Below are 50,047 nucleotides of genomic sequence, written 5' to 3'. Positions count from 1 at the left end.
CGCGCTGGAAGAAGCTCTTCAGCGAGTCCAAGGGCGCCGACGTCTGGTTCCCCGAGGAGATTCGCATCTACGACGAGGTGGAGAAGGCCAACTCCACCGTCATCCTCATCAAGTCCATCGACCTGCGGTCGCTGGAAGCCAACCTCTTCACCAAGGCGTGGCTCGAGAGCAAGAGCCGATGAGCCCGCGGACCCTCACCGTGGCCGCGGCGCTGACCGCGGCCCTCGTCGGCGCCCCCGCGCTCGCCCAGTCGGAGGGCGCCGCGGGCTCGGCCGGCTCCAACGACCGGCCCGACGAGAATGCCCTCTTCGGCGGCGAGTCCGAGAAGCCCGCCGAGGCCACGCCCTCCCCTTCCGCTTCCCAAGACGAGGCCCCGGCGGACCGTCCCAGCGAGGACGCCGTCTTCGGCGGGGACGACAGCGCGACGGCGGACCCGACGTCGGCCGGCGAGCCGGCGGCGCGGCAGCCCTCGCTCACCGAGCCCTCCCCGGCCCCCGGGGACAGGGACTCGGACGCGCTGGATGGCCCGGCGACGCGCAGCGCGTTCGACTCCGACGAGGCAGTGGATGACCCGCTGAAGATTGGCGGCCAGTTCTATCTGCGCGCCAACGTGGCGGCGAACGAGGGCGTGTCCTTCGGCAACACGTCCTTCACCGCGCCCACGCTGGTGGACGGCTACTTCGACGCGCGTCCCACGGACCGGCTGCGCGGCTTCGTGGTGGGGCGGTTGAGCTACGACCCCACCGTCTCCACGCAGACCACGGAGGGCGCGCCGTCCAACCCGCGCGTCCTGCTGGACCAGGCGTGGCTGCGCTTCGACCTGGCGCGCACGGTGTTCTTCACCGTGGGCAAGCAGCACGTGAAGTGGGGCACGGGGCAGATCTGGAACCCCACCGACTTCCTGTCCCCCCAGCGCAAGAACCCGCTGGCCTTCGTGGACCTGCGCACCGGCGTGTCCATGGTGAAGCTGCACGTGCCGTGGGAGGCGCGGGGCTGGAACTTCTACGGCATCGCCGTGGTGGACGACCTGGGCACCGACGCGGGCGCCGTCACCGACGCCACGGGGGGCCCCACGCGGCCCGGCGGCGAGGACCCGGTCAACCGGCTCAGCCGCATTGGCGGTGCGCTGCGCGCGGAGGTGGTGGTGGGCCCCGCGGAGGTGGGCGTCAGCGCCGTGGCCCAGCGCGGCCGCAAGCCCCGCTTCGGCCTGGACCTGTCCTCCGCCCTGGGCCCCATCGACGTCTACGGCGAGCTCGCCATCAAGAAGGGCACGGACCGGCCCCTGTACCGGCTGCCAGAGGGCACCACGCTGGAGGACATCTTCCAGAATGGCATCCAGGTGGAGTCGTACGTTCCCGGGGGCCTCACGCCCCAGGTGACGGGCGGCGCCAACTACACCTTCCCCTACGGGCAGAACGACCTGGCCGTGGTGGGCGTGGAGTACTTCTACAACTCGACGGGCTACACCAGCTCCGTGGGGTACCCGTACCTCATTGCCCAGAGCGCCTTCCAGCCGCTGTACGTGGGCCGCCACTACGGCGCGGCGTACCTCTTCCTCAACCAGCCCTTCGACTGGGACCACACGGCCTTCAACTTCTTCACGCTGGGCAACCTGTCCGACCGCTCCTATACGAGCCGGCTCAACGTGACGTACCGGGCGCTCACCTACCTCACGGTGGAGGCGTTCGGCGCCGTGCACTACGGCCACAAGGGCGGTGAGCTCCGGCTCGGCTTCTCCGTGCCCGACGTCACCGTCAACGGCGAGGACATCCAGGGCTTCAGCGTGGCCGCTCCCACCTTCGAGCTGGGCGCCGGCCTGCGCATCAGCCTCTGACGCGCGGACACTTCCGTGGCTCCCAGGGCCGCGCCTCCTTCGTTGGAGGCGCGGCCCTTCGCGTCTTCGGGGACGTGAGTGTCTCGCGCGTGACGGCTGGCGCGCGAGAGGCTGCTCTCGCGCTCGGGTGTGGCTAGAGGTGCGGCATGGACCTCATCTCGGATGTCGTCATCCTGGGCGCGGGTGCCTCGGGGCTCGCAGCCGCGGCCTCGCTGAGGCGGGCAGGGCTGCGCGTCGCGGTGCTGGAGGCGCGCGAGCGATGGGGCGGGCGCGTGGCCACCGTCCATGACCCCGTCACGGAGGTTCCGCTCGAGTTGGGGGCGGAGTTCGTCCACGGCGCGCCGGAGTCGCTGCGGAAGCTCGCTCGGCGGGCCCGGCTGTCCATCCGGGCGTGCAATGACATGCATGCGCTGTCGTGGAAGGGGCGCTTCGGAGATGGCGAGGAGTCCTTCCGCTTCCTGGACGCGCTCGCCTCCGCGAAGCCTCCGGACCGGCCCGTGGCGGAGCTGCTGCGGGAGCGGGCGAAGGCCGAGCGCTGGTCCCCGCTCCAGGTGGCCATGGGCCGGGCCTACGTGGAGGGCTTCTACGCGGCGAACCCGGACACCGCGAGCACGCTGGCCATCGCTCGGATGGAGACGGCCGCGGAGGAGCTGGGCGGCACCACGCCGTCGCGGGTGATGGAGGGGTATGACCGGGTGCTTCGCGAGCTGGCCCGGCCGTTGATGGAGCACCCGGGGACGGTGTTCCTGAACGCGGTGGCGGAGGAGGTCCGCTGGGCAGCCGGTGAGGTGCGGGTGCGCGTGCGCACGCGGCAGGGAGTGGCGCTCGGGCAGGTGCGGGCGAAGCAGGCCGTGGTGACGCTTCCGCTGGGCGTGCTGCGGGCGCGGCCTCCGGAGCCCGGCGCGGTGCGCTTCGTGCCGCGGCTGCCGGAGAAGGAACGGGCCTGCGGCCGGCTGGAGATGGGCGCGCTGGTGAAGGTGCTGCTGCGCTTCCGCACCGCCTTCTGGAGCGAGCGCGAGGACACACGGCGGTTCGGCTTCTTCCATGGGCCGTCACTGCCGGTGCCCACGTGGTGGACGCTGTCGCCTCGCGAGTCCCGGCACCTGGTGGGCTGGGCCGGCGGTCCGGGTGCGGACGCGCTGACCGGGCTGCAAGAGGAGGAGGTGCTGGCGAGCGCGGTGGAGTCGCTCGCGCGCATCTTCCGGCTGCCGCGACAGGCGCTGCATGAGCTGCTCGAGGCGTGGCACGTGCAGGACTGGCAACGCGAGCCGTTCACCCGGGGCGGGTATGCCGTCATTCCGGCGGGCGCGGCGGACGCCATGGAGGCGCTCGCCACTCCCGTGGAGGGCACGCTGTTCTTCGCGGGCGAGGCCACGAATACCGAGGGCGAGGAAGGCACCGTGCATGGTGCCATCGCGACCGGAGAGCGCGCGGCGCGTGAGGTGCTGGCGCGGACCCGGCGGAGGATGTGAGGGCTGCTGACGGCGACGTGGGTCCGGCGCTCGTTGGAACGCGGGCACGGCGGGAGCCTTCCGGAAGCGGGCGGAGGGCTCCCTGTTCGGAAAGGTCGGGGGTTTTGCGGCGTGAAATGTCCCGACCTTTCCGAACAGGGAGCTCGGTGGGTCGCCGCCCGGGCGGCCCGTCGGGCGGAGCTTCGCTGGCCGGGCTGAAGGACCATCCTCTGGTGGACACCTTCCAGGCATGCGCCTGTGGATTGCTCTCGCTGCTGGATTGAGCCTCGGTCAGACGCCGGATGTGACGCCGGTGCCTCCTCCGCAGGACCCGTTGGTCGACGACCCTGCCGCGGAAGCGCTGAAGGATGCCTATGAGGAAGCCTCCAGGCAGGCAGAGGGCGCGCGGCCTCCTGAGGGCTATGTGGTTCAGCAACCGCCCGACCCGCGCGCCGCTCCACCGCTGATCGTGCCAGTCCTTCCCGATGGCTACGGCCCCGTGACGCCGGGCCAGATGGCCAACGAAGAAGCAGCACAGGTGTATCAGCCCCTGCCCTCGCCCTGGGATACCGCGGCGCAGGACGAGTCGGGCACGGGCGGCAGTGGCAGTGCTACGTCGTCGGACACGGAGGCCGCGCCCGCGGCCACTTCCGGCCAGGGAGGCCAAACCTCCGCGACGGGCGCGACTCCCCAGACGACGGGCACGCAGGGCGCAAGCACCACGGGGGCCACGACACAGGATGCGACGGGTGGCGCGGGCACCGCCGGAGGTTCGGCGGCAACGAGCCAGGGTGCGGGCACGAGTGCGGGCACCGGTGGGAGCGTGAGGCAGGGCGCGACCGGTGGCTCGGGCACCGCCGGAAATTCCGCTGCAACGAGCCAGGGTGCGAGCACAAGCGCGGGAACCAGCGGAAGCGTGAGCCAGGGCGCGACTGGTGGCGCTGGTACCGCCGGAGGTTCGGACGCAACAGGCCAGGGCGCGACCGGTGGCGCGGGCACCAGCGGAAGCGTGAGCCAGGACGCGACCGGTGGCGCGGGCGCGACGAGTCAGGACGCAACCGGGAGCACGGGCAGCACCAGCGGCTCGGGAGCGACGGGGCAGGACGCGACGGGAGGCACGTTCATCGGGGGCCGTTCGGTCGTGACGGGGCGGCCCCCGGAGATCATCGGTGGCCGTTCGGTTGTATCGGGCCAGGGGAGCACCGGCAGCGTCGAGACCCCGGAAGTAGAAGCGCCGGAAGCGACCGGAGGTGCGGGCACGAGCGGGAGCCCGGACACGACGGGTCGGAATGCGACCGATCTAACAGGCACTGAGGGTGGCCCGGGAGCAACGACCCAGGACGCGACCGGAGGTACGGGCACCAGCGGAAGCCTGGATACGACAGGCCAGGATGCGACCGGTGGGTCGGGCACCGTAGAGGGCTCGGGAGCCACGAGCCCGAGCGAGACCGGAGCCACTGGCACCAGCGGAAGCCTGGGCACGACGGGCCAGGATGCGACCGGCGGCTCGGGCACGGTGGAAGGCACGGGAGCCACGAGCCCGAGCGAGACCGGAGCCACTGGCACCGGCGGGAGCCTGGACACGACGGGCCAGGATGCGACCGGTGGCACCGGCACCGTGGGTGGCTCGGGCGCGACTGGAGGCACGGGCGGCGCCGGTAGCACGGAAACAACGGACCAGGACACGACAGGCGCGGGTGCGGTCACACAGGATGGAACGAGTGGCTCGACCGCCGCGGCAGGACTCCAGCAGGCCGCTCCGTCCTCCGCGGAGCCCGCCGTTGGCTTTGGTGGCGGTGCCGCGCAGGACGCGACGGGTGGCGCGGGCACGGTGGGTATGGGCGCGGCGCCGGGCACCAGCGCGGCCAACACGCTCACCTCGCAACAGCAACTCCTCCAGCTCCAGGCCCGCCTCCAGCAACTCGAAGCCGAGCTGAAGACGCGCGACGAGGCGCTGAAGACGCGCGACGACCAGCTCGCCGCGGAAACCACCGTCGTGGAGGAGCACATCGACGACACCAGTGAGCGCGCCGCCGAGGTGGAGCAGTCCCGCCAGCAGCGGCTGACCGACATCCAGACCGCCGGACAGTGGCTGCTCGCCGCGGACCAGGCCCTCGAGAAGGGCGAGCTGACCGTGGACAACGCCCTGAGCCTCGCGGACCGCGCCTTCGAGAACGTGCGCACCACAGCCGTCGCCTCCGGCCAGGGCAACGTCGTCGTCCACGCGGAGCGGGCCCGCGCCCACATCAACCGCGCCCGGGATGCCGCCAGCAACCGAGACGTCTACGGCGCCCGCCTCGCCCTCTCGGATGCCGGCCTCGAGCTGCGGTTCGCCCGCGAGGCCAACCTGGAGCGCCAGTCCACCGGCAACCTCCTGCTCAGCCCGTGAAGAACGGCGTCGCCTCCGCGGGCGCGCCCTGCGGACGGCAGATGAGATAGCCCTGCACGTAGTCCACTCCGTGCGCGCGCACCCAGCGCAGCTCCTCCGGCGTCTCGATTCCCTCCGCCACCGTCTGGATGCCGAGCTGCCGCGCAATCTCCAGCATCTTCCGCACGATGGCCCCCTTGTACGGGTCCACGTGGACGTCGCGCACCAGCTCCATGTCCAGCTTGATGATGTCCGGCCGCAACTGGTGGATGAGGTTCAGCGACGAGTACCCCGCCCCCAGGTCGTCCAGCGCCACCCGGAAGCCCGCCTGGCGGTAGAAGTTGATGATGCCCTTCAGGTGGGACGCGTCCGCCGCGCGGTCCGACTCGATGACCTCGAACACCACGCTCTGCGCCGGAATGCCCGCCTCGGTGATGGCCGCCACCGTCGAGCGCAGGCAGTACGCCGGGTCATAGATGGCCGTCGGCGTGAAGTTGATGAACAGGTGCGTGCGCAGCTGGTGCCGCACGGCCTCGCGGATGGCCGTGGTGCGCGCCGCCAGGTCCAGCTGGAACAGCAGGTCCGCGTCTCGCGCCGTCTGGAACATCCGCCCCGGCGGCACCAACGTGCCGTCCCGCTCGCGGCCGCGCATCAGCGCCTCGTGGGCGAAGATGCGCCGCGTGTCCTGCGCGTGGACGATGGGCTGGAAGTGCGAGGTGAGCCGCTGCTCGGCCAGCATGTCCATCAGCCAGCCCGCCTGCGCCAACGTGGCGAACTGCTGCAGCGAGCCCACGCGCGGGTAGTCCGCCAGCCCCGGCTCCGCGTCGCCCGCCACGAAGAGCGCGCGCGTGCCCCGCGTCTCCTCCTGCGTCAGCGCCTCCACCGCGCTCACCGCCACCCGCCCCAGCTCCCCGTCCGCCACCCACACCACGACGCACTGTGCCTCCGGGCGCACCTGGTACTCGCGCTCCGTCTCCCGCAGGAAGGCCACCAGCTTGCCGAAGCTGTGGCCCAACGGGCACCACAGGAACAGGCGCCCAGCGCCCTCCAGCTTCGCCGGCAGCTCCTGGCACCGGCCGCACAGCCGCGTCGTGGTGTCGCTCACGGGCCTTCTCCTATTCCGTCTCGCGGAAGATGAGCAGCCCGCGCACCGTCTCCGTCGCGTAGATGTAGCCGTCGCCCGGCACGCGCAGGGTGTTGAGCCCGTCGAAGAAGGTGAGGCCGCGGCTCAGGTCCGACTCGCGCCACGTGTTGTAGTAGCCCACCTGGCGCGGCTCGCCCGGCACCGAGACGTCCAGCACGCGCAGCCCGTCCTGGTAGTAGGCCACGTACAGCTTCGAGCCGGCCAACGCCACCGAGCGGATGGACACCTCCGGGCGCATGCGGAACTCGCCCATCTGCTCCGGCGCCTGCGGCACCGTCACGTTCAGCACGCTCAGGTGCGCGCCCCAGTCCTCGCCCGCGTCGAAGGCCACCGTCCGGCTGCCCACCGTGCCCACCACCGTGGTGCGCGAGGTGGAGCCCCCGAAGCGTCCCAGGAACTTCGGCTTCGCCGGGTTCGTGACGTCCGACACCGTCATGCCGTAGGTCCAGTGGCTCACGTACAGCCTGCCGCCCAGGGCCGTCACGTCCAGCGGACGCTCGCCCACGGTGGGCTCGGCGCCCTCGACGAAGTAGCGCGTGAGCAGCGTCGGCGCGGTGGGCGTGGTGATGTCGTAGACGAGCACCTCGGCGTTGGGATACGGCGACGCCGCGTAGAGGATGTTCCCGTCCACCGCCAGCGCATTCACCTCCACGGCCTTGTCCGGCACGGAGCGCACGCGCGCGGGCGCCTCGGGGTCCGTCAGGTCGAACACCGCGATGCCGCTGTTCTTGGTGGCCAGGTAGAGCGTGGTGCCGTTCACCAGCACGTCGTTGTAGACGTCGTCGGAGGGCTTGGACTCGGCCGCCTTGCGCGGCGCGTCGGGCTTGCTCACGTCGTAGATGAAGAGCCCCTCCCGGCCGGCGGTGACGTACGCATGGCCGTTGGCCACCGCCAGCTCCGTGGCGCTGCCGCGCGGCAGCGCGATTTCTCCGACGAGCTGCACCTTGTCGGAGTCCGTCTCGCCCGCGCGGCGCGACACGCGCACGGCCTCGAAGGTGCCCTGCAGGTCGAGCTGACCGTTCTGGCAGCGACGGAACATGCCCGCCAGCTGCCCCGGCCCCGTGGACGCACAGCCCGCGAGGGCGAAGCGCAGGTTGATGTCGTCCGTGCCCACCAGGTCGCTGGCCAGGAAGAAGGTGTCACTGGAGACCTGCCGCTCCGTCACCGTCAGCCCGAGCATCGACGCGCCGCTGGCCAGGCCCGACAGCCGCATGGAGCCGGCGGCGCCCGTGCCGTCATTCAGTTGGACGTTGAGATTCCACACGCCCTCGGGTTGCAGCCCCGCGAGGCTGGAACGCTGACATGATGACAGGTCGATGGCTTCGAGCTGACACTCGGCCTTGGCATTGGACGTACCGTCCTTGCCGCAACCGAGGGCGAGGACCAGGGTGGAGGACAGTGCAAAAAGGCGTCTCATGGCCCCCATCCATATCATCGGGCGCCCGCACCAGACGAAGGCCCCTTGTTCCACGCACGCCCGAGTGCGAGACGCTCACTGTCCGGCAAGTAAACGGAAAGAAATAATCCAGGCGCTTGTATACCTGAGCCCCTGGGAGGGAACCTCCCAGGACTCTGCCCTCTCGCCCGTTCCCCATTCGAAGAGGTGACCCCCTGTGAACCCACGCCCCCTCGCAGCCGCCATGCTGGCACTGCTCCTCCCCGGGCTGGCGCTCGCCCAGTTCTACGTCGTGCCGCGACGGCCCGGGAAATCGCCGGTGAACAGCTACAAGTTCGAGTGGCGGCACGTGGACATCCTCGTGGGCCCCAATGCCGCGGGACTGGCCAAGCCCCCGGAGCGCACCGCGCACGACCAGCCACCTGGCACGCAGGGAGGCGCCAACCCGGACGTGCCCACCACGTCTCCCGAGACGAGTGACCCGCGTGAGATGCCGAGCGGCCCGTCCCCGGAGACCAGCCAGCAGACCTCCGAGCCCCCCACGAGCCCGGGAGCGCCCCCGGTGTCGGTGATGGAGCCGTCCGACGGCGGTGTGCCACCTCCGGCCACCGCGGGGACGCCGAGCGCCACGGATGGGGGCACCCTGGTGAGCGCCGCGGGCTCGGCGGACGGCGGCCTGGCGGACGGCGGCGTGGCGTCGCTGGGGCTGGGCGGCGCCGACGGCGGCTTCAACTACACCTACGCGAAGACGCTCGGGGACAAGACGGGCGGCGTGCGCTTCTACTTCTACGAGCGCGAGCGCGTGGTGGCCGAGCGGGCCGCGCCCGTCATCGAGGAGGCGTACCGCTACCTCGTGGACACGTTCCAGTACGTCCCCACGCAGACGTTCCCGTACATCCTCTACAGCAGCTACCAGGAGTTCCTGCAGACCAACCTCTTCCAGGTGTCCGAGGGCACGCTGGGCCTCACCAGCACCGGCGAGGACCTGAAGCTGACGCTGCCGTACCTGGGTGACCACCGCCTCTTCGAGGAGATCTCCACCCACGAGTTGTCGCACCAGTTCACCATCCAGAAGGTGCGCACCGTGGCGGAGCAGGCGAAGGTGTTCGGAGACCCGCTGGCGGGCATGCCGCTGTGGTTCATCGAAGGCCTGGCCGAGTTCTACGCCAAGCGCGGCATGGACCCGGAAGCGGAGATGCTGGTGCGGGACCTGCTGGTGAACCCGGACCTGTACAAGGGCTACGCGTTCCTCGACTTCTTCTCGCCCGGGCCCTACGGCTACCTGTGGATCTACAAGGTGGGCCAGGTGCGCTGCACCTTCCTCGAGGAGGAGTACGGCAAGGGCTTCATCCAGCGCGTGCTGGAGGAGTCGCCGCGGCTGGTGGGCGGCTCGCGCGACTCGCCGTCGCTCAAGTTCGAGGAGCTGCTGGAGCGGCTCACCGGGGATGACCCGAAGCGGCTGGCGGCGCGGTTCGAGAACTGGCTGAAGCGCCGGGCCTTCAAGACGTACCTGAACTCGGAGCAGGCCGCTCCGGTGATGGACATGCTGGACAAGTCGCCCGGCTACATCACCTCCATGACCAGCTCGCCGGACGGGCAGGTGCTGGCGCTGCGCACGATTGTGCCGGAGACGGGCGAGAGCCGGCTGTACCTCGTGGACCCGCGGGCGCCGGAGAAGACGTTGCGGGTGACGAGCGACGGCGCGCCGGGTGTGGAGTCCCTGCACCCCATCTCCGGGCGCAGCTTCGCGCTGACCGGGAACAAGCTGGCCTTCATCGCGGAGATGATTGGCCGCGACGTCATCTACGTGCAGGACTACGCGCACGTGGTGGAGAAGCGCGCCTCGGACGTGCTGGTGCGCCGCACGCCCATCCGCACCGGCATCGACCGGGAGGTGGGCACCACGGTGAGGCTGGACCTGGGCGGGCGCGTGGCGTACCGCATCGACAAGCACGGCCTGCTGGCGGCGTACTCGCCGGCCTTCTCCCCGGACGGCCGGTGGGTGGCCTTCATCGGCATCAACGACGGCGGCCTGCGTGACTTGTACGCCATTGATTTGCAGGCGGGCCCGGACGCGAAGCCGCTGCAGCTCACCGACGACGTGTTCTCCGAGCGGCAGCTCACGTGGGGTCCGTCCGGCATCATCTTCACGTCCGACGCCACGTCCCACCGCAAGTACAACCTCTTCCGCGTGAAGGTGGACGCGCCCCGCCAGGTGGAGCGGCTCACCAGCGAGGACAGGGACCACGCGGACCCGACGGCGCTCGCGGACGGCCGCGTCTTCTTCACGGCCTTCAACAACAGCAGCTCGGACCTGCACGAGCTGATGCCGGATGGCCGCCTCGTGCGGCGCACGGACCTGACGACGGGCGTGTTCGAGCCCGGCCCTGGCCCGGATGGCAGCCTGTGGATGCTCTTCCACATGTCCGGCGAGCGCCGGCCCGCGCTGCTGCGGCCGCCGCGCATGCTGGCGCTGGACGTGCCGGCCGAGCCCGCGGCGGAGCCGCCTCCGCCGCTCGCGGTGCGCTCGCTGACGGACGCGCAGGCCTACCAGCCCTTCACGCGGCAGAACCTGGAGTTCGGTCCCATCTTCGGCTTCGCGGGCGCGGGCGGCGGCGGCTTCGTGGGCCAGCTGTTCGCCGCGGCGAGTGACCGCATGAGGGACCACCAGTTCCTGCTCACCCTGTCGGTGTACGGCAGCTTCGATTTGACGGACGGCTACCTGCTGTACATCAACGACGAAAGCCGTACGACGTGGGGCGGCGGCCTCTTCCAGTCCCTGCGCTTCCGCGTGGACCAGACCTTCGAGGACCTGCCCGTGTTCTTCACGTCGGGTGAGCGCTTCTTCGGCGTGCTCGGCAGCCTCCGCTACCCGCTGAGCACCTTCTTCTTCCTGCAGGGCGACTTGAGCCTCGGCGGGACGAAGTACTTCCTGGACGACCCCACCGAGTTCTACCTGTTCTTCGCGGACCGCAACGAGGCGAACCAGGAGCTGCTGTCGCAGTGGAAGGCGCGCAACCAGGACATCCGCTTCCAGACGGAGGTGAGCGGACAGATTGGCTACGACACGCTGAAGTACCACTACGCCACCGGTCCGCTGTCGGGCAGCTCCGCGCTGCTGGAGACGACGGTGGGCGTGCAGCCCTTCGACAACGAGGCGTACAGCAACATCCGACTGGACGCGGAGCGGTACTTCCCCATCTACGGCCGCACCAACATCTTCGTGCGCGGCGGCGCGGGAACCACGCTGGGAGGCCGGTACGCCCGCTCCTACTTCCTGTCCTCCTTCGACACGCTGCGCGGCGTGAACTTCGGAGACGAGCAGTGGCTGCTGGGCCGCCACTTCTTCTACTCCACGATGGAGCTGCAGCTTCCGCTGAACGACATCGTCCGGGTGGCCTTCCTCAGTGACTTGGAGGCCATCGCGGCCATGGACTTCGGCGGCGTGGGCGAGAACTGGGAGGACTTCAGGGACCACCGCGTGCTGAACGCCGTCGTCGGCGTCAACCTGGCGCTGGGGCCCTTGCTGATGCGCCTGCACTTCGCGAGGCCGTTCGACATCGGCGCGGCGGCCGGCAAGCCGGACGCGGGCTGGGTGACGAACTTCTCGCTGGGCATCGCCGGTCTCAACGGCTTCTTCGACCAGGGCAACACCGGGGCGAAGGGCAACGCCGCGCCGACGCCCATGTCCCCGGCGCTGATGCCTTCGGCGGCCGGCGGCTACACCAGCCCGAGGCACTGACGGAAGCAACGGGGGCGGGCCACCACCTGGCCCGCCTCCGGTGAAGCGCGGGGAGGCTCCCCGCGCGCGGCCTCAGGACTGCGCGGCGACGAGGGCGGCATTGGCCTTCGCGAGCGGCCCCCCGTCGTTGGGGATGCGCTCGAAGTCGCCGCGCAGCGCCTTGATGGCGAACTTCTCCAGGTCGATTTCCCGGCGGGTGCGCACGCCGAGCATGCGCAGCACCCCGGACATGGGCCCGAAGCCGAAGAGCCCGTGCTGGAGCAGCACCCCGGCGGCCACGGTGCTGAGCACGCGCCAGCGGCCGCCATCCTTGCGGCCCAGCAGCAGGCCGAGCGCCGATGCGGCGGCGGCACCGACGGACAGGGCCCGGCTGATGTCCCACTCGCGCTCCAGCCGCTCGAGGTAGCGGCTCATCTCCGTGCGGTCACCCTTCTGCGCCATGTACCGCACGCAGGCTTCCACGTGCTCGTCGATGCGCCGGTTCACCACCAAGGGCGTATGGCTGCGGACGGCATCGGACGAAGTCTGGTTCCAGGTCTCCATGCGGCTGTCTCCTGACGCGGCGCTCCCTGCTTCCCGTGAAGCTAGGACTGGCGCCGCGACGCGGGCACCGCACGCCAGGTAGCGCCCCACCCCGCGCCGCCCGGCCGCCTGCCCCTCCGGGGAAGAGCGGGCCCCCCCGGGTCCCCCTCCCTTCCGGACGAGGCGAGCAGGCAGACCCAGCGTGGGTAATTCCCTTCCCACCTGTGACGCGCCCAGGTGTGTTTCCCGCGTCCGCAGCGTTCATTCCCGGCCAGTCGCGCCCCTTCGCTCGCAGGGCATGTCCCTTGCTCACCGGGGGCATGATGAATCGCGTACGACTGCTGATCTGCCTTCCGTTGCTGTGCCTGTGGGCCTGCGGCCCGGATACGCCGACCGCCCAGGTACCGCCGCATCCCGTGGACGAGTCTCCGCAGACGACTCCTCCCGACGAGACGCCTGCTCCCAACCCGCAGCCGGAGCCGCAGCCGCAGCCCGTGCCCCATCCGGACCCCGAGCCAGAGCCGCAGCCGGACCCCGACCCGGAGCCCCAGCCCGAGCCTCCTCCTCCGCCGGTGCCGGAGACGCAGCTGCCGTTCAAGCTGCCGGCCCCGCAGGCCTCCGTGCAGGAGTACGAGCTCGTCATTCCTGACGAGGCAATGCGGAAGTTCGCGGCGGACCCGTGGACGCCCGAGCAGGACGCCGTCTTCAAGGCGAACGGGACGACGTACGCGGTGCAGGTGCGGCTGCGCGGCGCCTCGGCGCGCTACTTCGAGAAGAAGAGCTGGAACGTGAGCTTCGCGGACAAGGTCCGCTTCGAGGGGCGCACCTCGCTCAACCTCGTGGCCGAGTACGCGGACGCGACGCTGCTGGCGGAGAAGCTCTCCTACGACTTGCTGGAGGCGATGCGGGTGCCCGCGTCGAAGGCGAAGTTCGTGCGGCTGAAGGTGAATGGCGCGTACGAGGGCGTGTTCCTGGACGTCGAGCAGGTGAACAAGGCCTTCCTCAAGGCGCACGAGTTCACCGACACGGACGGCGACATCTACCGGTGCGGCTGGAAGGACTGCGAGTTCAAGACGTGGAAGGTGCCCTACCAGGGCAAGTGGACGAAGAAGACCAACGAGTCCCAGCCGGACGACAAGCTGTGGGCGATGATGGACGTCATCAACCACACGCCCGAGCCGCAGCTGGAGACGGCGCTGGAGAAGAGCTTCCAGCTCGAGCACTACCTGCGCTCCATGGTGTTGGACGTGCTGATGTCCAACAACTACGTGGAGGACTCGGAGAGCTACTTCGTCTACGACCGCGCGACGGCGAAGTGGTCCTACGTGCCGTGGGACTTGAACAACGTGGACGCGCGCTGGTGGTACCCCATCAGCGTGGAGGACATGCGCACGAGCAGCAGCAACATGCGCCACCCGCTGTTCAACTTCACGCTCACCGACACGTCGGTGGAGAAGATGTACCAGCAGCGCAAGCTGGAGACGGCGGCCTACCCGGGCTACCTGCCGGTGTTCTCCAACCTGGGCACGCGGGTGGTGATGAACCCCGTGCTGCGTGAGCGGCTGGAGGCGCGGCTGGACAAGGCGCTGGACGAGCTGTTCTCCGACAAGGTGATGAACCCGTACATCGACTCGCTGCACGCGCTCATCACCCCGCACATGAAGGATGACCCGTACATGGACTACGCCCGCTTCCAGGCGGGCCGCGACTACATGAAGCGCTTCGTCAAGGAGCGCCGGGCCTTCATCCTCGCGGAGCTGACGCGGTACTCGAAGCAGAAGCCGACGCTGGTGTTCGAGGCGTTCGACCCGCGCGAGGGCTGGGTGGAGGTGGGCAACCGGACGTCGGCGACGGTGTCGCTGAAGGGCATGGTGCTGACCACCAACCTGCGGGTGAGCCTGGCGCAGAGCGACCACGCGCCCACGCAGGTGAGCAACCCCACGGGCGCGGTGCTGCCGGAGGTGACGGTGGCTCCGGGCGAGCGTGTGCGGCTCGACATCTCGGACCTGGGCATCCAGCTTCCGTCCAAGGGCGAGATTGGCCTCTTCGATGGGAAGTCCGTGGTGGGCGTAAAGGACCTGCTCTTCTACGGCGAGCTGTCCGCGGGCAAGCGCTACGAGCGCGGCACGAAGGGGTGGGAGGTGAAGTGAGCGGGCGTGCGGCGCGGGAGGGCCGCGGTTAGGTGGGGGGCATGTCCCTCCGCCCGAGCCCTCTCGACGACCTGCTCCCGAAGCGCACCGGCTCATTGCCGGATGTGGCGGTGATTGGCGCGGGCCTGTCCGGAGTGACGGCGGCCCGCGCCCTGCGCGCCGCGGGCTACCCGGTGACGGTGTTCGAGAAGAGCCGGGGGCCTGGGGGACGCATGGCCACCCGGCGGACCGAAACGGGCGACACCTTCGACCATGGGGCGCAGTACTTCACGGCAAGGGACGCGCTCTTCCTGGAGCAGGTCCGCTGGTGGATGGACGCGGGCGTGGTCGCCGAGTGGCACGGCGTCATCGGCACGTTGGAGCACGGCCGGGTGACGCGGTCCGAGCGCGAGCAGGTGCGCTACGTGGGCGTGCCGTCGATGGGCTCGGGGGTGCGCGAGTACGCAGAGACGCTTCACACGCGCTATGAGGTCCGCGTGGAGCGCGTGGAGCGCGAGGGCTCGGCGTGGCGGCTCACGACGGAGTCCGGTGAGCGGCTTGGGCCATTTGACGTGGTGGTGGTGGCGGTGCCCGCGCCCCAGGCGGTGCCGCTGCTGGCCGGTGCGCCCGAATTGGCGGCGCGCGCGGCGACGGTGAACATGGAGCCGTGCCAGGCGGTGATGGCCCGCTTCGAGGCGCGCGTGACGCTGGAGTTGGATGGTGCGTTCGTCCATGACTCACCGCTGTCGTGGATTGCGCGTGACGCGAGCAAGCCGGGACGGGCGGAGGGTGAGCGCTGGGTGCTGCATGGCTCGCCCGAGGCCAGCCGCGAGTATCTGGAATCCGCTCCGGTCGTCGTGGCGGCACGGTGGGTGGAGTCCTTCGCCCAGGCGACGGGGCTGGAGGTGCGGCCGGTGGAGACGGTGGTCCACCGGTGGCGCTACGCCCTGCCCTCCCCGGCGCTGGAGGAGACCGCACTGTTCGACGCGTCCATGGGAATCGGAGCCTGCGGAGACTGGTGCGGCGGGCCCCGGGTGGAGGGAGCCTTCCTCAGCGGCGTGGCGCTGGCGCGGCGGCTGGCGTCCGTGCTTTGAGGCCCATGCGCGGGAGCGGGTGGCGCGTTATCTAGCGGGGGGAGGTCCGGAATGAGCGAGGCGAAGCAGGACGCAGTGGTGCTGTTCGACGGCGTCTGCAATCTCTGCAATGGGGCGGTGAACTTCATCATCGACCGGGACCCTTCCGCGCGCTTCCGCTTCGCGGCGCTCCAGTCCACCCAGGCGGCGGCGCTGCTCGGCCCCCTGGGCCGCGTGCCCGAGGCCGAGCCCCAGAGCTTCATCCTCGTGGAGGACGGGCGCGTGTACGAGCGCTCCAGCGCGGCGCTGCGCGTGGCCCGGAAGCTGCCCGGCGCGTGGAAGCTTTTCTACGCCTTCGTCGTCATTCCCACGCCCATCCGCGACGTCGTGTACCGCTTCATCGCGCGCAATCGCTATCGCTGGTTCGGCAAGGCGGAGGCGTGCCGCATGCCCACGCCCGAGCTGCGCGCGCGGTTCCTCTGATTCGACTCGCGGCGGTGCGGGAGGACGCGAGGCCGGGGTTGCCTACGGGTGGCCTTTCAAGAGCTGGTCACTCGCCGCCACGCAGCGCTCGGGAGCCGCGGGTTCCCAGCCTGACGCACCCCGGAGCCAGCACCACCTGGGACGGCTCGACTGCCAGTCGTCACCTCGAACGTCGTACCGACCGTCACCGTCGGTGTCGAGCTCCCTCCTCACCACCGCATCCGTCCCCCACATGAAGTAGCGGTATTGCCCTCCGGCGACCTTGATGACTCCGGGAGTCCTGACGCGAAGCCAATGGCCGTCAGGCATCCGGATGAGCCGCACGGGCCCGGCGACCGCGAGTGCAATCAACCCCGCCATCAGCGCGGCGCCGATGAGGCCCACGAGTCGGAAGTTCCACGCCTTCATGGGTGCTCCTTTCATCGTCCCCGCATCCGACCTCCCGGGGGGCACGCTCAGCGCCGCTCCCGTACCACCAGCGTCCGCTTCGCCGTGAGCCCCCTGTCATCGGTGACGAGGATTTCGTGCGCGCCCACCGAGGGCGTCCACCACACGCGCTCGTCCGCGCGCGCAGTGCCCAGCAGCGCCCCATCCACGAACCACGTCAGCGCGCGCTCGTGTGACGCCTCCGCCTCCAGCGGCATCTCCTGCTGCTCCGCGGGCACGCCTGGAATCAGCATCGCCACCTGACCATCCGCGGGCGACACAATCATCGGCGCCGCGCGCGCGCCTCCGGGCTCGCAGCCGGGCGCGGCCGAGGGCGGCTCCGGCAACCTCCGGTGCTGCTCCTCCAGCCAACGGCGAATCGTCGCGGGCCAGGTGAGGAACACCCGCTCTTCCGTCTTGCGCCCCGCCCTGCACGTGGGCCCCACCGCCAGCCCCGTGGCCACGTCCACCTCCACCTTCTGGTGGTACGGGCAGCGCCCCGTGGGCACCGCCGAGCGCCGCGCCAGCACCGTCTTGCGCTGCACGCACGCGTCCGTCGGCAGGTGCCCCGAGTACGCGCACACCTCCACGCGCATCAGGTCCTCCGGCGGCTCCACTTCTTCATCCGGCACTGCCTTCCCGCGCGGACCCACGCCCTCCAGGATGTCGAACAGCAGCGGCCCGGCCGCGTCCGCGCCCACCAGGTGCACGCTCGGCGAGTGGTCGAAGTTCCCCAGCCACACCACCGCCGTGTGCCGTGGCCCCGAGCCCGCGGCCCATGCATCCCGGTGTCCGAAGCTCGTCCCCGTCTTCCAGTGCACCCGCGCCGGCAGGCCCGTCAGCCGCCGCCGCTCGGGAAAGTCCGGCCTGTCGCGCAGCGACAGCGCCCGCCGCGTCAGCCACGCCGCTCCCAGGGACATCACCTCCGTCGGCGCTCCCGTGGGCTGCCCGTCGTCCAGCAACCGCAGCGTTGGCGCATGCCCGTCCCCCGCCAGCGCCACGTACACGCCCGCCAACTCCAGCGGCGTCAGCTCGATGCCGCCCACCGCCGCCGACAGGCCGTAGTGTCCCGGCTCCGTCTCCAGGCTGGTGACGCCCGCCGCGCGCAGCGTGCCCAGGAAGCGCTCCACGCCCACGCGCTCCAGGAGCCGCACGAAGGGCATGTTGAGCGACTGCGACAGCGCGTACTCCAGCCGCACGAGCCCCTGGAAGCGGCCGTCGAAGTTGCGCGGCGCATAGCCTCCGTAGGCCGTGGGGACGTCCGCCACGAGCTGCTCGGGGCCGACGAGTCCCAGGTCGATGCCCATCGCATACAGCAGCGGCTTGAGCGCCGAGCCCGGAGAGCGCGGCGTGGCGAAGCCGGCAATCTGTCCACCGTGCTCCAGGTCGAAGAAGTCGAAGTTGCCCACCAGCGCGAGCACCTCCGCGCGCTCACGCTCCACCACCACCGCCGTCCCGTTGTGGATGCCGCGCGAGGCCAGCCCGGCCGCCGCGTCCCGCATCAGCCGCTCCACCATCCGCTGCGTGCCCGCGTCCAGCGTGGTGCGCAGCCGCGCCAGTTCCGGGTGCTGCGTCCGCAGCCACACCGCTACGTGCGGCGCCTCGCGGGGAAACGGCCTGAGGCCCACGGGCACCGGCGTGGAGTGCACCTCGGCCAGCACCGCCTCGGGCGACACCGTGGCCTCCGCCGGGCCGCGAGGCAGCGCCTCTTCGTGCAACAACCGCTGCGCCACCCCGTTCCTCGCAGCCCTGAGCCGCGCCGCGTTCTCCGTCGAGGGGAAGCGGCGGTTGGGGTTCTGCGGCACCGCCAGCAGCGTGGAAATCTCCGCCGGGCTCAGGTGCGACGCGGTGTGGCCGAAGTACGCGAGCGCCGCGGCCTCCACGCCCTCCACGTTGCGCCCGTATGGGACGAACTGCAGGTAGGCCGCGAGCACCTCCTGCTTCGTCAGCCGCAACTCCAGCTGCACCGCGCGGAAGGACTCGATGAGCTTCGAGGTGAAGGTGCGCGGGCGGGGCTCCAGCACGCGCACCAGCTGCATGGTGAGCGTGGACGCGCCCGACACCCGCCGTCCTCGCGTCACGTTGCGCGCGGCGGCCCGCAGCACGGCCAGCGGGTCCACGCCCGGGTGGTGGAAGAAGCGCTTGTCCTCCAGCGCCACCAGCGCGCGGAGGTAGGCCGGGTCCACGCGCTCGGGGGACGTGGGGATGCGCCAGCGCTCATCCGGCGCCAGGAAGACGTGGGCCGGCGTGCCGTCCCGGTACTCCATCACCACCGAGGCCGGCGCGGAGAGCCGCGTCGGCAGCGGCACCCACCACGCGGCCCACACGCCCGCCCCCGCGAGCACGAGCAGCCCCACGGTGACGAGGACGAGCCTCCGGACGATGCGGCGGATGCGACTCATGGGACGTCGGCTCCCGGGGGCGCCTCACCGTGGGAGCAGGTTCCCTCTATGCTACGAGGGCCCATGCCAGGAGTCGCTCCGCTATGAATCCCGTCGAGGTCGACGCCATCCTCGCCTCCATCATCGATGACCGGAGGCTGACGCCCACCGAGCGGCAGGCGCTCCAGGCGGTGCTCGTGGAGCGGCGCGCGGGAGAGGCCCTGCTGGCCGTCTTCCGCACGCGGGCCTTCGCCCTGGCACGCGCCTCCGTGAAGGAGCCGCGCTCGCGCGAGGTCATCTCCTGGCTGGAGGAGATGGTGGACGCCCTGCACGCCCCGAGGAGCGTGGAGGCCTCCCGCATGGAGGCCCACTTCACGCCAGGAGACGGCCCGCTCAACGCCATCATCCAGCAGATACAGCGCGCACGAGGCTCCATCGAGGTGTGCGTCTACACCGTGACGGATGACCGCATCACCCGCGCGCTGCTGGAGGCCCATGGCCGCGGCGTGCGGGTGCGCGTCATCGGAGACAATGACAAGGCGCTCGACGTGGGCTCCGACATGGAGCGGCTGGGTGCCGCCGGCGTGCCGGTGCGGCTGGACAGGAGCGAGGCCCATATGCATCACAAGTTCGCGGTGTTCGACCGGCTGCGCCTGATTACGGGGAGCTACAACTGGACGCGCTCCGCGGCGGAGCACAACCATGAGAACGTGCTCGTGTGCGACGACGCGCGGCTGGTGCAGCCCTTCAGCCGCGCGTTCGACGCGCTCTGGGACACGCTGGCCTAGAGCAGGCTGTCCTTCCACGGGCCGGACACCTGCACCGTGCCGGCCGACTCGCGCGCCCAGAGACGGGGGTCATACATGGCTTCCACCTCCGCTGACGGCAGGGTGAAGGAACCCGCCGTCACCGCGCGCACCGCGTAGATGACCTTCTTCGACTCGCCCGCCGCCAGGCTGCCGAACACCTCCATGCGGTCATCGCGGATGTTCACGTAGTCCGCCGTCCACAGCGAGTCGGCGTCAATCCACGCCGCGCTGCCACCGCGGCCAAGCCGCGCGTTCTCGATTTCCCAGCCCGCCGGCAGCCGGTCCACCAGGGCGAGGTTCTGCACGCGCTCGGCGGTGGTGTTGCGCACCGTCAGCTCCACGTAGACCAGGTCCGCCAGCGACACCGGCCCCGAGCGCAGGTTCAGCTCCGTGCCGTCCAGCTTGCGCCACGTGCGGCTCAGCGTGAGCCCCTGCCCGCCCGTCTTCACCTGCCCGTCCGTGCGCACGCCCTCGCTGCTGAGCACGAGGTACAGCTTCCCCTCGTCCTTGGTCTTCAGCTCCAGCTGGAGCCCCTGCCGTTCGCTGGCGCGGGCCAGGGCCCACGTGCGGTCCGACGCGCGCGCGTCCTTGTCCTGCTTCGGCGCCACCACCTTGCCGTCCGCCATGAGCACCGGCGGGGTGAACTTCGCGACCGTCCCTTGCAGTCGCTTGCCCAGGCCGGTGATGCCCCAGACCAGCTCCTGCGTCGTGTAGTAGCCGCTCGGGTGTGACTGGAGCGACTCGGCCACCATGCGCGCGAGCGGCTCGCCCGCGGCGTCGTTGCCGAAGAGGTCCTGGAAGGTGCTCAGCATGAAGCCCCGGCGCCGCCGGTCCGAGTAGAAGGACCAGTTGTTCTTCCGCTCCTCGGTGACGGGCGACAGGTCCGGATTGCGCAGCTCCTTCTCGTAGCGGCGGTCTCCCGCGAGCCACAGCGCGGACTTGAGCATGTAGTCCTCCTCGCGGTCCTCGCCCGACAGCGGGGACTTCTTGGCGCGCTCGGCCAGCACCTCCACCATCTTCTGCATGCGCGCCTTGCGCCCCTTGCCGCCCAGCGCCAGCACGTAGTGCATGTACGCCTCGGAGCTCTCGCTGTAGCCGCCGTGCCGCTGGGTGCGGCCCTCCTGGTTGTTCAGCTCGTTGCCCATCCACGTGAGGGCGTCATCCAGCCGGTCCTGCGGCACGGGGTACTTCAGCTTCTGCGCGTCCAGCAGCATGTGCGTGGCGTAGGCGGTGCCCCACTCCACCGGCTCCGTCTGGCCCGGCCAGTACGCGAAGCCGCCCGACGGCGTCTGCATGGAGAGCACGCGGTTGATGCCCGCCAGCACCATGTCGCTCACGTCCCGGCCCTGCTTCAGCGTCGGGTCCACGTCGTCCAGCAGCTCCGACACGTACAGCAGCGGCCGCGTGGAGGACGTCGTCTGCTCCACGCACCCGTACGGGTACTGCACCAGGTACGAGAGGTGCTGGAGCGACTGCGCATACGGATTCGCCGTCACCCACAGCGTGGAGCGCTCCGTGGTGGGCACCCAGCCCTGGAGGTACTTCGAGACGTCCGTCGTCCCCTGCGCCAGCTCGATGCGCTGCACGCGCCGCTCACGCGGGCCCGCGGGCGACAGCGGAACGTCCAGCGACTCGCGCGAGGTGTAGCCGCCACCCTCCACCGTCACCGTCATCCGCGCCGCGCCCACCGCCTGCACCGCCTTCGCCTGGAAGACGAAGGTGGAGGACTTGCCGTCCTCCAGTCGGGCACGACCCTCGCTCTTGCCGAGCAGCTGGAGGGGCGAGGCCGCCGTCGTGGCAATCAGCCCCGGCACCGGCAGGGCCTCCGTGACCAGCGTCACCTTCACGTCCTGCGCCTTGCCGGACAGGTTGGTGACGAAGACGGGCACCTGGATTTCGTCGTTCTGCGTGAGGAAGCGCGGCAGCGTGGCCTGGAGCACCAGCGGGTCTCTCACGAGCACCTGGGCGCTCGCGTGGCCGATGCGCTTCGCGCCCGCCGTCACCGCCATCACCCGCACCGCGCCCCGGTACTGCGGCAGCTTGAAGGGCACGCGCAGCTTGCCGTTGGCCGGCACCTGCACCACGCCGCTCCACAGCGCCACCGGCTTGACGGGCTGCACGCGACCGGAAGCATCTCCCTCGCCGTCACCACCCGTGGAGCTCGAGTTGCCCCCCGGCGGCACCAGCAGCGTCCAGCCGATGGTTTCATACGTGTCCACGCCGAGCGCGCGCTTGGTGAAGAGCTGCTTCAGCGGGTCCGGGCTCTGGAAGCGCGTGAGGGAGAGGATGCCCTCGTCCACCACGGCCACCGTGGCGAAGGTGGGCCCTTCCACCGCGCCCAGGTCCAGGTCCACCGTCAGCGTGTCGTTGGAGCGGACCTCCGTGGGCACGTTCAGCTTCACGGCCTGCGTGAAGTCCACCGGCTCCAGCGGCACGCTGGCCACGCCGAAGGCGCGGTCCGGCATGAAGGCCTCCTTGGATTCCAGGTGCGGGTCCTTCACCAGGAAGGCGCTCACGTAGACGTTGGGCGCGAAGCCCTTCGGCGTGAAGGTCCACGTCACCTCGCCGGGCTCCACCGCCTTCCACTCGGTGGCGAGCACGCGGTCCGTCTCCGCGGTGAAGAGCACGCGGCCCTTGTACGGGGCCTTCAGCTTCACGGTGATGGCCTGCCCCACGCGCGCCGTCGTCGGCAGCGCCACGTCCAGCGACGTGGGCTTGAGCGGGCGCGGCGTCTGGTCCACGCGCGAGCCCTCGCCCCACCAGTAGTAGCGGCCCTCGCCCTCCAGCTCCAGGTCCGTCTGGGTGGCGCCGGAGCGCACGCGCACCAGGTAGCCGGCGGCGTCCTCACCCGGCGTCACCTGCAGGGTGAAGCGGCCATTCTGCACCTGCGCCGTGGTGCGGCCCTCGCGCAGCGGGCGGAGGTAGCGCTGGTAGCGCTCATAGCCCTCCGACTCGTCGTAGTGGAGGCCGTACTCCTCCTCCAGGCGCAGGTACTCCACGTCCACCGTCTTCGGCGCCTTGCCCGAGGTAAGGAGCTTCCCGTCCCAGTCCACCACCACGCCATTCACGGTGAAGGGCTTGCCGGCCTTCACCTTGTGCGTCGTGGCCTGGAGGCCCACGTAGTACGCCTCCGGGTGCACAGGCGTGGACGCATCGCCCACGCTGGAGCGGCCGCTGCCGGACTCGAAGACGCTGGCCAGCGCCGTCAGCCGCGCCGCGCCCCGCAGCCCGCCCGTGGCCGCCTGCGCCGGGCAGCGCAGCAGCGCCTGGCCCTTCGCGTCGAGTTCGCCCTTTACCTGCCCCAGTGTGACGGCGCGCAGCGGCCCGCCATCCTGGCGCCACACGCCGTAGGCGTACTGCGCGTTCTCCTTCGGCTTGAACTCGGAAGGCACCAGCCGGCACGTCACCTCCACCGGGCTGCCCTCCGCCGAGCCGCCGAAGAGGTACGCCGCCTCCACCGCCACCGGTATCTCCTCGCCCTGGACGTAGCCCTCCTTCTCCGTGCGCGCCGTCACCTTCATGCGCTCGGGGACGAACTCCTCCACGCTCAAGGCGTAGGTGGCCACGTCGCGGTCCGCCACCTTCAGCGTCACGCGGTAGCGGCCCGTGTCCTGGAAGGCCTCGAAGGGCACGTCCAGCGCCACCAGGCCCGCCTCGTTCGTCTTGAGCGACACCTTCTTCAACTCGCGCTCGCGCGGGTCCACCACCACCAACTCCACGGGCATGCCCGTGGGAGGCGCCACGTCGTCCTGCCCGCGCAGCACCGCGGCCACGTGCGCCGTGTCGCCCGGGCGGTACACGCCCCGGTCCGACCAGAGCGAGCCCCGGTAGGCCTTCTCCGAGCGGTACGGCTCGCCCTGCACGTCCGAGTTGGCAATCTCCGTCTTCAGCTCGCTGTACTTCAGGTACGTCAATTCGTCGCCGTCGCGGGCGATGAGGGCGAAGGGCTCGGAGTCATCCACGCCGGGCGCGGGCACCTTGAGCTGGCAGCCATCCGTCGCCACCGTGGTGCACCGGGCCACCGTCTGGCCGCTCTTCTTCACCAGTGACACTTCGACGCCCGACAGCGGCTCGGTGTTCTCCATGCCGAGCGCCCACACCCAGACCTCGCCCTTGTCGGTGGAGCCGGCTGCGGGCCCGCCGCGCTTTGCCACGAGGCTCAGGTCCGTGAGGAGGATGCGGGTGGCGGCCTGCCATTCACCCTTGCGCGCGGAGACCTCCACCAGGCCCCGCGTGTTGGCGGGCACGAGGTTGGCCACGTCCACGTAGGTGGTGGTCAGCGTGTCCGGCTGCGACTTGAGGGCCAGCTTGCGCTTCGCCACCACGTTGGAGGTGCGCTCGTCCACCGTCTCCGTGTTGTCGTCGCTCATCCAGAAGACGAGGTTCTCCGGCGGCACGTGGCGGACGGTCAGCTCCACCTCGTCCAGGTTGAGGTGCTGCAAGGGCAGGTTGCGCCACGCACTGCGCGGCAGGTAGCGGCCGGACGTGGCGAAGGAGACCTGCGGCTTGCGCGCGGGCACGGAGACGACATTCACGTAGGGCGACAGCAGCACGCCGCCGCCGACCGACGGCGTGCCCGCGTCGATGCGCAGCGAATAGGGCCCGCGCTTGAAATCACCGAAGATGCGGAAGCCGCGGCGGGACGGTGCAATCGAGAACTTCACCGCGGGCGTCAGGTGGATGGCGTCCGCCGCCACGCCGTCGTCCAGCAGGCAGCCCTTGTTGCTGTCGTTCCAGTAGTACTCGTCGTACTCCTCGGACTCGCGTGGGCTGGCGGGGGCGTCGGCCTCCACGTCACGGCAGCTCACTTCCAGGTAGTGGCCGGTGGAGCCCTCGCCCAGCGAGACGCGGGTGAAGTCCAGCCGCTTCCCGGCGCGCAGCTCGACGGTGCGCTGGGCGACGGGGGCGGTGGCCTTCGCGTCGCCCACGGCGGCGAGCCCGGCCTTCAGGTCGAAGCGCAGCTTCGCGGCGGGCTTGAGGCGCGGGTGCCCGAGCTGCGCGCTGACGACGTTGCGCATGTTGGGGACGGTGCGCCACTTCACGTCGGAGATGGACTCACCCTCCACCTGGAAGGTGCCCCGCGAGCGGACGGCATTGAGGTCCACCGGGCCGGAGAAGACGACGTCCACCTCCACGCGGCCCTTGAGCAGGTCCAGCTGCCGGGGCGCGAGGCGGACGAACTGGAAGGCCGGGGTGGTGAAGCGGTGGGACCAGGCGCCCTCGGAGGGCGCCTTCACCACGCCGGTGCCCGTCTCCACGGACTCGAGGGTGACGGTGTACGTCGTGTCGAAGCGGAAGCCCTCGCCCGCCGACGGAGTGAAGACGAGCGTGGACGGGGTGCGCCACGAGAAGCTGCCCACCACACGGGGCACGAGGGCCACGATGGTGCCCGGCTTCACCTCGCTGTCCTCGGGGGCCACGGGGCGGGGGAACTCGATGACGATGCCCCGGGGAACCGCGTCCTCGGTGGCCAGCTCGCGGATGACGGGCGTCAGCGACTCGGGCGTGGGCGGCGTGACGGCCGCGCTCGTGGCCGTGCCCGCGTCCGCGCCGGCCACGGGGGCGGGAGTGGTCGCCGTGACGGGCGGCGAGGCGGTGGGGGTGCCGGGCTGCTGCGGCGGCTGCTCCTGCTTGCAGCCCGCGAGCGTGGCGCCGACCAGCAGCGCGACGAGGGGCCAGCTCGAGCGAGGCGCTCTCTGTGTGACGACGGACCGCGAACCCATGGTTCCTCCGGAAGGTGCCTGCGATATTTCATGCGGCGTGCCGGGGATGCGCGCGCCGCACGAGGGAGGACTGTGGTCGGTCGCCCGCGGCCCGTGCGCGTCCCCCATGCGTCACCGGGCCCGCAGGGTGTCCGGTGGACCACAGTGTTGCCGTGGCCTCGGACACCCGCGAAGACGTCGATGGCGAGAGGCTATAGGAGGCGACAGGGCTCACGGTCAACGAGAGAGGAGCCGAATCGCGAAGGCGCTAAGGTGCGCGCCCCATGGTGCTGCCCGTCCGTTTCGTCCTCATGCGCCCGCGCAACGCGGAGAACCTCGGCGCCGCCGCGCGCGCCCTGAAGAACTGCGGCCTGTCCGACTGGGTCTGGGTGACGCCGGAGGTGGAAGATCTGGGCCCGGCGCGCCGGCTCGCCGTCCATGCCGAAGACGTGCTGGACGCCGCGCGCCGCGAGGACACGCTGGAGGCCGCCGTGGCCGACTGCGTGTGGGTGGTGGGCACCAGTTCGCGGAAGGTGGAGGGGAAGCGCCGCCTGCCACCGCGCGCCGTGGGTGAGGAGCTCGTCGCGCGCGCACCGCAGGGGCCGGTGGCCATCGTCTTTGGAGACGAGCGCAGCGGACTCACCAACGCGGAGGTGGAGCGATGCCACGACCTCTCCGCCGTCCCCACCGCGCCCGAGCAGCCCTCCATCAACCTGGCGCAGGCGGTGCTGCTCTACGCCTACGAGGTGCGCGTGGCGACACTGGAGGCCAGCCCGCCGCCCCCGGCCCCGCTTCCGGCCGCGGCCACGGACGCGGAGCTGGCACAGGTGGAGTCCGCGCTCGACACGATGCTCGGCGCGGGAGGCTTCCTCGTGGACGAGCAGCCGGGTCGCACCGCGGTGCGGGACTTGTTCGCACCGCTGCGCCGCTCACGGCTGACACGGAAGGAGGCGCGGCTCTGGCTCGCCGCGCTCCACACCGTGCGCAAGAAGCTGACGCCGGGCTAGACGTGGCGGGGCGTGCGCGGACCGCGACCAGCGCCAGTTCCCGGCCCCGGAGGTGGCCCACGCCGCTTGCGGGAGATGAGCAACGCGCTCCAGGCGAAGGCGAGCGCCGCCAGCGCGAGCAGCACCACCCAGAACCAGAACGTGGGGCTGCGGGAGGCTTCCTGCTCGATGGGGCCCGGAAGAGGCGCCTGGGCGAGCGCGACAACGGGGGTGAGCAGCGTGAGCAACGGGGCCAGGGACGTGCGCATGGTCATCCTCTCCGGGGGAACGTCTCCATCCCGGCGGATGTCCACAAGCGCACGGCCCCGTCGTCCGAGCCGGTGACAGAGGCGGGCACTGGGACCGCCCGCCTCCCCGGTCGTCCTGCGTCCGCGAGCTACTTCGCGGGCTTCCCACCCGTCAGCCGCTGGAGGAGCTTCGGGTCATCCGGGAGCAGGCCCGCCTTGGGCAGCCGGAGGAGGAGCTCGCGCCAGCGCGGGTCGGCCTTGTACGTGCGCTGCAGCAGCGGCAGGGCCTCGTCCACGCGGCCCACGCCGACCAGCGAGATGGCGTGCCAGAACACCATCTCCGCGTTGTCCGGCACCAGCTTCTCCGCCGAGGCGTAGGCCTTCAGCGCGCCGTCGGTGTCCTTGCGCTCAATCGCGAGGTCGCCCTCGTTCATGAAGTTGTAGGCGCGCTGGAGGGTGACGAGCCGGCGCAGTTCCTTGAGGGGCTCGGCGGCATCGTCCACGCGCAGGTCGAACTTCCGGTCCATCCACGGGCGGCCGGAGGGCTTCGCGGACACGACGATGAGCGCGGCGGACTGCTTGCCACGGATGTCCCCGCCCTGTGCTTGCGCGGCCTCGAGCGCGGCCAGCATGCGCTCTGACAGGTCTCCCTTCGACTCGCGGTAGGCCTTCGCCATGGCGGGCCACACGGTGTCCTTCTCCATCATGTTGGCCTGGACGGAGAAGCCCTCGCCGACGATGTGGCCGGCGGCGGCGATGCAGCTGTCTCCGGTGTGGGCGGCGACACGGCCCTGGGCGTCAATCATCCCCACCTGCCGCACGTTGCTGGCGCTGTCGGCGGCGAGCAGGCCCTTCAATGCATCCGGAGCGGCGCGGCCCGCGCGCATCAACTCCAGGCCCAGCTTGCCGTAGGACGGGTCCACGAAGGACTGGGTGGCGATGGCGCCCACGCCGGCCTCGGCCCAGGGGACGGTGGAGCCCACGGAGAACCAGTGTGACTGCACGGCGACGCCCAGCTCTCCCGTCGCCGGGTCCCTGGCGACGATGGAGTACGTGTGCACGGGACGGCGGGGAACCGCGGCCGGCTCGGCGGCCAGGGCGGGCAGCGCGAGCAGGACGAGGCAGGCGGCAAGACGCGACATGGAACCTCCGCGGCGGGGGGCCTGGAGGGTGAGCGAGCAGGCGTCCGTCCGCAAGGCCCAAGGCGCCACGAGCCGGAGGCATGCCTACCTTCCCGGGGTCGCCAGCGACTGGCGACACGCGCCCAGGAGGGGAAGACCCGCATGGACCACATGCCCTACGAGTCGATGGAGATTGGTGGCGAGGAGCCCGGCCGCGGCAGTCAGCGCCAGGCCCCATCGGAGGACGAGCCGAAGCGCACGCCGAGGACGGCGGAGGGTGGCGGGCTCGATGAGCAGCGCCGGATGCCCCAGGAAGAGCCCGGGAAGACGCCCGGCTCCGCCGAGGGTGAGGACCCGGACCGGATGGCGCGCAAGTAGCGCTGTGCCGCCCGGCCCGGGCAGGTACAGTGCCGCGCCCATGCCTCGCAAGCCCGACAAGCCGAAGATACCGACGCACAAGCGCTGGGAGGGCAAGGAGAAGCCGGACTGGCTTTCGCGCGCTCTCTCCCGGGCCGGCGTGTTGCCCCAGGAAGAGGCGGAACACGCCATCGCCGCCGGCCGCGTCAGCATCAACGGCCGCGTGGCGAAGATGGCGCTCACCCCCGTGCCCCCGGGCTCGGTGGTGAAGGTGGACGGCCTGGTGGTGCAACTGGGCGCGCCGGCCACGCGCGTGCTCGCCTTCCACAAGCCCGCGGGCGTGCTGTCCTCCACCGCGCGCCAGCACCGCACCGGCACCGTGTTCGAGGTGCTGCTGCCCCAGCTCCCACCGGAGCTGGCCGGCTACACGTGGCACGCGGTGGGCCGGCTGGATGTGGAGTCCACGGGCCTGCTGCTCTTCACCAACGACGACAAGCTGGTGGCCCACGCGACGTCTCCGGACACGCGCCTGCCCAAGCGCTACGTGGCCACGGTGTTCAGCACCGCGAGCGACGAGAAGGTGGAGCCCCTGCGCAAGGGAATGACGCTCGACGACGGGCCCGCGCGTCCCGCGAAGGTGGTGGTCCGCGACGAGCACACCGTCGAGGTCACCATCACCGAGGGCCGCAACCACCAGGTGAAGCGGATGCTCGGCGCCGTGGGCCTGCCCGTGCGAGCGCTCCACCGCGAGGCCGTGGGCGACATCGTGCTGGACGACCTCCCCGAGGGCACCTTCCGCCTCCTCACCGATGAGGAGGTCCGTGAGGGCCTGAAGTACGAAGGACGCGGCGCGGCGGAGTCTTGAGCCGCACGAAGCTTGCGGATTGGGTCGAATCGCACTGAGTTGAAGGCCGGGCCGCCCTGACGGCGCGCCCCCACCGAGGCGTTCCCCATGACCCGGCTTCGCCCCCTGCTGCTCACGCTCGTCGTCGCCCTGCCCGCCCTCGCGGCGGAGCCCCCGCGCCCGCGGCCCTCTTCTTCCAGTACGGCCGCTCCGACGCCTGGGTGAGCTACGCCGAGGCCCGCGCCTACATCGACGCGGCCAAAGAGCCCAAGCTCTTCAAGTTCTACGAGGGCGCCCACGAGCTGAGCGAGGCCGCGCGACGAGACCGCGCCCAGTGGCTCCGCGCGCACCTGGGCTTCGGCGGAGTCCCCGGCTACGGCATGCCCGTCATCGCCAATCCCGCCGCGCCGGAATTGAAGGGCGCGCCCCTTCCCGAGTGGGCGAAGCTGCGGCCCGTCCTCTCCATGCCCGGCATGGAGGAGGTGCAGGCGCGCCGCGGCCTCACGTACGCGCGCGCGGGGGGCCGCGAGTACAAGCTGGACCTCTACATCCCCGACGTCGCCTCCCGCGAGCCCGTGCCCGTGGTGGTGCTCGTCCACGGCCTGCTGCACCCGGCCCTCGCGCCCCACGTCCGGGAGCTGCCCGCCTTCTCCGGACAGGCGCGCTGGCTCGCGGCGCTTGGCTACGCGGTGGCGGTGCCCGAGCTGGGCTCTCCCGCCACCGGCCCCGCCCAGGAGCAGTGGCTGACGGACGTGCCGGCCCTGCGGCAGCGCGTGGAGGCCACGCTCGCCTTCCTCCGCAAGGAGTCCACCGCGAACCGCCTGGACACGAGCCGGATGTGCCTCTTGGCCATGTCCGGAGGCGGCCTGGGGGGCGTGACGCCCGCGCTGAAGAAGCAGCCGCCCGCGGGGCTGAAGTGCGTGGCGGCCTGGTACCCCATGCTCGACGCGCCGGGCCTGCCGAAGGGCACGGGCGCCCGCGAGGCGCTGGGGGCCGTGGACGCGAAGAAGCTGCCGCCGCTGCTGGTGGTGCGCGCCGGCCGGGACGCGCCGGAGCTCAACGCCACCCTGGACGCCTTCGTCCAGGACGCGAAGGGCCGGGGCGCGCCCATCACCCTGGTGGAAGTGCCGGAAGGCCACCACGCCTTCGACCTGGTGGACGACGTGGAGCCCTCGCGCGAGGCCATGCGACAGACAGCGCTCTTCTTCGAGCAATACCTCACGCCGTGACTTCAAAGCACTCCCGGGCTCGTTTAGGGTCGCCGCCCATGGCGGACTTCGACCTGGTGGTCATCGGATGCGGCCCCGCGGGAGAGTGGGGCGCGGTGCAGGCGGCGCTGGGGGGCAAGCGCGTGGTGGTGGTGGAGCGCGAGCCCGTGCTGGGTGGCACGGCGGCCAACACCGGCACCCTCCCCTCCAAGACGCTGCGCGAGACGGCGCTCCACCTCTCCGGCCTCAAGGCCCGTGGCCTCTACAGCGTGGAGACCACGCTGCGCCACGAGGCCACCGTCTCCGACTTCCTCTACCGCGAGCGCCGCGTGAAGGGCATGGAGCGCGAGCGCATCCTCCAGAACCTTCAGCGCCACGGCGTGCAGGTGGTGCGCGGCACCGGCTCGTTCGCGGACACGCACACCGTGCTGGTGCGGAGCCAGGACGGAACGGAGCGCCGGCTCACCGGCGACTTCATCCTCGTGGCCACCGGCTCCGCCCCGTACCGGCCGCCGCAGTACCCCTTCGGCGACCCGCGGGTGCACGACTCGGATGAAATCCTCGACATCGGCCGCCTGCCGCGCTCGCTGGTGGTGGTGGGCGCGGGCGTCATCGGCTGCGAGTACGCGTGCATGTTCGCCGCGCTCGGCATCCCCGTGACGTTGGTGGATTTGAAGCACGAGGTCCTGCCCTTCCTCGACGACGAAATCTCCGCGCTGCTCGGACAGCGCATGGTGGCGCTCGGCATCCGCCTGCGCTTCGGACAGAACGTGAACACGGTGGAGGTGCCTCCGAGCCAGGACGAGCCCATCCGCCTGACGCTCTCCACCGGCGAGGTGGTGGACACGGACCAGGTGCTGGTGGCGTCCGGCCGCACCGCCAACACCACGGGCCTGGGGCTGGAGGCGCTGGGCGTGAAGCTGAGCAAGCGCGGCCACGTGGAGGTGGGCCCGGACTTCCAGACGGTCGTCCCGCACGTCTACGCGGTGGGCGACGTCATCGGCTTCCCCGCGCTGGCCTCCACCTCCATGGACCAGGCGCGCATCGCCGTGGAGCACGCCTTCGACCTGACCAGCGCGCGCACCCTGGCGCCGGTGCTGCCGTACGGCATCTACACCATCCCCGAGGTGTCCATGGCCGGGGAGACGGAGGAGAGCCTGCGCGAGAAGGAGGTGCCCTACGTCGTCGGCCGCGCCGCCTTCTCCAGCAACCCGCGCGGGCAAATCATCGGAGAGATGCACGGCCTGCTGAAGCTGCTCTTCCACCGGGAGAGCCTCAAGCTGCTGGGCGTGCACGTGCTGGGCGAGCAGGCCACGGAGCTGGTGCACATCGGCCTCACGGCCCTGCTCACCGGCTCCGGCGCACGCCTCTTCGTGGAGACGTGCTTCAACTACCCCACGCTGTCGGAGGCCTACAAGACGGCCACCTTCGACGCGCTGGACTACCTGAAGCGCGTGGGCGACTGACGCTTTTAGCGCGTGCCCTTGAGGCTGCCCACCGTGAGGCCCGCGGACGTGGGCGCCACGCGGTGCACGCTGTCCGCCGAGGCGCGCGCCAGCGGCGGCGCCCCCGTGCGGCCCGAGGCCGTGGTGGACGTCGGTGCCGCCGCGCGTCCCCCGGCGCCGCCGAGCAGCTCCTTGATGCGCTGCCAGCGGACCTTCTCCTCCGCCATCAGCCGCGTGAGCTCCTCGCGGGCCGCGGCGTCCTGGAGCTCGGCGGCGGCGGCGGCCACCTTGTCCATGAAGGGCAACAGGTAGCCGAAGTCCCTGTCGAAGGTGCTGGTGGGGGCGCTGGAGCTGGGGTTCTTCGCCACGGCCGTCCTCCTCGTCGTCACGTCACCCTAGCCCAACCCCTCCCGCCCGTGCGGCCTCTCAGCCGTGGTAGACGCGCGAGGCGACAATCCGCCCCCCGCGCACGTCCAGCACCTCGGCCACCGGCATGGGGGCCTCCCCCGGGGCGTGGCGCAGGTACTCCATGAAGACACGGTCCTGATCCGCGGTGAGGGCCGTCTCCTCGTAGCGAAGCCCGGGCAGCCGGGCGATGGCCTCCCGCCACCACTTCGCCAGCGCCGGGCGGCCAATCAGGCGGCCACCCGTCTCCGGATGGAGCACCCGAATCTTCGGGGAGGTGTGGGTGCAGTCCTCCGCGTAGAGCGCCACCAGGGCGTCCACGTCGTGGGAGTTGAAAGCGTGCAGCCAGGCTCTTGCGAGGGAGAAGTTTTCGGACGCGCTCATGGTTAGGAGACCTCGGAAAGCATTGCCCGGTCGATTCCAGCAGCGACCCGGGCCTCATCTATATAGAAGGTGGGACACACGCCTGGTAGGCGGAGGTGGGTGTAGGCAAGCCCACCGTCATGCGGATTTGGCTGGAAACTCAGTCCTGTGGGAAGTAAGGGCCCCGCCTGCTCTGTTCCCTCAGGCACTTTTCAAATCAAGAAGGACCGGATCGTGGCCGCCAACGTACCCATCGAGAAGATTCGCAACATCGGTATCTCCGCCCATATCGACTCGGGCAAGACGACGCTCTCCGAGCGCATCCTGTTCTATACGGGCCGGATCCATGAGATCCACGAAGTCCGCGGCAAGGACGGCGTGGGCGCGATCATGGACTCGATGGACCTGGAGCGTGAGAAGGGCATCACCATCCAGTCCGCCGCCACGTTCGCGATGTGGGGCGAGCACAACATCAACCTCATCGACACCCCGGGACACGTGGACTTCACCATCGAGGTGGAGCGCTCCCTGCGCGTCCTCGACGGTGCCATCCTCGTGCTCTGCTCGGTGTCCGGCGTGCAGTCCCAGTCCATCACCGTGGACCGGCAGATGAAGCGCTACCGCGTTCCGCGCATCGCGTTCGTCAACAAGATGGACCGCGCCGGCGCGAACTATGACCGCGTGGCCGCGCAGCTGAAGGAGAAGCTGAACCACCACCCGGTGAAGCTGCAGTTCCCCATCGGCGCGGAGGACCGCTTCAAGGGCCTCATCGACCTGGTCACCATGAAGGCGTTCTACTTCGACGGTGAGAACGGCGAGAACGTGCGCGAGGAAGAGATTCCCGCGGACATGCTCGAGGAAGCCAAGACGCGCCGCCAGCAGATGATTGAAGGCGTGGCCGAGGTGGACGACCAGCTCGGTGAGCTGTTCCTGGCCGACTCCTCCATCACCAACGAGCAGATCGCCGCCGCCATCCGCCGGGCCACCATCGCCCTGAAGATGACGCCGGTCATGTGCGGCTCCGCCTACAAGAACAAGGGCGTGCAGCTGCTGCTCAACGCCGTGTGTGGCTACCTCCCGAACCCCAAGGAGGCGACCAACGAGGCGCTGGACCAGAAGAACAACGAGGCGAAGGTCATCCTCGAGTCGGACCCGGAGAAGCCGTTCGTGGGTCTGGCGTTCAAGCTGGAGGATGGGCGCTACGGGCAGCTGACGTACATGCGCATCTACCAGGGCCGGGTGGCGAAGGGCGACTTCATCGTCAACCAGGCGAACCAGAAGAAGGTCAAGGTGCCGCGCATCGTGCGCATGCACTCCAGCCAGATGAACGACATCAACGATGCCACGGCGGGCGACATCGTCGCGCTGTTCGGCATCGAGTGCGCCTCCGGCGACACGTTCACCGACGGCACCGTGAGCTACACGATGACGTCCATGCACGTGCCGGACGCCGTCATCTCGCTCGCCGTGTCCCCCAAGGACCGCGGCGCGCTGGCCAACTTCTCCAAGGCGCTCAACCGGTTCACCAAGGAAGACCCCACCTTCCGCGTGCACCGCGATGAAGAGTCCGGGCAGACCATCATCCGCGGCATGGGTGAGCTGCACCTGGAGATCTACATCGAGCGCATGAAGCGCGAGTACAACTGCGAGGTCCAGGCCGGTAAGCCGCAGGTGGCGTACCGTGAGACCATCAGCCAGAAGGGCGAGTTCGCCTACACGCACAAGAAGCAGACCGGCGGTTCCGGTCAGTTCGCGCGCGTGTGCGGCTACCTCGAGCCGCTGCCCTCGGACGCGGTGCAGCAGTACGAGTTCGTGGATGACATCGTCGGCGGCTCCATCCCCCGCGAGTACATCCCGGCCTGCGACAAGGGCTTCACCGAGGCCGTGAAGAAGGGCAGCCTCATCGGCTTCCCCGTGGTGGGTGTGCGCGTGGTCATCAACGACGGCGCCTTCCACGCGGTGGACTCGTCCGAAATGGCGTTCAAGACGGCCGCCATCATGGGCTTCCGCGAGGGCTACGCCGCCGCCAAGCCCATCATCCTCGAGCCGATGATGAAGGTGGAGGTCCAGGCTCCCGAGGACTTCCAGGGCTCGGTGGTGGGGCAGTTGAACCAGCGCCGTGGCACCATCCTCAACACGGAGACCGCCGAGGGCTACGTGACGGCGGTGGCCGAGGTGCCGCTGAACACCATGTTCGGCTACTCCACGGACCTGCGCTCGGCTACCCAGGGCAAGGGCGAGTTCACGATGGAGTTCGCCCGCTACACCCCGGTGCCCCGCAACGAGTCCGAGGCCCTGATGGCCGCGTACAAGGAGCGGCTGGCCGCGGAGCAGGCGGCCCGCAAGTAGTCCACGCATCCGCCGCACTCTGGCGGTAAGGAAGGCGCTCCTCTTCAGTGAGGGGCGCCTTTCGCCTTTTCGGGAGTCCACACACCGTGACGCTGCTTCGTGCCGCCAACGTCCAGCTCAGCTTCGGCAGCCGCACCGTCTTCCAGGGCCTCACCTTCACCATTGAAGAGGGCGAGCGCGTGGGCCTGGTGGGCGTGAACGGCTCCGGCAAGTCGTCGCTGATGAAGATTCTCGCCGGCGCGGCGAAGCCGGACACGGGCGAGTTGCAGCTCCGGCGCGGCGCCCGCGTCACCTACCTGCCCCAGGAGCCGGAGTTCCCCGAGGGCGCCACGGTGGCCTCGGAGCTGTCCGTGTCCGAGGCCCCGCTGAAGGAGGCCCTGGCCGCGCACGCCGAGCTGGCGAAGCGGCTGGAGGCCGCCCCGACCGAGGAGCACGAGAAGCTGCTGGAGCAGTTCTCCGCGCTCAGCGACCGCATCGAGCAGATGGGCGGCTGGGGCACCGAGCACCACGCGAAGACACTGCTGGACAGGCTGGGCGTGAAGGACTGGGACCGGCCGGTGGCGCAGCTGTCCGGCGGCCTGCGCAAGCGGGTGTCCATTGCCCGGGCGCTGCTGACGCGGCCGGACCTGCTGCTGCTCGACGAGCCCACCAACCACCTGGACGCGGACACGACGGACTGGCTGGAGGAGGAGCTGGACAAGCTGCCCGGCGCGCTGCTGCTCGTCACGCACGACCGCTACTTCCTCGACGGGCTGGTGGACCGCATCGTCGAAATCCAGCCCGGCGAGGGCGTGACGTCCTACCCCGGCAACTACCAGGCGTACCTGGAGCAGAAGCTGGTGGCGCAGGAGAACTCGGAGGTTGCCCAGCACAAGCGCGAGCGCTGGATTGCGCAGGAAGTGGCGTGGCTGCGCCGGGGCCCCGAGGCGCGCCGCACCAAGAGCAAGGCGCGCATCGACCGGGCGCAGAAGCTGATGGCGGAGAAGGGCTTCCAGCGCCCCAAGGTGGCGGACCTGCGCGTGGCCGCGGCGCCCCGGCTGGGCCACACCGTCATCGAGGCGGAGGGGCTCCAGAAGTCCTTCGGCGACCGCAAGGTGCTCAGCAACGTGGACTTCCGGCTCCAGCGCGGCGAGCGCGTGGGGCTGGTGGGGCCCAACGGCGTGGGCAAGACGACGTTCCTGCGCGTGCTGCTCGGAGAGACGCCCCCGGACGGCGGCAAGCTCGTCATCGGGAAGAACACCAAGGTCGCGTACTACGACCAGCAGCGTGCGCAGCTGGACCTCGAGTCCACGGTGTACGAGTCCGCCTCGCAGGGCGAGGACTGGGTCATCCTGGGCGACCAGAAGGTGGCGCTGCGCGACTACCTGGACGATTTGCTCTTCCCGGTGCCCATGCAGCGCATGAAGGTGAAGGCGCTGTCGGGCGGCGAGCGCAACCGGCTGCTGCTGGCGCGCCTGTTCCTGGAGGGCGCCAACGTGCTGGTGCTGGACGAGCCCACCAACGATTTGGACATCGTCACGCTCAACATCCTGGAGCGGCTGCTCCTGGACTTCGGCGGCAGCACACTGCTCGTCACGCACGACCGGTACTTCCTCGACAAGGTGGCCACCAGCATCCTCACCTTCGAGGGCGGCGGCCGCGTCACCCGGTACGAGGGCAACTATGCGATGTACCGGCGGCTGAAGGAGCAGTCGGAGGCCCAGGCGGCCACCGCGGCCCAGAAGCCCGCTCCGAAGAAGGAGGAGCCGCCGCCCGCCGCGTCGAAGGCCGCGCGCAAGCCGGGGAAGCTTTCCTACAAGGACCAGCGCGAGCTGGACGGCATGGAGGCCACCATCGAAGCGGCCGAGACGAAGAAGGCGGGGCTGGAGGCGCAGCTCGCCGACCCGGCCGTGTACAGCAACGGCGCCAAGGTGGCCGAGGTGAACAAGGAGCTGGAGGCCACCGCCGCCGAGGTGGACCGGCTCTACGCGCGCTGGCAGGAGCTGCAGGACCTGGCGGCCGGCGGGGCGTAGCGGGCCACGGGCGCCTGCCTCACAGCTGCGCCCGCCCTGCCCCCGTCAGTCGTACTTCAGCGCGATGATGGGGTCCACGCGCGAGGCGCGCAGCGCGGGCACCCACGTGGCCACCAGCCCCACACCCAGCAGCACCAGCGGCGCGGCGGAGAAGGCCAGCGGGTCCAGGGCGCTCACCCCGTGCACCATGCCCTCCACCACGCGCGTCAGGCCCCATGCGCCCGCCACGCCCAGCAGCACGCCCAGGCCCACCGAGCCCAGGCCCTGGAGGAACACCAGCCGCACCACCTCGGCGCGCGGCGCGCCCAGCGCCAGCCGCACGCCCATCTCCCGCGTCCGCTGGCTCACCAGGTAGGACAGCACGCCGTAGATGCCAACGGCCGCGAGCACCAGCGCGAGCGCCGCCATCAATCCCAGCAGCACCATGTTGAAGCGCTCCGAGCCCAGCGAGCGCTCCACGTGGTCCTCCAGCTTCAGCGTCTCCGTCACCGGCTGCTGCGGGTCCACCGCCCACAGCTCGCGCTGCAAGGAGGCCACCAGCGCCGCGTGGGAGCCCTTGGAGCGCACGATGAGGTGCTGCGGCAGCATGCGCACCAGCATCCGGTTGAAGCCCGGCACCATCTGCCCCAGCGCGACGTACTGGACCGTGGGCACGTCCTCCGCCAGGCCGTTCTCCCGCACGTCCCGGACGATGCCCACCACCGTGCGCGGCACCTCGTCCCGGATGCTGGGCACCGTGGGAGCGAACCGCACGCGCTGACCGATGGGGTCCTCGCCCGGCCAGTACTTGCGCGCCGTCGCCTCGTTGATGACGACCACCGGCTCCGAGCCCGCCACGTCCGTCTCCGCCAGCAGCCGGCCGCGCACGAGGCCGATGTCCAGCGCCTTGAAGTACCCCGGCGTCACCGGACGGAACTGCCCGCCGCCCAGGCCGGGCCCGTCCATGCGCCCCTCGAACTTGCCCTCGATGGAGAACTGCATGCCGGGGCCCAGGCCCATGGGCAGCGCCGACGAGAAGCCCACCGCCTCCACGCCCGGCAGCGCCGACACCCGCTCCACCACCTGCTTCGCGAAGCGCTCCAGCACGGCGGGCTCGGCGTAGCGCGCCTCCGGCAGGGACAGCTTCAGCACGTGGACGTCGTGCGCGTCGAACCCCGGGGCCGTGTGGCTCAGCGACGCGAAGCCGCGGATGAGCAGCGCCGCGCCCACCAGCAGCACCACGGCCAGCGCCACCTGCCCCACCACCAGGAGCCGCCGCGTCCGCCCACCTCCCCGGCCCGCGGTGGCCCGCTGCGCCCCTTCGCGCAGCGCCGTCTGCAGGTCCGGGCTCGACGCGTGCCACGCGGGCAGCAGGCCGAACAGCAGGCCTGTCACCACCGACGCCCCCAGCGTGAAGAGCAGCACCGCTCCGTTGACGCCCACTGCCGCGCTCCCCAGCCCGCCGCTCCCCGACACGGCCGTCGCCGCCGGGGCCAGCGCCAGCAGCGCGGGCAGCGCCGCCGCGGCCAGCAGCAGTCCGAGCCCTCCCCCCGCCAGCGACAGCAGCAGGCTCTCCGTGAGGAGCTGGCGCACCAGCCGTCCCGGTGCCGCGCCCAGGGCCGCGCGCACCACCAATTCCCGCTGCCGTGCCGCGGCCCGCGCGAGCTGGAGGTTGGCCAGGTTGACGCACGCGATGAGCAGCACCAGGGCCACCGCGCCCAGCAGCACCCAGAGCGCCAGCCGCAAGTCCCCGGCAAGGAACGCGCGCAGGTCCTCCGCGTGGAACAGCTCCTTCTCGTCGATGAGGAGCGGCTTCTCGGCGCGCAGCCGGGCGCTGAACGTCGCCAGGGCCGAGTCCACGGACTGGGGCGACAGGTCCGCCTTCAGCCGCGCGGTGATGAAGAGGTAGTTGGAGTTGTCCTCGTTGGTGAGGTCCAGCTGCAGCGGCGTCCACAGCTGCACGCCCTGCGGGTACTGGAAGCTCGCGGGCGCCACGCCCACCACCGTGTAGGGCTGGTCGTTCAGCGTGAGCGACTTGCCGATGACGTCCGCGGCCCCGCCGAAGCGGCGCTGCCAGAACCCATGGCTGATGACCACCGCGTGGCCGCCGCCCGGCACGTCCTCCTCCGGCAGGAAGCCGCGGCCCAGCTCCGGCCGCACGCCGAAGGTGTCGAAGAACGTCCCCGTCACGCGCACGCCGGACATCCGCTCCGGCATTCCGTCTCCCACCAGGTTGAAGCCGCTGGGGAGCACCTCGTAGGCCGTCACCTTCGAGAAGAGGGCGGACTCGCCGGACAGCAGCGCGTAGTGCGCGACGCTCTGCGACGGGCTCTCGCCCCCCGGCTCCCGGCGGATGAGCTGCACCAGCTGCTCCGACTCCGGGTACGGCAGCGGGCGCAGCAACACCCCGTGCACGACGCTGAAGATGGCGGTGTTCGCCCCGATGGCCAGGGCGAGCGTCAGCACGGAGACGAGCGTGAAGCTCCGGTTCTTGAGCAACAACCGGAGCGAGAAGCGGAGGTCATCGACCAGGACGGACACGGTGCACCCCTTGCGGTGTCTGCCGTACGCCCCGCCCGCAGGGCCATTGCACCCGCCTCACGGCGCCCTCAGGAACTGGACTTCACCGCAAGACAGGGAGAGTCCGAACGGAGCGCGCGTCAAGGAGGCTGCCGCGGCGGGCAGGCAATAGTTTCCGCGCAGGGGCGAAATAGCGCTGCGCTTGCACTCCAATTCCCAGCATGCGACTGCTCCAAGGTTTCGGGGCCTGTCTCTTCGCGCTGTCATTCATCGAAGGAGTCGTCGTGCCTTCCCGGCCTTCGCTCGCCCTGCTTTCCGCTGTGTCGTCCCTCGCGCTGCTCCTCGGCCCCGCCTCCGCGCTGGCGCAGGACCCGCAGCTTCCCCACTTCAACCTCCAGCGGCTGGAGCTGGACCCGGCGGCGCTGGGCTCCCTGATGGTGGGCACCGGCCGCACGCTCCCGCAGGGCATGCTGCGCATGGCGGTGCAGGGCCACTACGAGAACCTGCCCTTCCACTTCCAGACGCGCTGGGAGCCGGGCGCCGGCACGGGGCTGGTGGAGAACCGCTTCACCCTGGACGTGACGGCCGCCTACGGCGTGCTGTCCTGGCTCCAGGTGGCGGCGGAGGTGCCCTACATCGTCCAGCAGGGCGGCGAGCCCCACATGGGCGTGTCGCCTCCCACGGGCCAGGGCATGGGGACGCCCTGGGTGGGCCTGCGTGCCGCCCTGCTGCGCCAGGACTTCGGCTTGCAGCTGGCGGCGGACGTCAGCGCCGCGGTGCCGGTGGGCAGCGTGGAGCTGCTGGCGCGCGACGACTACGCGGTCCACCCGAAGCTCCAGCTCGGCTTCCTGGCCGAGGACTGGCAGGTGGGCGGCGAGGCCGGCGTGCTGCTGCGCGAGAAGCGGGAGCTGGGCGCGCTGTCCGGCGAGTCGAAGGACATCGTCGGCAGCGAGCTGCGCCTGGCGGGCACCGTGACGTCCCGCGCCGGCGACTCCACGCGCGGAGAGGTGAGCGTGCTGGTGGGTGTGCCGCTGCAGGGAGGCCGCGTGGGCGCCGAGCTGCTGCTGGCCATCCGCAAGCACGCCCTGTCCTTCATGGACCTCTACGTCATGGGCGGGCCGGGCGTCGGCGCCGGCCTGGACACGCCCACCTTCCGCTTCGTCGGGGGCGTGTCCTTCGCGACGTCCAAGGTGGACTGAGGACTCAGTCCACTCCCAAGGTGGACTGAAGCTACTTCGGCATCACCCCGAAGGCCTTGGCCATCGCGATGCCGATGCCCAGCAGGCTCTCTCCGGCGATGAAGCCCGAGGACACCGGCAGCACCATGTCCTCGGCCAGCTTCGGCTTCGCGCGGCGCAGGCCCTCCGCGAGGGCCGAGCCGATGAAGAACGCGATGGAGCTGGAGCCGGGGATGACGATGGCCAGGCCGAAGCCCGCGGCGGACGGCACATAGGCCTTCGCCTTCGCCGGGGCGAACTTCTCCAGCAGAACCAGGAGGATGCCCAGCGTCGCGCCACACAGCGCGCCCACCCGGGCCGTCTGGGGCAGCGCGGACACGCCCGCGGCCAGCAGCTTCGACACGCCGGCCCACACCATGGACGCGGGCGCGGGGAACTCCTCCGTGCCCAGCACGTCCGCGCTGGGCACCAGGATGCGGAACACCGGCACCACCACCGCCGCGCCCGCCACCACGCCGAACAGCTGCGCCACGAACTGCTGGCGCGGGTTGGCGCCCAGGAGCCACCCGGACTTCAAATCGGTCAGCAGGTCCGCCGAGTGCAGCCCCACGCCGCCCGTGGCGTTGGCGCTCATCACGTTGGCGGGGATGTTGCCCGGCGCCAGGCCGCCGAAGATGAGCTGGGTGACGGGGCCCAGCGCCTTGGTGGGCGTGGTGTCCGTCTCACCCGTCACGCGGCTGGCGATGACGCCCATGATGACGGCCAGCGGCATGGCCAGCACGCCGGCCCACCACGGAATCTGGAAGAGGTAGACCATCAGGAAGATGGCCACCGGGCCCAGCACCGCGAAGCCCAGGGGGAACCAGGACGGCGGGCACTCGATGCCGGCCAGCGGGTCCTGCTCCTCCTGCGCGCCCTTGCCGCCGAACAGGCCGGACAGCGCCTTGAAGGAGCGCGCCACGCTGCGCCACTGGAAGGCGAAGGACAGCAGGCCCGAGGACACCAGCACCGCCGAGCCCGTCCACACCATCCAGCTGTTGATGGCCTTGTACGTCACCTCGGGGATGGCGCCCTGGCTCACCATGGCCGGCGCGAGGAAGCCGTAGGTGAGCACCGCGCCCAGCAGCATGGACCAGCCCGTCTTGAAGCTCACCAGCGCGCCCGCGCCCACCAGCAGCAGGCTGAAGTCGAACGACAGCGTCCAGGCCGAGGCCTTCTTCCCCAGCATCGTGAAGGGCAGGCTCACCTTGTCCGGGATGTTGGTCAGCCAGCCCATGCGCGCGTCACGGAAGAACACCAGCAATGCGCCCACCAGCCCCGACAGGCCCAGCAGCCGCGACTTGCGGCGGGCCACCTCGCCATGGCCGTGCAGCGCGCGGATGGTCTCCGCGGTGGCCGTGCCGGTGGGGAACGGCAGCGCCTCGATGTTGATGAGCTGGCGCTTGATGGGGATGGCCGCGAAGACGCCCAGCGCGGAGATGACGGCGAACCACACCACCAGCCAGCCGGGGGACGGCAGCGTGCCGGTGAGCATCAGCAGCGCGGGCACCGCCGCCATGTTGCCGCCGCCCGTCATGTAGCCGGCGGCCGAAGCCACCGAGCCCATGGCGTTGTTCTCCAGGTCGGTGAACTCCTTCTTCAACAGCCGCAGCGAGCGCAGCGTGCCGAACACCGCGAAGGCCAGGATGCAGGCGGTAATCGTGACGCCCAGGCTCCAGCCCGTCTTGAGGATGACGTACAGGTTGGACAGACACATCACCGCGCCGATGAGCATGCCCGCGATGACGGCGCGCACGGTGAGCTGGCGGCTGCCGCCCTGGTAGACGTGCTCGAGCCAGTAGCGCTCCGGGTCCTTCTCCGCGGACGCCCCCGGGTCGCCGTGCGGCGGCGTGTCGGACGGGTGGATGCGCAGCTCGCTCGGGGACGGAGACGGTGAGGTGGGACTCATTGGGGCGCCGACGATAGTGCACCGCCCCCGGCCCCGCGAAATGCTTGTTCCACTCGGAGGGTGGGGCCCGGATGCCCCCACCCCGCGAGTGGCCGCGATGCGTCAGCGCGTCTCAGCCGTGGTCGTGACCGCCCGCGCCATGGACGTGGCCGTGGGTGAGCTCTTCCTGCGAGGCGGCGCGCACCTCGCGCACGGTGACGTCGAAGTGGAGCGTCTTGCCGGCCAGCGGGTGGTTGAGGTCCACGACGACGGCGTCCTGGCGCACCTCCTGGATGCGCAGGGGAATGTCGCCCTGGTCCGTCTGCGCCATCAGCGTCTGCCCGGGCTGCGGGTTGAAGCCGGGCGGCAGCATGTTGCGCGGCACCGTGCGCACCCCTTCCGGGTCGTGCTCGCCGTAGCCCTGGCCGGGGGCCACCACCACCTGCTTGCTCTCGCCAGCGGACATGCCCTCGATGGCGCCCTCCAGGCCCGGGACAATCTGCTTGTGGCCGTGCAGGTAGGCGAGCGGCTGTCCGGGCGCGCTCTGGTCGATGACCTGCTCATCTCCCAGGTGCAGCCGGTACTCCAGCGAGACGACGGAATCCTTGGCGACCCTCATACGGGCTCCTTGGCGGGTGCTGCGAGTTGACTGCTCTCGTGGTGAAGGATGGGCTGCGAAATGCCGGGTGTCAGGACGCGGAAGGGTCTGCCGCCCCCTCCCCGGCCGGGCGGTCGAGCGGCTCCCCCCGGGCGACGTACACCGCGGCCGCGAGGTCCCCGGTGACGTTGAGGGTGGTGCGGCACATGTCCAGGAAGCGGTCCACGCCGAGGATGAGGCCCAGCCCCTCCACCGGAATCTTGAACATGCCCAGAATCATCGCGATGACGGGGATGGAGCCCGCCGGCACGCCCGCCGTGCCGATGCCCGCCAGGATGCAGATGAACATGATGAGCCCCTGGTCCGGCAGGCTGAGCGGCACGCCGTAGACCTGGGCGAGGAAGAGCACGGTGACGCCCTCGAAGAGCGCCGTGCCGTTCTGGTTCATCGCCGAGCCCGCGGTGAGCACGAAGCGGGACACGTTGCGCGGCAGCTTGAGGTTCTCCTCGGCCACCTTGAGCGCGGTGGGCAGCGTGGCGCTGGAGGACGCCGTGGAGAAGGCGGTCGCCATCACCAGCCGGATGTCGCGGAAGAACTGGAGCGGGTTGCGCCCGCCCAGGAAGCGCACCGACAGCGAGTAGACGACGAACATGTGGATGCCCAGCGCCAGCAGCACCGTGGCCACGTACGCGGCGAGCTGCGCCAGGATGCCCAGCCCCAGCCGGGCCGTCATCGCATACAGCAGCGCGGCCACGCCGAAGGGCGCCAGCCGCAGCACGCCGTCGATGAGCTTCATCATCACATCGTAGAGGCCCTGGATGATTTCCTTCAGCCGCAGGGCGGGCTCGCCCTGGGTGAGCGCCAGGCCCATGCCGAAGATGAGCGAGAAGACGATGAGGCCGATGAAGTCCCCTTCGGCGGCGGCCTTGAGGGGGTTGGTGGGCACCATGGAGACGAGCACGGCGCCGAACGACGTGGCCTCCGGCGGAGGCGCGGCCTTCACCGTGGCGCCTCCCCGGGCCATGGCACGCGCCTCGTCGCTCAAGCCCGCGCCCGGCTGTACCGCGTTGACGAGCAGCAGGCCGATGAGGACGGAGATGGCGGAGAAGACGACGGTGTAGCCCAGCGTGCGCGCGCCCAGGCGGCCCACCTGCTTCAAGTCCAGCTCCGCCACGCCCACGACGAGCGCGGAGAAGAGCATGGGCACCACGAGCATGAGGAGCAGGCGGATGAAGATCTGGCCCAGGGGCGAGGCCACGTTGTCCACGGTCCACGGCAGCCAGGGCGAGTGCTGGGCGATGACGTCGGCGGGGACCGGCCCCTCGGCGATGCCGGCCGCCTTCCGGGCGATGGCAGTGGCGACGGCGTTGACGGTGAGGCCCGTCACCGCGCCGGCGACAATGCCGATGAGCATCTTCTGGTGCGCCTTCATCCGGAGTCTCCGCGCCCTCCTGTCCGGAGGGGAATGGGCCGCGCAGCCTAGCGGCAAAGGAAGGTGGCGCCCACCCTGGCGGTGGGACAATGCTCGGTGGACCCGTGGAAACCCTCGTCCAGCTCACCGAAGGCGCCGTGCCCGCTCCCCTCTTCCGCCGCCTGCTGCGGTGCGTGGGAGCCCTGGGCACCGAGCGCCTGCGTCAGACGTACCAGACGACCTTCTGGTACGACTTCGGCCCTCCCGCCAACGTGGTGGAGGAGGTCATCCTCTCGCTGCGGCCGGAGGTGACGGGCCGGCGGCGCATCGCGGGGGTGGAGTGGTGGCTGTCGCGCATGTACCCCACGGACGTGCGCGTGGACTTCCACCAGGACCGGGACGAGAAGCTGGCGCTGCGCACGGGGGAGTTGGTGCACCCGCGCATCTCCTCGGTGCTGTTCCTCAACAGGGTGCGCGGGGGCGCGCTGGTGGTGACGCGCGAGAAGCCCGAGCCGGAGAACCCCTCGCTGGCCCCGGCGCGGCTGGACACCGCGGACCTGGTGGCGCCGCGGCCCAACCGGCTGGTGCGCTTCGACGGGACGCTGACGCACGGCGTGCTGGACGCGGAGAATCAAATTCCGGATGGGAAGCTGCCGGGGCGCTCGAGGCAGCGGCGCACGCTGGTGATGAACTGGTGGGGGCACCGGCCCACGGAGATTCCCGCGTGGGCGGAGACGCGCCTCTATCGAGCCCTGGCGCGATAGCGCGGTAGCGCGCGCTGGCGTGCCGCGCCTCTACCACGCGCTGGCATGCCGGGCCGCTACTGCGCGCTGGCGTGCCGGGCCTCTACCGCGAACTGGCGCGCTGAGCCTCTTCCGCGGCTGTCTCACGGAGGCGTCGGGTGACGCGCTCGGCCCACTCGGGCTCGACTTCGAGGCACGCGGGCCGGCGGCCGAGCCGCAGCGCCGCTGCGGGCATGGAGCCGCTGCCGGCGAACGGGTCCAACACGGTGTCTCCCGGGCGGCTGTAGGTGCGGATCAGGGGCTCGAGGACGGAGAAGGGCTTGTGGTGCGGGTGGCCGCCCCAGCGCGCGGCCTCGGCTTCGTCGTCGTAGCCGCCGACGACGGCCCAGACGGTGGGCAGGTCCTCGGGCGCGAGCGGCGACGCGGGCGTGCGGGCAATGACGAGGGCGACCTCGTAGACGCGCAGGGTCTGCTCGTTGGCGTTCTTGTCGGTGGTGCGCTTGCCCCAGACGTACTCGCCGCGCAGGTGCGGGTAGCCCAGGCCGCGGGCGGCGGTGAGGATGGGTTCCTTGCCGAGCAGGTTGGTCCAGATGACGAGGGGCGCGTCCGGGGTGAGGTGCGCGACGGCGCGGGACATCCAGGCCTCGGAGAAGGTGCGGTAGTCGCGCACCGTTTCGAAGCGGACGATGGGGTTCTGGTCGATCTTCTTGTGGGCCCGTGTGTCGCGGAGGTCCCCGCCCTTCCGGCGCCGGGTGAGGAGGCAGTAGGGCGGGTCCGTGTGGAGCAGGGCCGCGCGGGTGTCTCCGAGGGCGGCGCGGTAGCCCTGCGGCTCGCGCGAGTCGGCGTTGATGCAGCGGAGGGAGTCTGCCGGAGGAAGGGAGGTCATCGTCCTGGGCGGCACCCTACACGGAGGAGCGCGGGGCTCAAGAGGGCTCGCGGGTGACGGAGAGGATGGCCCCGACGGGCACCCGGGCATGCGAGCGGAAGACGGCGAAGTCGTCCCCCTGCTCGGTGACGACGTCGGTGACGACGTCCGCGAAGGACTCCCCGGCGCGGAGCTCCACGGCCACGGGACGGCGTCGGAGGACGGCCTCTTCGAGCACGTCGATGAAGTCACAGCGGCCTACGTCGTCCTGACACATCCGGGCCATGGCTTGCCTGCCTCCTCGCGCCCGTACTGGGGCGCGCCAGGGGAGTGTAATAGTGGGCGGGTGCGACGGCTGTGCTTCCAGGAGGCGTCTTCAAATGAGCGAACGGTTTCCTGGCGTCCGAATCGCTACCGCAGACGGCTCCATGTTCAGTGGGACTGGGCTTGGGCTCATCATTCGATTCTTCATGCATCGCTCCCACGCAGGCATTGCGCCCAGCGTGATGCGCGCACTGGACACGTACAGACGCGCAGTGGGACCAGACACCCTTGCCTGGTATCCGGATGCGGAAGGCGATTGGCGGCGCCTGGACGACTCGGCCTGGGAGCGGACACGGCAGGCACTGCTCGACACCGGCCCACATACCTTCGCCACCCTGGTGGACCGGCCTCAGGGCGCTGCTGGTTTTCGATTCGAGTACGAGGGGATATCACTCGAAGAACCGAGCCTGTTTGACGACCCGAGACGTGCCTGTGTGGCCAGCTTCTGGCTACCCTCAACGTTTCTGGAGGAGTCGGGGCCCGAGCACACGCGCGGGCTGGCGTTGGAACTGGCAGCTCACCTGCCCTTCAACTCCGGGTACGCCACCCTTTCCTTCGACACCATGAGGGACGAAGTGGGTATCAGGCGGAGCATTCGGAGCATGTGCTTCCGCTACCTGGGTGTGGACATGCTCGATCACCCGGTCTCGTGGGACATCGGCACGCGAATCGCTGGCTCGTACTGGCTGACGTTCCTCGGACAGCCCGTGTTGGGTGAACTGGGAGGCGCGGAAGGGCTGCGTGCGCGTCTGACGGCTCCCGATACCACCGTGCAGCAGCTTCCGGGAGACCGCGCCGTGGTCACACTCGGACAGTGGCCCGAGGCGGGGGATGTGGAAGCAGGAGAGAACCTGCCCGCCTACCGGGAACTCGCGCGAGTGATGGAGCCGTGGCTCTACCACGACGCAGGTACCCGCTTCGATCCGGACTTCCCACCGGAGGACAAGCGCCGCTGGGAGCGCCGCTTCCTGGATTGATTCCCACGCGCAGCGGACTTGGAGCCCTTCGAGCGTCACGGACTGTCCGCCGCCCTCGTCCCACAGCTTGAGGGTGTCGCAACTCTCTGGAACCGCACCGTCGCCGCAACGGGTTCCAGATGCAGTTGCTCATCGTGTCAGACGGAGCTTGATGGGGAGCGAGGGCTGCGGCCTGGCTGGGGCTCGGCTAGCGTTGGGGCATGCGCATCCGGAGAAGGACCCAATGAAACGGCGTTTGACCGGTGTCACTGGCGTGAGCGTGCTCCTGTTCCTCGTGGGGTGTGGCGCGGGGAGCCCTTCCCGGCGCGGAGCGGGGAGTTATGCGCAGGCCGTGGACTCGGCGACCGCCGCGTGTGAGCGCAACCCGGCCTACTGCGCGACAGTCGCGGGTGAGGAAAGCGTCGTTCCTCTCCAAGTGCGGGCCGTCCAGGTGGCGGCGGCGGGCAAGGCGTGGGAGGTGCTCGACGAACTGGTCTGGAAGAGCATCGAGGACATCCTGTTTGAATGTGCGAAGTGGGCGGATGCGGAGGTGAACCGGAAGGAGTTCGGTGGGCGGGCCCCGACCGCGACAGAATGCGAACAACAGGTGGGCGGCACACGAGAGAATCCGGTGACCCGTGGCATGAGACTGGGTGGCGCGAAACACGAGCTCGCCAGCCAGTGTACGGAGGAGAAGCTGAGCCGCGCACAGCCCGGACGGTTCAGCCTGGAACAGCGCTACCGTATCCACCCCGAGACGCGACAACTGGAACTGATCAGCCGCAAAACGGAGTTGGCGATGCTGCGCAAAGGAGGCAAGGAACTGGCAGGCTCAGTGGTGCCAGACGTCATCATCCACACGGGCGACCCACTTCAGGTTCAGGCCGTCTTTGACTTCAAGTTCCCTTGTCCCGAAGGCAACCGAGCCGCCTGGAGGGACTACCCTTCCGGAAGTGCCAGTGGAGCCTCGAATCAGGGGGAGGCCTACAAGAGCATCTTCGGAGTACAGCCGACCCGCGTACCTCCCAGAAGGGAAATCGAGTGAACGAGCACTATCCACGGATCCGGGTCCAGGCAAATGACGGCTACGTCTTCATTCGCGACGGCCTCACCTTCTGTTTCTACATGCATCGCACCCACAAGGGGCTCGGTCCGGCTGTGCTCCGGGCGATGAACGTGTTCATGCAGGCAGTAGGCCCGGAAGCGCTGACGATATACCCGGATACGGAGGGTTATTGGCACCAACTCAACGATGACGCCTGGGAGCGCATCCAGAAGGAGCTTCTCGAAACCGCTGGTCCCTACGTCATGCTCGCAAGCAACTCCAACGGCATGTCGGAATTCTCTTTCGACTACAAAGGCATTTCGAAAGAAAACCCGGGCCCCTTCGATGGTCCGGAACGCGCCTGTGTTGCAACCTTCAAGTTGACCACGGAGTACTTGGAGCAACACGGCCCCGGACACGTGCGTGAACTGGCGCTCGAGCTGGCCTCTCATCTGCCCTTCAACTCCGGGTACGCCAGTCTCTCCTTCAACGCCCTCATAGACGAATTGGGTGTCCGGCGGAGGGTGCGAAGCATGTGCTTCCGCTACCCGGGCATGGACGTACTTGAGGATCTTGTCGCATGGGACATCGGCACACGAATCCCTGGCGCGTACTGGCTGACGTTCCTCGGACAGCCCGTGCTGGGAGAACTGGGCGGCACGGAGGGACTGCGCTCGCGTCTGTCCTCACCGGGCACCACCGTGCAGCAACTGCCCGGAGACCGCGCCGTCGTCACGCTCGGACAGTGGCCCGAGGCTGGGGACCTGGAAGCGGGAAAGAACCTGCCCGCCTATCGGGAACTCGCGCGCGTGCTGGAGCCGTGGCTCTACCACGACCCAGGCACCGTGTTCGTTCACGACTTCATCCCAGAGGACAAGCTGCGCTGGGAGCGCCGTTTCCTGGATTGAGCACCACGCTCAAGGGACCGCGAGCCCTTCGAGCGTCACAGACGTACCGCCACCCTCGTCCAACAGCTTGAGGGTGTATCGCCCCGGTTGAAACGCGGCCTCGTCCTCGATTGCAATCACGACGTTCTGAACCCCCTTGATGGACACGGGGCCCTGCTGCCACGGGCGCAGCACCCTCATGGACTGCCCCTGGGCATCTCGGAGCGCCGCCGTTGCCGCCGTCCATCCTCCAGCGCGTCCACGCCACTTCAGCACCACGCACAGGGCCACCCAACGTCCCGGCAGTCGCAAGAGCTTCGCCTCCGTGACGGAGACCGGAGCAGAGCTGTCCGCCCGTCCGTAGGTCAGCGTCTTGTCAACGATGTCCCCCATTATCGCGAGGGTCGCGATCCAGGAATCGCTGTCGCCAGACGAAGCATTCGACCGCTGAAGTCTTCCGACCTCCTGACGAAGCCGCGCCATTCCACTCTTCAACTCCTCGACTTCCTGACGATAGGACTCCGCGGTGCGGGGCTGTCGGTAGATCTCGACCTGACGCTCGACCCGGGCGGCATCCACCACCAGCCTGAACGCGGCCCGCTCCGGAGCCGCACCGTCGTGGAATCGGACTTCCAGCCGCAGTTGCTCACCTTGTCGGAAGGTGCTCGAGGGAATGAGCACCAGGTGGTCCTCCGACATGCCCAGCCTCTGGAAGCGTTCGCGTCCTTCGAGCACCACCTCATCGGGCCGGATCGGTGAATCGAAGAGCACGGTCGTGGAGAGCCCCGGGCCGATATGGATTTCAGGAAGCGACGC

37 protein-coding genes and 1 pseudogene (1 of these 38 only partly in view) are annotated in these 50,047 nt (G+C 70.3%); 21 read left to right on the top strand and 17 right to left on the bottom strand.

The genetic code is table 11. From position 1 onward, the window contains the following. The 4 genes and pseudogenes from G4D86_RS32360 to G4D86_RS32345 form a co-directional block, all read left to right on the top strand. A pseudogene (locus tag G4D86_RS32360) lies at window positions 1-182 on the top strand (outer membrane lipoprotein-sorting protein); the annotation flags it as partial. Then, complete coding sequence (locus G4D86_RS32355) at window positions 179-1,834, top strand: hypothetical protein (RefSeq protein WP_205519916.1); 1,656 nt, start codon at window positions 179-181, stop codon at window positions 1,832-1,834. The pseudogene G4D86_RS32360 and the gene G4D86_RS32355, both read left to right, overlap by 4 nt. Before the next feature lie 146 nt (window positions 1,835-1,980). Next, window positions 1,981-3,306, top strand: coding sequence for a flavin monoamine oxidase family protein (locus tag G4D86_RS32350; RefSeq protein ID WP_163997944.1), 1,326 nt, complete (start codon window positions 1,981-1,983; stop codon window positions 3,304-3,306). 1,495 nt (window positions 3,307-4,801) lie between these two features. Further along, on the top strand, window positions 4,802-5,674 hold the full coding sequence (locus G4D86_RS32345) for a hypothetical protein (protein WP_163997943.1): 873 nt from the start codon (window positions 4,802-4,804) through the stop codon (window positions 5,672-5,674). Here the strand turns inward: G4D86_RS32345 and G4D86_RS32340 are convergent. Further along, the gene (locus G4D86_RS32340; RefSeq protein WP_163997942.1) at window positions 5,664-6,758 is read right to left on the bottom strand and encodes an EAL domain-containing protein; all 1,095 of its coding nucleotides are present in this window, start codon (window positions 6,756-6,758) and stop codon (window positions 5,664-5,666) included. The genes G4D86_RS32345 and G4D86_RS32340 overlap by 11 nt on opposite strands. A 10-nt stretch (window positions 6,759-6,768) precedes the next feature. Further along, entirely contained in the window at window positions 6,769-8,214 is a 1,446-nt protein-coding gene (locus tag G4D86_RS32335; RefSeq protein WP_163997941.1) for an LVIVD repeat-containing protein, read from the bottom strand. Between the two features lie 223 nt (window positions 8,215-8,437). Here G4D86_RS32335 and G4D86_RS32330 point away from each other — a divergent pair, with 223 nt between their 5' ends. Then, the gene (locus G4D86_RS32330) at window positions 8,438-11,935 is read left to right on the top strand and encodes a PD40 domain-containing protein (RefSeq protein ID WP_163997940.1); all 3,498 of its coding nucleotides are present in this window, start codon (window positions 8,438-8,440) and stop codon (window positions 11,933-11,935) included. 72 nt (window positions 11,936-12,007) lie between these two features. Here G4D86_RS32330 and G4D86_RS32325 read toward each other — a convergent pair whose 3' ends face one another. Beyond that, window positions 12,008-12,478, bottom strand: coding sequence for a hypothetical protein (locus tag G4D86_RS32325; protein ID WP_205519908.1), 471 nt, complete (start codon window positions 12,476-12,478; stop codon window positions 12,008-12,010). Between the two features lie 299 nt (window positions 12,479-12,777). On the opposite strand from G4D86_RS32325, the gene G4D86_RS32320 reads away from it, so the two are divergent. The 3 genes from G4D86_RS32320 to G4D86_RS32310 are packed head-to-tail and all read left to right on the top strand — an operon-like array spanning window position 12,778 to window position 16,142. Beyond that, window positions 12,778-14,607 (top strand): CotH kinase family protein, encoded by a 1,830-nt coding sequence (locus tag G4D86_RS32320; protein WP_163997939.1) that lies wholly within the window; start codon window positions 12,778-12,780, stop codon window positions 14,605-14,607. Between the two features lie 41 nt (window positions 14,608-14,648). Further along, complete coding sequence (locus tag G4D86_RS32315; RefSeq protein ID WP_163997938.1) at window positions 14,649-15,680, top strand: NAD(P)/FAD-dependent oxidoreductase; 1,032 nt, start codon at window positions 14,649-14,651, stop codon at window positions 15,678-15,680. Between the two features lie 51 nt (window positions 15,681-15,731). Continuing rightward, window positions 15,732-16,142 carry a thiol-disulfide oxidoreductase DCC family protein gene (locus tag G4D86_RS32310; protein WP_163997937.1) on the top strand — a complete coding sequence of 137 codons (411 nt, stop codon included), beginning with the start codon at window positions 15,732-15,734 and terminating at the stop codon, window positions 16,140-16,142. A 42-nt stretch (window positions 16,143-16,184) separates the two neighbouring features. Here G4D86_RS32310 and G4D86_RS32305 read toward each other — a convergent pair whose 3' ends face one another. Continuing rightward, window positions 16,185-16,550 (bottom strand): hypothetical protein, encoded by a 366-nt coding sequence (locus tag G4D86_RS32305; RefSeq protein WP_163997936.1) that lies wholly within the window; start codon window positions 16,548-16,550, stop codon window positions 16,185-16,187. Window positions 16,551-16,597: 47 nt separating this feature from the next. After that, complete coding sequence (pbpC, locus tag G4D86_RS32300; RefSeq protein WP_163997935.1) at window positions 16,598-18,970, bottom strand: penicillin-binding protein 1C; 2,373 nt, start codon at window positions 18,968-18,970, stop codon at window positions 16,598-16,600. Window positions 18,971-19,053: 83 nt separating this feature from the next. Here pbpC and G4D86_RS32295 point away from each other — a divergent pair, with 83 nt between their 5' ends. After that, window positions 19,054-19,737 carry a phospholipase D-like domain-containing protein gene (locus G4D86_RS32295; RefSeq protein ID WP_163997934.1) on the top strand — a complete coding sequence of 228 codons (684 nt, stop codon included), beginning with the start codon at window positions 19,054-19,056 and terminating at the stop codon, window positions 19,735-19,737. Here the strand turns inward: G4D86_RS32295 and G4D86_RS32290 are convergent. Then, window positions 19,734-25,481: an alpha-2-macroglobulin family protein gene (locus G4D86_RS32290; RefSeq protein WP_163997933.1), complete on the bottom strand. Its 5,748-nt coding sequence runs from the start codon at window positions 25,479-25,481 to the stop codon at window positions 19,734-19,736. The two genes, G4D86_RS32295 and G4D86_RS32290, sit on opposite strands and share 4 nt — an antisense overlap. A 263-nt stretch (window positions 25,482-25,744) precedes the next feature. Here G4D86_RS32290 and G4D86_RS32285 point away from each other — a divergent pair, with 263 nt between their 5' ends. Beyond that, on the top strand, window positions 25,745-26,467 hold the full coding sequence (locus tag G4D86_RS32285) for an RNA methyltransferase (RefSeq protein WP_163997932.1): 723 nt from the start codon (window positions 25,745-25,747) through the stop codon (window positions 26,465-26,467). On the opposite strand, the gene G4D86_RS32280 is transcribed toward G4D86_RS32285, so the two are convergent. Continuing rightward, a complete protein-coding gene (locus G4D86_RS32280; protein ID WP_163997931.1) occupies window positions 26,464-26,715 on the bottom strand; it encodes a hypothetical protein in 252 nt (83 codons plus the stop codon). The genes G4D86_RS32285 and G4D86_RS32280 overlap by 4 nt on opposite strands. Window positions 26,716-26,843: 128 nt before the next feature. Further along, window positions 26,844-27,836, bottom strand: a complete 993-nt coding sequence (locus tag G4D86_RS32275) for a DUF1028 domain-containing protein (RefSeq protein WP_163997930.1) — start codon at window positions 27,834-27,836, stop codon at window positions 26,844-26,846. A gap of 141 nt (window positions 27,837-27,977) precedes the next feature. Here G4D86_RS32275 and G4D86_RS32270 point away from each other — a divergent pair, with 141 nt between their 5' ends. The 4 genes from G4D86_RS32270 to sthA all read left to right on the top strand — a co-directional run bounded on the left by G4D86_RS32270 (window position 27,978) and on the right by sthA (window position 31,690). Next, window positions 27,978-28,193 (top strand): hypothetical protein, encoded by a 216-nt coding sequence (locus G4D86_RS32270; RefSeq protein WP_240360589.1) that lies wholly within the window; start codon window positions 27,978-27,980, stop codon window positions 28,191-28,193. A gap of 40 nt (window positions 28,194-28,233) precedes the next feature. Beyond that, entirely contained in the window at window positions 28,234-29,037 is an 804-nt protein-coding gene (locus G4D86_RS32265; protein ID WP_163997929.1) for a pseudouridine synthase, read from the top strand. Between the two features lie 200 nt (window positions 29,038-29,237). Then, complete coding sequence (locus G4D86_RS32260) at window positions 29,238-30,245, top strand: dienelactone hydrolase family protein (protein ID WP_163997928.1); 1,008 nt, start codon at window positions 29,238-29,240, stop codon at window positions 30,243-30,245. A 38-nt stretch (window positions 30,246-30,283) separates the two neighbouring features. Then, the gene (gene sthA, locus G4D86_RS32255) at window positions 30,284-31,690 is read left to right on the top strand and encodes a Si-specific NAD(P)(+) transhydrogenase (protein WP_163997927.1); all 1,407 of its coding nucleotides are present in this window, start codon (window positions 30,284-30,286) and stop codon (window positions 31,688-31,690) included. 5 nt (window positions 31,691-31,695) lie between these two features. Here sthA and G4D86_RS32250 read toward each other — a convergent pair whose 3' ends face one another. Together G4D86_RS32250 and G4D86_RS32245 are read right to left on the bottom strand one after the other, a co-directional pair. Further along, a complete protein-coding gene (locus G4D86_RS32250) occupies window positions 31,696-32,037 on the bottom strand; it encodes a hypothetical protein (RefSeq protein ID WP_205519906.1) in 342 nt (113 codons plus the stop codon). Between the two features lie 58 nt (window positions 32,038-32,095). Next, window positions 32,096-32,458 carry a nuclear transport factor 2 family protein gene (locus tag G4D86_RS32245; protein WP_163997926.1) on the bottom strand — a complete coding sequence of 121 codons (363 nt, stop codon included), beginning with the start codon at window positions 32,456-32,458 and terminating at the stop codon, window positions 32,096-32,098. A 213-nt stretch (window positions 32,459-32,671) separates the two neighbouring features. Between G4D86_RS32245 and fusA the strand changes: the two genes are divergently transcribed. Both fusA and G4D86_RS32235 read left to right on the top strand, forming a co-directional pair. After that, entirely contained in the window at window positions 32,672-34,786 is a 2,115-nt protein-coding gene (gene fusA / locus G4D86_RS32240) for an elongation factor G (protein ID WP_163997925.1), read from the top strand. Window positions 34,787-34,872: 86 nt separating this feature from the next. Then, complete coding sequence (locus tag G4D86_RS32235) at window positions 34,873-36,798, top strand: ABC-F family ATP-binding cassette domain-containing protein (RefSeq protein WP_163997924.1); 1,926 nt, start codon at window positions 34,873-34,875, stop codon at window positions 36,796-36,798. A gap of 45 nt (window positions 36,799-36,843) precedes the next feature. Here the strand turns inward: G4D86_RS32235 and G4D86_RS32230 are convergent, their stop codons facing one another. After that, entirely contained in the window at window positions 36,844-39,318 is a 2,475-nt protein-coding gene (locus G4D86_RS32230; protein WP_163997923.1) for an ABC transporter permease, read from the bottom strand. 200 nt (window positions 39,319-39,518) lie between these two features. On the opposite strand from G4D86_RS32230, the gene G4D86_RS32225 reads away from it, so the two are divergent. Next, a complete protein-coding gene (locus G4D86_RS32225; RefSeq protein WP_163997922.1) occupies window positions 39,519-40,496 on the top strand; it encodes a flagellar motor protein MotB in 978 nt (325 codons plus the stop codon). A gap of 31 nt (window positions 40,497-40,527) precedes the next feature. Here the strand turns inward: G4D86_RS32225 and G4D86_RS32220 are convergent, their stop codons facing one another. The 3 genes from G4D86_RS32220 to G4D86_RS32210 form a co-directional block, all read right to left on the bottom strand. Continuing rightward, window positions 40,528-42,423, bottom strand: coding sequence for an OPT family oligopeptide transporter (locus tag G4D86_RS32220; protein WP_163997921.1), 1,896 nt, complete (start codon window positions 42,421-42,423; stop codon window positions 40,528-40,530). Window positions 42,424-42,535: 112 nt separating this feature from the next. Then, a complete protein-coding gene (locus tag G4D86_RS32215; RefSeq protein ID WP_163997920.1) occupies window positions 42,536-43,021 on the bottom strand; it encodes an FKBP-type peptidyl-prolyl cis-trans isomerase in 486 nt (161 codons plus the stop codon). Between the two features lie 70 nt (window positions 43,022-43,091). Next, window positions 43,092-44,432 carry a dicarboxylate/amino acid:cation symporter gene (locus tag G4D86_RS32210; protein WP_163997919.1) on the bottom strand — a complete coding sequence of 447 codons (1,341 nt, stop codon included), beginning with the start codon at window positions 44,430-44,432 and terminating at the stop codon, window positions 43,092-43,094. Window positions 44,433-44,536: 104 nt separating this feature from the next. Between G4D86_RS32210 and G4D86_RS32205 the strand changes: the two genes are divergently transcribed. Then, a complete protein-coding gene (locus tag G4D86_RS32205) occupies window positions 44,537-45,175 on the top strand; it encodes a hypothetical protein (protein WP_163997918.1) in 639 nt (212 codons plus the stop codon). An 82-nt stretch (window positions 45,176-45,257) separates the two neighbouring features. On the opposite strand, the gene G4D86_RS32200 is transcribed toward G4D86_RS32205, so the two are convergent. Both G4D86_RS32200 and G4D86_RS32195 read right to left on the bottom strand, forming a co-directional pair. After that, window positions 45,258-46,040 (bottom strand): DNA-methyltransferase, encoded by a 783-nt coding sequence (locus tag G4D86_RS32200; RefSeq protein ID WP_163997917.1) that lies wholly within the window; start codon window positions 46,038-46,040, stop codon window positions 45,258-45,260. A 37-nt stretch (window positions 46,041-46,077) separates the two neighbouring features. Next, complete coding sequence (locus tag G4D86_RS32195; protein ID WP_163997916.1) at window positions 46,078-46,305, bottom strand: hypothetical protein; 228 nt, start codon at window positions 46,303-46,305, stop codon at window positions 46,078-46,080. A 94-nt stretch (window positions 46,306-46,399) separates the two neighbouring features. Here G4D86_RS32195 and G4D86_RS32190 point away from each other — a divergent pair, with 94 nt between their 5' ends. From G4D86_RS32190 to G4D86_RS32180, 3 genes are all read left to right on the top strand, one after another. Further along, window positions 46,400-47,320: a type VI immunity family protein gene (locus G4D86_RS32190; RefSeq protein WP_163997915.1), complete on the top strand. Its 921-nt coding sequence runs from the start codon at window positions 46,400-46,402 to the stop codon at window positions 47,318-47,320. Between the two features lie 331 nt (window positions 47,321-47,651). Further along, window positions 47,652-48,344, top strand: coding sequence for a hypothetical protein (locus tag G4D86_RS32185; protein WP_163997914.1), 693 nt, complete (start codon window positions 47,652-47,654; stop codon window positions 48,342-48,344). Next, window positions 48,341-49,252, top strand: coding sequence for a DUF3396 domain-containing protein (locus G4D86_RS32180; protein ID WP_240360587.1), 912 nt, complete (start codon window positions 48,341-48,343; stop codon window positions 49,250-49,252). Before G4D86_RS32185 ends, G4D86_RS32180 begins: the two co-directional genes overlap by 4 nt. 9 nt (window positions 49,253-49,261) lie before the next feature. Here the strand turns inward: G4D86_RS32180 and G4D86_RS32175 are convergent, their stop codons facing one another. Next, on the bottom strand, window positions 49,262-50,047 hold the 3' portion of the coding sequence (locus G4D86_RS32175; RefSeq protein ID WP_163997913.1) for a DUF2381 family protein. It continues 129 nt past the right edge of the window; the window shows 786 of its 915 coding nt (coding positions 130-915); its start codon lies beyond the right edge, outside the window — the gene reads right to left on this strand; its stop codon occupies window positions 49,262-49,264.

It is taken from the genome of Pyxidicoccus caerfyrddinensis (assembly GCF_010894405.1).
Taxonomy (GTDB): domain Bacteria; phylum Myxococcota; class Myxococcia; order Myxococcales; family Myxococcaceae; genus Myxococcus; species Myxococcus caerfyrddinensis.
Note: the sequence above shows the minus strand (reverse complement) of the source record. Positions and strands in the feature narration are given on the sequence as shown.

What these genes read in the sequence shown, in the direction of transcription:
- G4D86_RS32325 (WP_205519908.1), bottom strand. Translation starts at nt 12,478, where the DNA reads ATGGAGACCTGGAACCAGACTTCGTCCGATGCCGTCCGCAGCCATACG.
- G4D86_RS32315 (WP_163997938.1), top strand. Translation starts at nt 14,649, where the DNA reads ATGTCCCTCCGCCCGAGCCCTCTCGACGACCTGCTCCCGAAGCGCACC.
- G4D86_RS32295 (WP_163997934.1), top strand. Translation starts at nt 19,054, where the DNA reads ATGAATCCCGTCGAGGTCGACGCCATCCTCGCCTCCATCATCGATGAC.
- G4D86_RS32290 (WP_163997933.1), bottom strand. Translation starts at nt 25,481, where the DNA reads ATGGGTTCGCGGTCCGTCGTCACACAGAGAGCGCCTCGCTCGAGCTGG.
- G4D86_RS32350 (WP_163997944.1), top strand. Translation starts at nt 1,981, where the DNA reads ATGGACCTCATCTCGGATGTCGTCATCCTGGGCGCGGGTGCCTCGGGG.
- G4D86_RS32215 (WP_163997920.1), bottom strand. Translation starts at nt 43,021, where the DNA reads ATGAGGGTCGCCAAGGATTCCGTCGTCTCGCTGGAGTACCGGCTGCAC.
- G4D86_RS32245 (WP_163997926.1), bottom strand. Translation starts at nt 32,458, where the DNA reads ATGAGCGCGTCCGAAAACTTCTCCCTCGCAAGAGCCTGGCTGCACGCT.
- pbpC (WP_163997935.1), bottom strand. Translation starts at nt 18,970, where the DNA reads ATGAGTCGCATCCGCCGCATCGTCCGGAGGCTCGTCCTCGTCACCGTG.
- G4D86_RS32335 (WP_163997941.1), bottom strand. Translation starts at nt 8,214, where the DNA reads ATGAGACGCCTTTTTGCACTGTCCTCCACCCTGGTCCTCGCCCTCGGT.
- G4D86_RS32305 (WP_163997936.1), bottom strand. Translation starts at nt 16,550, where the DNA reads ATGAAGGCGTGGAACTTCCGACTCGTGGGCCTCATCGGCGCCGCGCTG.
- G4D86_RS32330 (WP_163997940.1), top strand. Translation starts at nt 8,438, where the DNA reads ATGCTGGCACTGCTCCTCCCCGGGCTGGCGCTCGCCCAGTTCTACGTC.
- G4D86_RS32210 (WP_163997919.1), bottom strand. Translation starts at nt 44,432, where the DNA reads ATGAAGGCGCACCAGAAGATGCTCATCGGCATTGTCGCCGGCGCGGTG.
- G4D86_RS32310 (WP_163997937.1), top strand. Translation starts at nt 15,732, where the DNA reads ATGAGCGAGGCGAAGCAGGACGCAGTGGTGCTGTTCGACGGCGTCTGC.
- G4D86_RS32275 (WP_163997930.1), bottom strand. Translation starts at nt 27,836, where the DNA reads ATGTCGCGTCTTGCCGCCTGCCTCGTCCTGCTCGCGCTGCCCGCCCTG.
- G4D86_RS32355 (WP_205519916.1), top strand. Translation starts at nt 179, where the DNA reads ATGAGCCCGCGGACCCTCACCGTGGCCGCGGCGCTGACCGCGGCCCTC.
- G4D86_RS32265 (WP_163997929.1), top strand. Translation starts at nt 28,234, where the DNA reads ATGCCTCGCAAGCCCGACAAGCCGAAGATACCGACGCACAAGCGCTGG.
- G4D86_RS32285 (WP_163997932.1), top strand. Translation starts at nt 25,745, where the DNA reads ATGGTGCTGCCCGTCCGTTTCGTCCTCATGCGCCCGCGCAACGCGGAG.
- G4D86_RS32280 (WP_163997931.1), bottom strand. Translation starts at nt 26,715, where the DNA reads ATGCGCACGTCCCTGGCCCCGTTGCTCACGCTGCTCACCCCCGTTGTC.
- G4D86_RS32190 (WP_163997915.1), top strand. Translation starts at nt 46,400, where the DNA reads ATGAGCGAACGGTTTCCTGGCGTCCGAATCGCTACCGCAGACGGCTCC.
- G4D86_RS32195 (WP_163997916.1), bottom strand. Translation starts at nt 46,305, where the DNA reads ATGGCCCGGATGTGTCAGGACGACGTAGGCCGCTGTGACTTCATCGAC.
- G4D86_RS32225 (WP_163997922.1), top strand. Translation starts at nt 39,519, where the DNA reads ATGCGACTGCTCCAAGGTTTCGGGGCCTGTCTCTTCGCGCTGTCATTC.
- sthA (WP_163997927.1), top strand. Translation starts at nt 30,284, where the DNA reads ATGGCGGACTTCGACCTGGTGGTCATCGGATGCGGCCCCGCGGGAGAG.
- G4D86_RS32200 (WP_163997917.1), bottom strand. Translation starts at nt 46,040, where the DNA reads ATGACCTCCCTTCCTCCGGCAGACTCCCTCCGCTGCATCAACGCCGAC.
- G4D86_RS32270 (WP_240360589.1), top strand. Translation starts at nt 27,978, where the DNA reads ATGGACCACATGCCCTACGAGTCGATGGAGATTGGTGGCGAGGAGCCC.
- G4D86_RS32220 (WP_163997921.1), bottom strand. Translation starts at nt 42,423, where the DNA reads ATGAGTCCCACCTCACCGTCTCCGTCCCCGAGCGAGCTGCGCATCCAC.
- G4D86_RS32320 (WP_163997939.1), top strand. Translation starts at nt 12,778, where the DNA reads ATGATGAATCGCGTACGACTGCTGATCTGCCTTCCGTTGCTGTGCCTG.